Annotated in this window: 41 protein-coding genes, 1 pseudogene and 1 riboswitch (1 of these 43 running past the window's edge); of the genes and pseudogenes, 29 read left to right on the top strand and 13 right to left on the bottom strand. The window is 45.6% G+C overall.

The features are described 5' to 3' along the window. The 9 genes from aceE to recJ form a co-directional block, all read left to right on the top strand. A protein-coding gene (gene aceE / locus FTT64_RS09540) for a pyruvate dehydrogenase (acetyl-transferring), homodimeric type (RefSeq protein WP_104505658.1) crosses the window boundary here: on the top strand, positions 1 to 1,910 show its 3' portion. 793 nt of this gene lie to the left of the window's left edge; the window shows 1,910 of its 2,703 coding nt (coding positions 794-2,703); its start codon lies off the left edge, out of view; it ends in the stop codon at positions 1,908 to 1,910. A gap of 2 nt (positions 1,911 to 1,912) precedes the next feature. Beyond that, positions 1,913 to 3,934: a 2-oxo acid dehydrogenase subunit E2 gene (locus tag FTT64_RS09535; protein ID WP_180182312.1), complete on the top strand. Its 2,022-nt coding sequence runs from the start codon at positions 1,913 to 1,915 to the stop codon at positions 3,932 to 3,934. A gap of 112 nt (positions 3,935 to 4,046) precedes the next feature. Then, positions 4,047 to 4,187: riboswitch (yybP-ykoY riboswitch) on the top strand. Between the two features lie 71 nt (positions 4,188 to 4,258). Continuing rightward, a complete protein-coding gene (locus FTT64_RS09530; protein ID WP_016658743.1) occupies positions 4,259 to 4,834 on the top strand; it encodes a TMEM165/GDT1 family protein in 576 nt (191 codons plus the stop codon). 183 nt (positions 4,835 to 5,017) lie between these two features. Next, complete coding sequence (locus FTT64_RS09525; RefSeq protein WP_005180798.1) at positions 5,018 to 5,815, top strand: MBL fold metallo-hydrolase; 798 nt, start codon at positions 5,018 to 5,020, stop codon at positions 5,813 to 5,815. A 109-nt stretch (positions 5,816 to 5,924) separates the two neighbouring features. Next, positions 5,925 to 6,290, top strand: coding sequence for a YkgJ family cysteine cluster protein (locus FTT64_RS09520; protein WP_180182311.1), 366 nt, complete (start codon positions 5,925 to 5,927; stop codon positions 6,288 to 6,290). Positions 6,291 to 6,469: 179 nt separating this feature from the next. Continuing rightward, positions 6,470 to 7,936 (top strand): IMP dehydrogenase, encoded by a 1,467-nt coding sequence (gene guaB, locus FTT64_RS09515; protein ID WP_005180795.1) that lies wholly within the window; start codon positions 6,470 to 6,472, stop codon positions 7,934 to 7,936. A gap of 126 nt (positions 7,937 to 8,062) precedes the next feature. Then, entirely contained in the window at positions 8,063 to 9,400 is a 1,338-nt protein-coding gene (glmM, locus tag FTT64_RS09510) for a phosphoglucosamine mutase (protein WP_005180793.1), read from the top strand. A gap of 11 nt (positions 9,401 to 9,411) precedes the next feature. Next, positions 9,412 to 10,068, top strand: coding sequence for a pyridoxamine 5'-phosphate oxidase (pdxH, locus tag FTT64_RS09505; protein WP_005180791.1), 657 nt, complete (start codon positions 9,412 to 9,414; stop codon positions 10,066 to 10,068). Beyond that, positions 10,069 to 11,769, top strand: coding sequence for a single-stranded-DNA-specific exonuclease RecJ (gene recJ, locus FTT64_RS09500; RefSeq protein WP_180182310.1), 1,701 nt, complete (start codon positions 10,069 to 10,071; stop codon positions 11,767 to 11,769). A gap of 51 nt (positions 11,770 to 11,820) precedes the next feature. Here recJ and FTT64_RS09495 read toward each other — a convergent pair whose 3' ends face one another. Together FTT64_RS09495 and FTT64_RS09490 are read right to left on the bottom strand one after the other, a co-directional pair. Beyond that, the gene (locus FTT64_RS09495; RefSeq protein WP_180182309.1) at positions 11,821 to 12,558 is read right to left on the bottom strand and encodes a putative porin; all 738 of its coding nucleotides are present in this window, start codon (positions 12,556 to 12,558) and stop codon (positions 11,821 to 11,823) included. Positions 12,559 to 12,729: 171 nt separating this feature from the next. Then, positions 12,730 to 13,506 carry a putative porin gene (locus FTT64_RS09490; RefSeq protein ID WP_005180785.1) on the bottom strand — a complete coding sequence of 259 codons (777 nt, stop codon included), beginning with the start codon at positions 13,504 to 13,506 and terminating at the stop codon, positions 12,730 to 12,732. A gap of 514 nt (positions 13,507 to 14,020) precedes the next feature. Here FTT64_RS09490 and prfB point away from each other — a divergent pair. The 5 genes from prfB (at position 14,021) to FTT64_RS09465 (ending at position 18,998) form a co-directional block, all read left to right on the top strand. Next, positions 14,021 to 15,116, top strand: a protein-coding gene (gene prfB, locus FTT64_RS09485; RefSeq protein WP_104470758.1) for a peptide chain release factor 2 whose coding sequence is annotated in 2 segments (ribosomal slippage) — positions 14,021 to 14,092 and positions 14,094 to 15,116 — 1,095 coding nt in all. Because the reading frame shifts where the segments join, the coding sequence is not laid out codon by codon here. 166 nt (positions 15,117 to 15,282) lie between these two features. Beyond that, on the top strand, positions 15,283 to 15,582 hold the full coding sequence (locus FTT64_RS09480; protein ID WP_104489264.1) for a helix-turn-helix transcriptional regulator: 300 nt from the start codon (positions 15,283 to 15,285) through the stop codon (positions 15,580 to 15,582). A gap of 44 nt (positions 15,583 to 15,626) precedes the next feature. Beyond that, positions 15,627 to 16,706, top strand: a complete 1,080-nt coding sequence (locus tag FTT64_RS09475; protein ID WP_163145393.1) for an alkene reductase — start codon at positions 15,627 to 15,629, stop codon at positions 16,704 to 16,706. 106 nt (positions 16,707 to 16,812) lie between these two features. Beyond that, on the top strand, positions 16,813 to 18,093 hold the full coding sequence (locus FTT64_RS09470; RefSeq protein WP_180182308.1) for a 3-deoxy-D-manno-octulosonic acid transferase: 1,281 nt from the start codon (positions 16,813 to 16,815) through the stop codon (positions 18,091 to 18,093). Between the two features lie 194 nt (positions 18,094 to 18,287). Next, positions 18,288 to 18,998, top strand: coding sequence for a 16S rRNA (uracil(1498)-N(3))-methyltransferase (locus tag FTT64_RS09465; protein ID WP_005180773.1), 711 nt, complete (start codon positions 18,288 to 18,290; stop codon positions 18,996 to 18,998). Here FTT64_RS09465 and FTT64_RS09460 read toward each other — a convergent pair. Beyond that, a complete protein-coding gene (locus tag FTT64_RS09460; RefSeq protein ID WP_016658753.1) occupies positions 18,984 to 19,955 on the bottom strand; it encodes a mechanosensitive ion channel family protein in 972 nt (323 codons plus the stop codon). The genes FTT64_RS09465 and FTT64_RS09460 overlap by 15 nt on opposite strands. A gap of 343 nt (positions 19,956 to 20,298) precedes the next feature. Here FTT64_RS09460 and acs point away from each other — a divergent pair, with 343 nt between their 5' ends. Further along, entirely contained in the window at positions 20,299 to 22,242 is a 1,944-nt protein-coding gene (gene acs / locus FTT64_RS09455) for an acetate--CoA ligase (protein ID WP_104483887.1), read from the top strand. A 135-nt stretch (positions 22,243 to 22,377) separates the two neighbouring features. After that, positions 22,378 to 23,556, top strand: coding sequence for an acyl-CoA dehydrogenase family protein (locus tag FTT64_RS09450; RefSeq protein ID WP_180182307.1), 1,179 nt, complete (start codon positions 22,378 to 22,380; stop codon positions 23,554 to 23,556). A gap of 226 nt (positions 23,557 to 23,782) precedes the next feature. Here the strand turns inward: FTT64_RS09450 and msuE are convergent, their stop codons facing one another. Next, positions 23,783 to 24,514: an FMN reductase gene (msuE, locus tag FTT64_RS09445; RefSeq protein WP_005180758.1), complete on the bottom strand. Its 732-nt coding sequence runs from the start codon at positions 24,512 to 24,514 to the stop codon at positions 23,783 to 23,785. Between the two features lie 375 nt (positions 24,515 to 24,889). Here msuE and FTT64_RS09440 point away from each other — a divergent pair, with 375 nt between their 5' ends. Further along, entirely contained in the window at positions 24,890 to 25,540 is a 651-nt protein-coding gene (locus FTT64_RS09440) for a response regulator transcription factor (protein ID WP_005180757.1), read from the top strand. Positions 25,541 to 25,605: 65 nt separating this feature from the next. On the opposite strand, the gene FTT64_RS09435 is transcribed toward FTT64_RS09440, so the two are convergent. Both FTT64_RS09435 and FTT64_RS09430 read right to left on the bottom strand, forming a co-directional pair. Further along, positions 25,606 to 26,373, bottom strand: a complete 768-nt coding sequence (locus tag FTT64_RS09435) for a hypothetical protein (protein WP_180182306.1) — start codon at positions 26,371 to 26,373, stop codon at positions 25,606 to 25,608. 405 nt (positions 26,374 to 26,778) lie between these two features. Continuing rightward, positions 26,779 to 30,267 carry a PAS domain-containing hybrid sensor histidine kinase/response regulator gene (locus FTT64_RS09430; RefSeq protein ID WP_104483890.1) on the bottom strand — a complete coding sequence of 1,163 codons (3,489 nt, stop codon included), beginning with the start codon at positions 30,265 to 30,267 and terminating at the stop codon, positions 26,779 to 26,781. 184 nt (positions 30,268 to 30,451) lie between these two features. On the opposite strand from FTT64_RS09430, the gene FTT64_RS09425 reads away from it, so the two are divergent. Both FTT64_RS09425 and FTT64_RS09420 read left to right on the top strand, forming a co-directional pair. Next, positions 30,452 to 30,784: a DUF485 domain-containing protein gene (locus FTT64_RS09425; RefSeq protein ID WP_005180745.1), complete on the top strand. Its 333-nt coding sequence runs from the start codon at positions 30,452 to 30,454 to the stop codon at positions 30,782 to 30,784. A 1-nt stretch (position 30,785) separates the two neighbouring features. Next, positions 30,786 to 32,501, top strand: a complete 1,716-nt coding sequence (locus FTT64_RS09420; protein WP_104489272.1) for a cation acetate symporter — start codon at positions 30,786 to 30,788, stop codon at positions 32,499 to 32,501. A 42-nt stretch (positions 32,502 to 32,543) separates the two neighbouring features. Here the strand turns inward: FTT64_RS09420 and FTT64_RS09415 are convergent, their stop codons facing one another. Both FTT64_RS09415 and FTT64_RS09410 read right to left on the bottom strand, forming a co-directional pair. Continuing rightward, positions 32,544 to 33,443 (bottom strand): hypothetical protein, encoded by a 900-nt coding sequence (locus FTT64_RS09415; RefSeq protein WP_180182305.1) that lies wholly within the window; start codon positions 33,441 to 33,443, stop codon positions 32,544 to 32,546. 3 nt (positions 33,444 to 33,446) lie between these two features. After that, positions 33,447 to 33,971, bottom strand: a complete 525-nt coding sequence (locus FTT64_RS09410) for a DUF697 domain-containing protein (protein WP_005180740.1) — start codon at positions 33,969 to 33,971, stop codon at positions 33,447 to 33,449. Between the two features lie 99 nt (positions 33,972 to 34,070). Here FTT64_RS09410 and FTT64_RS09405 point away from each other — a divergent pair, with 99 nt between their 5' ends. Further along, positions 34,071 to 34,751: an ion channel gene (locus tag FTT64_RS09405; protein ID WP_005180739.1), complete on the top strand. Its 681-nt coding sequence runs from the start codon at positions 34,071 to 34,073 to the stop codon at positions 34,749 to 34,751. 172 nt (positions 34,752 to 34,923) lie between these two features. After that, positions 34,924 to 36,891: a choline BCCT transporter BetT gene (locus FTT64_RS09400; RefSeq protein WP_168370789.1), complete on the top strand. Its 1,968-nt coding sequence runs from the start codon at positions 34,924 to 34,926 to the stop codon at positions 36,889 to 36,891. 65 nt (positions 36,892 to 36,956) lie between these two features. Here FTT64_RS09400 and omp33-36 read toward each other — a convergent pair whose 3' ends face one another. Beyond that, a complete protein-coding gene (omp33-36, locus tag FTT64_RS09395; RefSeq protein ID WP_265088073.1) occupies positions 36,957 to 37,856 on the bottom strand; it encodes a porin Omp33-36 in 900 nt (299 codons plus the stop codon). 1,220 nt (positions 37,857 to 39,076) lie between these two features. Between omp33-36 and FTT64_RS09390 the strand changes: the two genes are divergently transcribed. Then, a complete protein-coding gene (locus FTT64_RS09390; RefSeq protein ID WP_180182304.1) occupies positions 39,077 to 40,783 on the top strand; it encodes a GGDEF domain-containing protein in 1,707 nt (568 codons plus the stop codon). A gap of 98 nt (positions 40,784 to 40,881) precedes the next feature. On the opposite strand, the gene uvrA is transcribed toward FTT64_RS09390, so the two are convergent. Together uvrA and tenA are read right to left on the bottom strand one after the other, a co-directional pair. After that, positions 40,882 to 43,713 (bottom strand): excinuclease ABC subunit UvrA, encoded by a 2,832-nt coding sequence (gene uvrA, locus FTT64_RS09385; RefSeq protein ID WP_163140959.1) that lies wholly within the window; start codon positions 43,711 to 43,713, stop codon positions 40,882 to 40,884. Positions 43,714 to 43,962: 249 nt separating this feature from the next. Continuing rightward, a complete protein-coding gene (gene tenA / locus FTT64_RS09380) occupies positions 43,963 to 44,640 on the bottom strand; it encodes a thiaminase II (RefSeq protein WP_180182303.1) in 678 nt (225 codons plus the stop codon). Between the two features lie 267 nt (positions 44,641 to 44,907). Here tenA and FTT64_RS09375 point away from each other — a divergent pair, with 267 nt between their 5' ends. From FTT64_RS09375 to FTT64_RS09345, 7 genes are all read left to right on the top strand, one after another. Continuing rightward, entirely contained in the window at positions 44,908 to 45,990 is a 1,083-nt protein-coding gene (locus FTT64_RS09375) for a DUF475 domain-containing protein (RefSeq protein ID WP_180182302.1), read from the top strand. A 152-nt stretch (positions 45,991 to 46,142) separates the two neighbouring features. Continuing rightward, on the top strand, positions 46,143 to 47,507 hold the full coding sequence (locus FTT64_RS09370; RefSeq protein WP_180182301.1) for an MFS transporter: 1,365 nt from the start codon (positions 46,143 to 46,145) through the stop codon (positions 47,505 to 47,507). A 51-nt stretch (positions 47,508 to 47,558) separates the two neighbouring features. Beyond that, entirely contained in the window at positions 47,559 to 48,125 is a 567-nt protein-coding gene (ssb, locus tag FTT64_RS09365; RefSeq protein WP_005180729.1) for a single-stranded DNA-binding protein, read from the top strand. Between the two features lie 155 nt (positions 48,126 to 48,280). After that, entirely contained in the window at positions 48,281 to 49,507 is a 1,227-nt protein-coding gene (locus tag FTT64_RS09360; RefSeq protein WP_180134382.1) for a site-specific integrase, read from the top strand. Continuing rightward, a complete protein-coding gene (locus FTT64_RS09355; protein ID WP_180182300.1) occupies positions 49,500 to 51,056 on the top strand; it encodes a site-specific integrase in 1,557 nt (518 codons plus the stop codon). The genes FTT64_RS09360 and FTT64_RS09355 overlap by 8 nt, the downstream gene beginning before the upstream one ends. Beyond that, a complete protein-coding gene (locus FTT64_RS09350) occupies positions 51,049 to 53,172 on the top strand; it encodes an integrase (protein ID WP_180134378.1) in 2,124 nt (707 codons plus the stop codon). The genes FTT64_RS09355 and FTT64_RS09350 overlap by 8 nt, the downstream gene beginning before the upstream one ends. A gap of 1 nt (position 53,173) precedes the next feature. Further along, complete coding sequence (locus FTT64_RS09345; protein WP_180134377.1) at positions 53,174 to 53,593, top strand: hypothetical protein; 420 nt, start codon at positions 53,174 to 53,176, stop codon at positions 53,591 to 53,593. A 249-nt stretch (positions 53,594 to 53,842) separates the two neighbouring features. On the opposite strand, the gene FTT64_RS09340 is transcribed toward FTT64_RS09345, so the two are convergent. Together FTT64_RS09340 and FTT64_RS09335 are read right to left on the bottom strand one after the other, a co-directional pair. Continuing rightward, positions 53,843 to 56,608, bottom strand: a complete 2,766-nt coding sequence (locus FTT64_RS09340; RefSeq protein WP_180134376.1) for a TrlF family AAA-like ATPase — start codon at positions 56,606 to 56,608, stop codon at positions 53,843 to 53,845. A gap of 169 nt (positions 56,609 to 56,777) precedes the next feature. Next, positions 56,778 to 57,671, bottom strand: a pseudogene (locus tag FTT64_RS09335) (IS3 family transposase); the annotation flags it as partial.

Raw genomic sequence — 57,671 nt, 5'->3', positions numbered from 1 at the left:
TACGTGGTAATGGCAAGATCATTCAGGAACTTGAGTCATTATTCCGTGGTGCTGGCTGGCGCGTGATTAAAGTTGTCTGGGGTCGTCATTGGGATCCGCTACTGGATAAAGACAAATCTGGTGCACTCAAAGCGATTATGGAAGAAGCAGTAGATGGTGATTACCAGCGCTATCAGGTGAAAGGTGGTGCTTATGCACGCGCACATTTCTTTGGTAAATATCCAGAAGCAGAAGCTTTGGTTAAAGACCTGAGCGATGAAGATATTGATAATCTGAACCGTGGTGGTCATGATCCGTACAAAGTTTTTGCTGCCTATGCAGAAGCGACCAAGGCCAAAGGTCAGCCAACGGTCATTCTGGCAAAAACCGTAAAAGGTTATGGTCTGTCTGATGAAATTGAAGCGGTGAACAAGACGCACCAAATCAAGAAAATGCAGCTGGAATCATTGAAGTACGTACGTAACCGTTTCAACCTGCCATTTACCGATGAGCAGCTGGAAGAAGTGCCATTCTATCGTCCAAGTGAAAACTCGCCTGAAATTAAATATATGAAGGCGCGTCGTGAAGCACTGGGCGGCTACTTGCCGGCACGTCGTAAAGACAGCGAATCTCTCGCGATTCCTGAGCTGTCGGTGTTTGATGCAGTGCTGAAAGGTTCAAACGGTAAAGAACAATCGACCACCATGGTGATGGTGCGCCTGATCTCTGCGCTGTTAAAAGAAAAAGCCATTAAAGACCGCGTAGTGCCAATTGTTCCAGATGAAGCGCGTACCTTCGGTCTGGAAGGCATGTTCCGTCAACTGGGTATTTATGCCGCACATGGCCAGAAATATACCCCGGAAGACCAGGAACAGTTGATGCATTACCGTGAAGCCAAAGACGGTCACATGCTGCAGGAAGGGATTAACGAAGCCGGTGCAATGAGTGCCTGGGCGGCGTTGGCGACCAGTTATTCGACCAATAACCTGCCAATGATTCCGATGTACATGTACTACTCGATGTTTGGTTTCCAGCGGATTGGCGACATTGCCTGGGCAGCCGGTGATGCACAGGCGCAAGGTTTCTTGCTCGGTGCAACCGCAGGCCGTACTACCCTGAACGGTGAAGGTTTACAGCATCAGGACGGTCACTCGCACATTCTGGCCAATACCATTCCAAACTGTGTCTCTTATGACCCATGTTTCGGTTATGAACTGGCGGTTATCGTCCATGACGGTTTACAGCGCATGTATGTCAATCAGGAACGTGTGTTCTATTACCTGACGGTTATGAACGAGAACTACGAGCATCCTGAAATGCCACAGGGCGTTGAAGAAGGCATCAAGCGTGGTATGTATCTGCTTGAAGAAGATGAGAAAGCCACGGTTCAGCTTCTTGGTTCCGGCGTGATTCTGCGTGAAGTGATTAAAGCCGCGAAAATCCTGCGTGAGGAATACCAGATTCACTCCAATGTCTACAGCGTGACCAGCTTCAACGAACTGGCGCGTGATGGTATGGCATGCGAAGAATACAACCGTCTGCATCCGCTAGCGGAAGAAGCCAAAGAGCCGTGGGTATCGAAACAGCTGCGTGGTACGGACGGTATTGTGGTATCTGCAACTGACCATATGCGTGCTTATAGCGAACAAATCCGTGCTTATCTGCCAGACAGCCGTCCGTTTGTGGCGCTGGGTACAGATGGTTATGGCCGTTCGGATACACGTGCCAACCTGCGTAGCTACTTTGGTGTCGATGCCGCGCACATTGTGGTGGCGACCTTGAAGAAACTGGCCGATGAAGGCGAAGTTGATGCGCGTCTGGTCAAAGATGCCATTTCAAGCTTTGAGCTGGATACCGACCGTCCGGTCGCGTGGGCACCACAGGCTACGCCTGAGCTGCACGCTGTGGCTGACTACAAAGAGGAGAACTAATCATGCACATTACGACTCCTGATATTGGTGTAGATAAAGCCACCGTGGCCGAAATTCTGGTCAAAGTCGGCGATAGCATCGCGGTCGATGACAGTATTGTGCTGCTGGAATCGGACAAAGCCTCTGTTGAAGTGCCAAGCACTTCAGCCGGGGTGGTGAAAAGCATTCTGGTCAATCAGGGTGATGAAGTCGCAGAAGGCGCAGTGCTGATTGAACTGGAAGCCGAAGACGGGACCTCACAAACTGTTGAACCACAACTGGCCGATGCACCGCAAAAAACGTCGGAAAATACCCCGACCTCATTGTCTGATCAGGACATTATTGCGGAAGTGAGCAGCCATCAACCTGCGGCAGCCTCGCAAAACCAGACAGCAGCGGCTGGCAGCGTTGTAACCGTTGAAGTGAAAGTACCGGATATTGGTGTAGAAAAAGCGCTGGTTGGTGAAATTCTGGTTCAGGTCGGCGATCAGATTGATGTCGATCAGAGCATTGTGGTGGTGGAATCGGACAAAGCCACGGTGGAAGTGCCAAGTACGGTATCGGGTACGGTGGCCTCTATTGAGATTCAGGCTGGCGATAGCGTCAAAGAAGGTGTGGTGATTCTGACCGTGGCCACGGCAGAGGCAGCACCAGCAGCTGAACAGTCGCAAGCTCAAGCCGAACAGCAACCCGCTGCTCAGGCGGCGCCTGAACCCAAAGCTGAACCAGCAGCGCCAGCTTCTGCAGCACCGGCGGGTGATGTCGAAGTGAAGGTCCCGGATTTAGGGGTTGATAAAGCCGCGGTTGCAGAAATTCTGGTTCAGGTCGGTGATACGGTCGAAAAAGATCAAAGTATTATTGTGGTGGAATCGGACAAGGCCACGGTTGAAGTGCCAAGTACCGCCGCGGGTGTAATCAAGGCGATTCATGTCGAGCTGGGCCAGAATGTGTCAGAAGGCATTGCCTTGGTGACTATTGAGGCGGAAGGTCAGACAGCGCCTGCACCGCAAGCAGCAAAAGCTGAAGCGCCAGCACAAAAAGCCGCACCTGCTGCGGCAGCCGCACAGGCCTCAAGCGCTGTACCGAGTACACATACTGCAGACAAGCTCACCAAAGAGCAAAATGCAGCGAACTCGAAAGTATATGCTGGTCCTGCAGTGCGTAAACTGGCACGTGAACTGGGTGTCATCTTGGCCGATGTCAAAGCTTCCGGTCCACATGCACGGGTTATGAAAGAAGACTTGGTGGCCTATGTGAAGTCGCGTCTGACAGCACCGCAAACTGCTCCGGCGGCCGCAGCGGTGGCAGCAGCACCATCGGGCTTGCCGAAATTGCCAAGTTTCGATGCGTTTGGTGGTGTGGAAGAGAAAGCTTTAACCCGCTTGCAGCAAGTGTCCATTCCGCAGCTGTCTTTAAACAACTACATTCCGCAAGTAACTCAGTTTGATGCAGCAGATATCACTGAACTGGAAGCATGGCGCAATGAGCTGAAAGGCAACCTCAAGAAAGACGGCATCAGCCTGACCATTATGGCCTTTATCATTAAGGCGGTGGCCTACTTGCTGAAAGAAGAACGCGAGTTTGCCGGTCACTTGTCTGATGATGGCAAGTCTGTGCTGCTACGCAATGAAATCCATATGGGCATCGCCGTGGCGACACCAGATGGCCTGACGGTACCGGTACTGCGTAATCCGGATCAAAAATCAATTAAGCAGATTGCAGTTGAATTGGGCGAGCTGGGCCAAAAAGCGCGTGACAAGAAACTGTCACCGAAAGACCTGCAAGGCGCCAACTTTACCATTTCCAGCCTTGGCGCAATTGGTGGTACTGCCTTTACGCCGCTGGTGAATTGGCCGCAAGTGGCAATTCTGGGGATTTCTCCAGCCACCATGCAACCGGTCTGGAATGGCGAAGGCTTTGATCCACGCTTAATGCTGCCGTTGTCGCTGTCTTATGATCACCGTGTGATTAATGGCGCAGATGCAGCCCGATTTACCAACAAGCTGACCAAGCTGCTCAAAGATATCCGGACTTTGTTAATCTAAAACTCCGCTTGGTGTTTCTCTGTGACGGAGAACACGCAAAGTTGAAAAAACCCTGCTTCGGCAGGGTTTTTGCTTTTGGTACTTGAGTTTTTTCTGTGGCCGATTACAATAACAGCACTTCATTGGGGAGTAGCCGCTTTTTACGCAAAGTAAAAAGGTGATGGTCAACATATTTGCTCAACAGGGCATGGTCATCATAGCAAAGAACCAAAATGCTTTTCTCAAGCTTTCTTTTGTTGGCAAGACCTTTGATTTATCACTCTGCAGATTTGGCTAGCAGGAGGGATAGGTCATTGGTATGTGTGCTAGCCAGAGAAATCCATCATGTATGAATTCCTGATCTCAACTGCAATTGTCGCTTTGGCCGAAATGGGTGATAAAACCCAGCTGTTGGCCCTGTTACTGGCGGCCCGCTTCCGTAAACCGCTGCCAATTCTGCTGGCGATTCTGGCCGCTACCCTGATCAATCACGGTTTATCTGCAGCCTTGGGACAATGGATTACCACCATTTTAAGTCCTGAAATTCTGCGCTGGATTCTGGCACTCGGTTTTATTGGAATGGCGATCTGGATGCTGATTCCGGATCAGCTGGATGATGAAAATGAAAGTATCAACAAATGGCAGAAATACGGAGTGTTTGGTGCCACCTTTATTCTGTTCTTCTTGGCAGAAATTGGCGATAAAACCCAGATTGCAACCGTGGCGCTGGCTGCGCGTTTTGACAGTATTTTCTGGGTGATGATTGGCACCACCTTGGGGATGATGATTGCCAATGCGCCGGCAGTATTTATCGGCAATAAAATGGCAGAGAAATTACCGGTATCCTTGATTCATAAAATTGGTGCACTGATTTTCCTGATCATCGGGGTCAGCACCTTGTTGCAATATTATTTCTTTTAAAGGCTGCTACTGATTTTGGCCCAATCTTCCCGGTTGGGCTTTTTTATGGGCTGAACCTGACCCGTGCTTCTACAAAATAGTTGAAAGTTAAATTGTATATTGATTGTAAGTTGGCGGAATACCCTTTATTTTATAGGGAATTAAAAATTTAATGTAAAGATAAGATTTTTTTGGGGACAAGGTATGGCGTTCGATCGCACCACATCACAAGTATTATTTGATAATGGCACGCATAAATGTATCAGTTTCACCAGTCTGGTCAAAGGTGAGGGCGTACAGGCCAACCAGTTTCTGATTCTGGACAATGACCGTGCCGCAGTTCTGGACCCGGGCGGCGATTTGACCTATGTACCGCTAACCATGGAACTGAATAAATATACCCGCCTGACCAATCTGGACTATGTGATGGCATCACATCAGGACCCGGATATTATTACCTCAATGCCGCGCTGGCTGGTGTATACCGATGCCAAAGTGGTGGCTTCGAAATTGTGGGCGCGTTTCTTGCCGCACTTGAACTCGGCCTTTATGAGTGACCGGATGAAAGGCAACTGGCTGGAGCGTCTGATTGAACTGCCAGATCATGGCCAGGTGATTCCATTGGGACAGGCATCCATTGTCGCCATTCCTGCGCATTTTCTGCATTCGGTCGGTAATTTCCAGTTTTATGATCCGGTGGCCAAAATCCTGTTTTCCGGCGATATGGGCGCTTCAATGGTCGAAGATGCGTCCAAGCCGTTAGAAAACTTTGCCGCGCATATTCCAAAAATGAAAGCTTTCCATCAGCGTTATATGTGTGCCAATAAAGTCATCCGTTTATGGGTGAATATGGTGCGTCAAATGGATGTCGAAATGATTGTACCGCAGCATGGTACCGCGTTTGTGGGCAAGGAGCAGATCAACCAGTTCCTGGACTGGATTGAAACGCTGGAATGCGGTGTCGACCTGATGGATGAGTCGGTATTTACCTGTCCGACTTAAGCCAAAAAATCGCGTAAAAAAAACTGAAAAAATAACTTGAGTGTAAAAACAACATTTTTTATATTTTCTTCCCCAAAAAAACTCTTTTTTGATGACGAGAATTTTAACAATGTTGTCTCAAGTTGCTTCCTCAGATGCGTGTCTTAGCTGCGGCGCATGCTGCACCTATTTTAGAGTTTCATTTTACTGGGCAGAAGGCATTCCCATGCCTGAGCATTATACCGAACCGGTAAATGCCCTCTATTCATGCATGAAAGGGACCAATCAGACCAATCCGCGTTGTATTGCGCTGGAGGGAACGGTCGGACAACAGGTCAGCTGCTCTATGTACGAGCAGCGCAGTTCCAGTTGCAAAGAGGTACAGATTGCCGATGAGCAGTGCAATAAGGCACGCCGTGCGCATAACCTGATTCCTTTAGTGCTGGTCGAAGCGGCCAATGATGGCCAGGATCCGGATTTTGACCGGGTCAGTTAAAGACTTCAGCATCCAGATGCTGTTATCGTAGAAAAGCAGGCCATGGCCTGCTTTTTTCATCAGCAAACTCATCCGAATTGTCAGGATGTGCGGAATAAATAATTATTTATGCAATAACAAATGAAATTTATAGCAAGATTTGTTTATAATAGCGCACGGAAATTACCAGTGAGACTGTTATGTTGACCATCGTTCAAGAAGCGCTAACCTTCGATGATGTCTTATTACTCCCTGCCTACTCAACTGTCCTCCCAAAAGATGTCTCTCTAAAGACACGTTTAACTCGCGGCATTAATCTGAATATTCCTCTTGTGTCTGCAGCCATGGATACGGTGACTGAATCCCGTATGGCCATTGCAATGGCGCAAAATGGCGGTATTGGTATCCTGCATAAAAACATGGATATCGCAGCGCAGGCGGCTGAAGTACGTCGTGTGAAAAAATTTGAAGCCGGTATGGTCAAAGACCCGATCACTGTGACCCCAGAAACCACAGTACGTGAACTGATTGCCTTAACTCAAGCCAACAACATCAGCGGTGTGCCTGTGGTGAAAGATGGCAAAGTGGTGGGCATCGTCACCGGTCGTGATACACGCTTTGAAACCAATCTGGAGCAGCCGGTCAGCAACATCATGACCGGTCAGGACCGTCTGGTGACGGTGCGTGAAGGCGAATCAAAAGAAAATATCCAGGCACTGTTGCAACAGCACCGTATTGAAAAAGTACTGGTGGTGGGTGAGAACAACGAACTGCGTGGTTTAATTACGGTCACCGATTTCCGTAAAGCCGAACTTTATCCAAACAGCTGTAAAGATGACCTCGGTCGTTTACGCGTAGGTGCTGCAGTCGGTACCGGTGTAGAAACCCCAAGCCGTGTAGAAGCGCTGGTTGAAGCTGGTGTGGACGTGATTGTAGTCGATACTGCACACGGTCACTCTGCCGGTGTAATTGAACGCGTACGCTGGGTAAAACAGAACTATCCGCAAGTGCAAGTGATTGGTGGTAACATCGCAACGGGTGATGCTGCGCTTGCGTTATTAGATGCCGGTGCAGATGCAGTGAAAGTCGGTATTGGTCCGGGTTCTATCTGTACCACCCGTATTGTGGCCGGTATTGGTATGCCGCAAATCTCGGCGATTGACTCTGTAGCAAATGCATTAAAAGAACAGATTCCATTGATCGCGGATGGTGGTATCCGTTTCTCTGGCGATATGGCCAAAGCGATTGGCGCAGGTGCCAGCACGATTATGGTCGGTTCACTGCTGGCTGGTACTGAAGAAGCACCGGGCGAAGTTGAATTCTTCCAGGGCCGTTATTACAAGGCTTATCGTGGTATGGGTTCATTGGGTGCCATGGCGGGTGCAACCGGTTCTGCAGACCGTTACTTCCAGGACTCTAAAGCCGGTGCTGAAAAACTGGTGCCAGAAGGTATTGAAGGTCGCGTACCGTACAAAGGCCCAATGGGTAATATCGTGCATCAGATGATGGGTGGTTTACGTTCATCAATGGGTTATACCGGTTCTTCAACCATTGAAGACCTGCGTCAGAATGCCAAATTCGTGAAGATTACTGCAGCCGGTATGTCTGAATCTCACGTGCATGATGTGACCATTACCAAAGAAGCACCGAACTATCGCGTTGGTTGATTTTTGGTAATTCGCCTTATAGAAAAGCCGTCATAAATGTGACGGCTTTTTTAATTTTGGTGTAAAGTAAGCGTGTTGAAACAGGATGATGAAAATCACCATAACCCTATAAGAAGTGAGTAAGACATGAGTTATTTTGGGACCGATGGTATACGTGGCAAGTTTGGGGAGCTTCCAATTACACCAGAGTTTGCATTGAAACTAGGTTTCGCGGCAGGTAAAGTTTTAAAAAAATACAGCAAGAAAAATAAACCGATTGTGGTACTGGGCAAAGATACCCGTCTGTCAGGTTATATTCTGGAATCGGCGCTACAGGCTGGTCTGAACGCTGCCGGTATTTATGTACATTTACTGGGGCCATTGCCGACCCCCGCGATTGCACATTTAACCCGTGCTTTACATGCCAGTCTGGGCATTGTCATTTCTGCATCGCATAACCCGTATTTTGATAACGGGATTAAATTCTTCTCCAGCGAAGGCAAAAAACTGCCGGATGAACTGCAGGAAGCGATTAATCAAGAGCTCGAAAATGAAATTCAGATTGAAGATAACGCCAATCTGGGTAAAAGCTTCCGCGTTAAAGACTCTGCCGGACGTTATATCGAATTCTGTAAATCGACCTTTCCTTATCATTTCGATCTGAACCATTTAAAAATTGTGGTGGACTGTGCCAATGGTGCAGCCTATAACGTTGGTCCGGCGGTATTTAAAGAGCTGGGTGCCAAGGTCATTCCGCTATATAACACCCCAGATGGTCTGAATATTAATGAAGATTGTGGTTCGACCCATCCGGAACAGTTACAGCAGGCGGTGGTAGAACATCAGGCGGATTTGGGCATTGCCTTTGATGGCGATGCTGACCGGGTGATTATGGTTGACAAAAATGGTGAGCAGATCACCGGTGATCATATCCTTTATATTCTGGCGACGCAGGCCAAAAACAAACCGGCAGGTATTGCCGGAACTGTCATGAGCAATATGGCACTGGAACTGGCGTTAGAAAAAGCTGGAGTCGAGTTTGTTCGCGCCAAAGTTGGTGACCGCTATGTGTTGCAGGCGCTTGAGGAAAATGGCTGGAATATCGGCGGTGAGCCATCGGGCCATGTCCTGACTCTGGATAAAAGCACCACTGGTGATGCGATTATTGCCGCATTACAGGTCTTAACCGTCATGGTAGAGCAGGGCAAAGCCCTGCATGAACTGGTTGCCGATTTTAAACTGTTCCCGCAAGTGCTGGTGAATGTACGTTTAGAGGCCATGTTTGACCCGTATGCCGTGCCCGCTTTAGTGGAAGAATTTGGTAAAGCAGAAGCGCAGCTGCAAGGCCGTGGCCGTATCCTGATTCGTAAGTCAGGCACTGAACCGGTGATTCGTGTAATGGTCGAAGGGGATGACCAGCAGGAAGTGACCGTACTGGCCAACCATCTGGCCGATGCCGTGCGTCATCATGCGATTGCTGCCTAAGGGGAGTATAGATGTCTGATTTAATTAAAGACTTAAGTGAATTACGTTTAAGCTATCAAAAAGGCGAGCTGCATGAGTCAGCCGCTTTGGCTGATCCACATCAGCAGTTCTTAAACTGGTTTAATCATGCATTGGAAATCAAACTGCATGAACCCTATGCCATGTCTTTGGCCACAGCCAATGCGCAGGGCCGTCCGCATGTGCGTACCGTGCTACTGCGCGGTGCAACCGAACTTGGTTATGACTTTTATACCAACTATGACAGCCAGAAAGGCACCGACTTACTGGAAAATCCTTATGCGGAATTGCTGTTTTACTGGCCGGAACTGGAACGCCAGATTCGGGTTAGCGGCCGGGTGAGTAAAATTCCGGAGGAAGAGTCGCATCTGTACTATAACAAGCGTCCACGTGACAGCCAGATTGCGGCGCATATCAGTACCCCGCAAAGTGGTGTGATTGCCAGCCGTGAAGCGTTGCAACAGCGTTTTGCACAGCTTGCTGCCCAGGTGGGTGAGCAGGATGTACTGAGCAAGCCGGAATTCTGGGGCGGTTATCGTCTGGAACCGGATTATTATGAATTTTGGCAGGGGCGCCCGAATCGTTTACATGACCGTTTAAGTTATGAAAAAACCGATGGGGCATGGACACTGCAACGATTGATGCCTTAAATGTCGAATATACAGATTAAACAACGACCTTTTCTGACACGCCCTGAAAGTTTTCAGGGCGTGACGCCGTTGATTGCCCAGATTTTGGCGCGACGTGGTGTGCAATCCGAGCAGGAACTGGAACTGAAGCTGAAATACTTGCTGGCGCCGACCATGAAAGGGCTGGATCAGGCCATTCAGCTTCTGGATCAGGCCATTGACGAGCACAAAGAGATTGTCATTGTCGGTGATTATGATGCCGATGGTGCCACTAGTACCGCCTTAATGGTACTGGCCTTGCGTGAATTGGGTGCCAAAGTGCAGTATCTGGTGCCGGACCGGTTTAAATATGGGTATGGCCTGACCCCGGCAATTGCCGATCTGGCCTTTACCCGTTTTCAGCCTGATTTATTAATTACCGTTGATAATGGTATTTCCAGTCATGCCGGCGTGGAACGGGCGCAAGCACATGGTATGCAGGTTATTATTACCGACCATCACCTGACCACCAAAGCCACACCAGCGGCGGATGCCGTCGTCAATCCGAACCAGCTCGGCTGCGAATTTCCAAGTAAAGCCTTGGCGGGCGTCGGGGTAGCATTTTATGTCTTGGCCAACCTGTCCAGCTATCGTAAAAAACAAGGCAAATCCAGTTCTAATCTGACCCAATATCTGGATCTGGTGGCCTTGGGCACCTATGCCGATGTGGCCAGTCTGGACTATAACAACCGTATTCTGGTGGATGCCGGACTGAAAAAAATCCAGCAACATCTGTGTCGGCCGGGAATTTCAGCACTGCTGGATATAGCCGGACGAGAGGCAGCCAGCCTAAAAGCCCAGGATTTAGGTTTTGTGTTGGGACCACGGATTAATGCCGCGGGCCGAATGGAAACCATGGATATTGGTATTGAATGTCTGCTGGCCAATGATGCACAAACTGCTTATCGCTTCGCTGAACAGTTAAACCAGTTAAATGTAGAACGCCGTCAGGTTGAAGGGCAGATCAAGCAGGAAGCATTGCAGGAACTGGAAAAAATCCAGCTCGATGCTAGCGAACTGCCTGCGGCCTTAATCATGTTTGAGCCGCATTGGCATCAAGGGGTGATTGGTATTGTCGCAGGTCGGCTGAAAGAACAGTTCCATCGCCCGAGTATTGTGTTTGCGGCTGATGAAGATGGTATTCATATTAAAGGGTCGGCACGTTCCATTGATGGTATTCATATCCGTGATGCGATTGAACAGGTAGCCGAGCAGTATCCGCATCTGGTCAGCCATTTTGGTGGACATGCAGCTGCGGCCGGACTGACCATTCAAAAAGCTCATTTTCAGGAATTTAGGCAGATTTTTGAACAGCTGATTGCCAGCATGGACCCTGAGCTGTTTCAGGCCACCTTATGGACCGATGGCGAATTGCCGGTAGAGGATTTTCATTTAGACACTGTGCATACCTTGCAGCACTTGGCGCCGTGGGGGCAGAAATTTCCACCGCCAATTTTTGAGGGGCAATTTCAGATTGTGGATTATCGTTGGCTCAAAGATGTACATCTTAAATTACGCGTGGCTTTGGAAAATGGGCAGGTGATTGATGCGATCGCCTTCAATGCAGCCGATAAATATGAATTTGATCCGATGAAAGATACGCGCTTGGTGTATGAGCTGGATAAAAATGTCTTTAATGGCAATGTCAGCCTGCAAATGCGGATTATCCATTTAGAACAATAGGCCATAAAAAACCGCTCGAGTGAGCGGTTTTTTGACTTTTAATCGGAGGGATTAGAAGCGGTATGCACCACGTACACCAAAGATATCAGCATTGTCACCAAAATTAATTGAGCCTTCTAGGCTAACTTGCTGATTAAAGAATTTCTTGGCACGAATGGTAAATACATCAGTACCTTCGAGGTCGGAATCAGAGAATCCAAGACCGACACTGAAAGTTTTGTCGAGGTATAAGTCTGCACCTAGATTATAAGCATCAATATCACCGAAGCTTGCACCACCCTCAAAATTCATGTCGTAAGCACCAACTTGGCTTACATATTTTGCACGTAAAGTCGGATCAATTTCATCATCTGCATCATCTTGAGAGATACCGACAAGACCAAGCGCAACTAATAAGCCTGGTACAGGTAAATAACCGACTTCAGCGGTATAGCCTGTTTGATCCCCTAAATCGTTATCAAAATGAGCAATACTACCACTTAAGTAAAAATCTGAATTTGGAACGAAGTATTCAACACCTGCACCAATTCCAAATGTTTCAGAATCATCCAGATAGCTTAAAGCGCCATTTACATTACTGGCACGGTTTAAAAAGGCTGCTTCATTTAAAGGATAGTTCTTAACTTGAACTGGATTGAAGTAATACGTTCCATCAATCGCAAAACCTACATCTGAACCACCCTGATCTTGATCAATAATATCAATTGAGGCTCCAACTTCAGTTTGGTAAGCATGTGCAGTTCCTAGGCTGGTAATAAGCGCTGTAGCAAGAGCAAGTTGTTTAAGCATTTAGAGTTCTCTCTTTGTTATAAAAATATGACTGTTTTATGAACAGTTGTAACAAATTGTACAGTTTATATTCGCTCAGTCAATGTGCAAAAACTACCTAAATGCTTCTTATCAGTGCAAAAAACCCATCCGAAGATGGGTTTTTTTACGATTTATGCGTTTCTATACAGATTAGAAGCGGTATTTCGCTGCTACACCAAAGCGGTTGTAGTCGTTGCTACCTGCTTCACCGAAACCGACACGACCTTCAAGGCTGACTTGTGGGGTGAAGAATTTACGGGCATTGATACCAAACTCGCTGTTGTCGTTCAGATCATTGTTGTAATAATCTGCACCGATACTCAGGGTTTTATCAATGTAGTAATCTGCTGCCAGGTTGTATTCGTCCAGATCACCGAACGCTGCACCGGCTTCAAGGTTAATGTCTTTACCATTGCTTAAAGTGGTGACATATTTGGCACGTAAGGTAGGGTCTACACCGTCGTCATAGTCATTGTCCCAACCTTTCACACCTGCGGCAATTAACAGACCCGGTGCTGGTAAATAACCTACTTCGGCACCATAGGTGGTTAAGTCATTGTCAAAGTCATCATTGTCTTTTAAATCATGACCATTGACATTACCGCTCAAGTAGAAATCTGAGTTTGGTACAAAGTACTCAGCGCCTACGCCATAACGATGCGCTTCACCATCACCGACTTCATCATATTGATATTGCGCATTCACGTTGCTGGCACGATCAAGGAAGGCTGCTTCTGCCAAAGGCGCATTACGCGTTTGAACAGGGTTAAAGTAATAGGTACCATCTACACCAAAAGAACCACTTGTGCCGCCATGATCTGGATCAATTAATCCTGCAGAAGCACCAATTTCAGCTTGGTATGCATGTGCTGTACCTGCGACTGCGAATACAGATAAAAGTGCTGAAGCAATTGCTAGTTTTTTCATGGATCTTACCCCTCTGAAATCAGGTTGACTGTTTAATTTTTTGTTACAACTTCAGTCTAGGCCAAATAAAATTTTGGTCAATCCAGCAAAAGTTACCGCATTGTTTCAGCTGTAATATTGTGTAATTGATTAATTTTAAGATATTGATAAATAATAGAAAATAATTAATGTTTTGTTTTATTAAAAGTATGGAGATTCTGTGAATTTAGGTCAATTTGTATAATTTTTGCGCTGTATTATAAGTTATGATGCGGCTTTGTAAAACCCTTTTGCGAAAGATGAAAAATTTCATTTTTATCAATTTGAAAGCCAAGAACGGGCAATTAAACCGAATTTTAAATGCGTTTTTTTCTTGATCTTTCTTCTAGTTTGCTGGTCTCTGTAGGTTGTGCCCATCATGGTCGTCTAAGTTTATATCCATCATTTTAGTTGAGTGGATGCAGGCGCCTCTTACTCCTGATTGGCTCTATGCTACAATACACGGGTTTTATCGATATTTTTTGAGAGCATTCACGTGGAAATTAATCCTTATCTAAACCAGCTAAAAGACTTGAACGAACGTGGTCAAACACTACGGGGGTATCTTTGACTACGATCTGAAAAAAGAGCGTTTAGAAGAAGTTCTCCGTGAATTGGAAGATCCGGCCATCTGGAATGACCAGAACCGCGCCCAAGCCATGGCCAAAGAAAAAGGCGAGCTTGAGAACGTTCTGAATGTATTAGACGGTCTGGCAACACAGCTCGAAGATGCGCAGGCAATGCTGGATCTGGCGGTGGAAGCCGATGAAGAAGCCATGCTGGAAGATGTGCAGGCCGAATTGAGCGCCGCTGAAGAAGAGTTGGCAAAACTTGAATTCCGCCGGATGTTTAACAATCCAATGGACCCGAACCCGTGCTATGTCGAAATTCAGGCCGGTTCTGGCGGTACCGAAGCACAAGACTGGGCTTCAATGCTACTGCGTATGTATATGCGCTGGATTGAGCGTCATGGCTTTAAGGCCGAGCTGATGGAAGAATCAGACGGTGATGTGGCCGGGATTAAATCTGCGACTATTCGTGTAGAAGGCGAGTATGCCTATGGCTGGTTGCGGACTGAATCGGGCGTCCATCGTTTGGTGCGTAAGTCACCATTTGACTCGGGTAACCGCCGTCATACTTCATTCTCTGCAGTGTTCGTTTCACCTGAAGTAGATGACAATATTGAAATTGAAATCAATCCGTCAGATGTCCGTACCGATACCTATCGTGCCTCGGGTGCCGGTGGTCAGCATATTAACAAAACTGACTCTGCCGTACGTTTAACCCACATTCCAACCGGTATTGTGGTGGCCTGTCAGAACCAGCGTTCGCAACATGCCAACCGTGACCATGCCTGGAAACAGTTGCGTGCCAAACTCTATGAACTGGAGATGAACAAACGTAACGAAGCAGCGCAAGCGCTTGAAGATTCCAAGTCAGATATCGGCTGGGGCAGCCAGATCCGTTCTTATGTACTGGATGACTCGCGGATTAAAGATTTGCGTACCGGTGTCGAAAACTCCAACACAGGTGCAGTGCTGGACGGTGATCTGGACAAATTTATTGAAGCGAGCTTAAAGCAGGGGCTTTAAGCCGCTGGCAATAAGAAAGTATCAACAACAAGGCACTAGCGGTGTAAAATCAATATATCTAAAAAAATCGATATATAAATCGAAAAAATACGATATATTGGATAGGAACACTGAATAGTGCTTTGTTGCGTTCCTTGAACACAGCCTGATGCGACGTGCCTGAATTATGGATATTGATTTAATTTTTAAAGCCTTAGCCAATCCGACGCGCCGACAGATCTTGCTCTGGTTAAAACATCCGGAACAGTTTTTGTCAGAAGAGCAGTGCGGTGGCTTTCAACGTGGCGTCTGTGCCGGCAATATCGAAAAACTCGGTAAGGTGTCGCAGTCGACCATGTCCAATCATTTATCTGTTTTACAGCAAGCTGGTTTAATTCAGGCTGAAAAACATGGTCAATGGTCCTATTTCTCCCGCAACGAAGCCCTGATTCAGCAATATATTGAATTTTTAGAAAGCTCACTCTAAGACAAACAGCATCTGTTTGGTCGCGTGCAGCTGCAGAGGCATCTATGGCAGAACTTAATACTCCCTTAACCCTGGGTCAACTCCAGTTAAAAAATCGTGTGGTGATGGCACCCTTAACCCGTAGTCGGGCTACGGATGATCGCGTTCCGACGGCATTAATGGCGGAATATTATGCCCAGCGTGCCAGCGCCGGTCTGATTATTTCTGAAGCCACAGTCATTTCTGAAGAAGCCAATGGCTATTTAAATACTCCGGGCCTGTTTAGCGATGCTCAGGTTGAAGGCTGGAAGCGGGTCACCCATGCAGTGCATGAGCGCGGCAGTTTAATTGTGGCGCAGTTATGGCATGTGGGCCGGGTGTCACATCCCGATTTACTTCAAGGCGAAACGCCGGTGTCTGCCAGCGCTGTGCAACAGGCTGGTCATGTCAGCTTGCTGCGTCCAAAACGTCCTTATGTGCTGCCACGTCCGCTAGAAATTGCTGAAATTCACGCGATTACTGCGCAATATAAACAGGCGGCGATACGTGCCAAAGACGCCGGTTTTGACGGGGTAGAACTGCACGCGGCCAATGGTTATTTAATTGACCAGTTCCTGCAAAGCAAGACCAACCAGCGTGAAGATCAGTATGGCGGTTCGGTTGAAAACCGTGCCCGTTTCCTGCTCGAAGTGGTGGATGCCTTGATTGAGATCTGGGGTGCTGGACGTGTGGGTGTACACCTTGCACCGCGCGGTGATGAGCATGATATGGGTGATGATGATCCACGTGAAACATTTGGCTATGTGATGCAGGAATTGGGTAAACGCCAGATCGCGTTTTTCTTTACCCGTGAATATTTGGCAGAAGACAGTATTTCCGAGTATATGAAACAGCGTTCAGGTGGTGTTCCCTACATTGCCAATATGCGTTTAAGCCGTGCCGATGCGATTGAACTGCTGGCTTCGGGCAAAGCCGATGCCGTGTCTTTTGGTAAGGCTTATATTGCCAACCCGGATTTATATGAACGTTTGCTGGATGATGCACCGCTAAATGAACTGCAGCTAGAGACCATGATTGGGGTGCAGGGTGCAGCAGGCTATACCGATTATCCAAGCCTGGCTGAAAGCGTGGTGACTGCCGACTAAAGCAGCCACGTTATTGCTGTGCTTTTTTATTTGGAGCCATATCCATTAACATGCGGATAGGGCTCTGTTATATTCTCAGGGCAAAAAATCAGTTTGAGGCATCTCTTTGGCTACTCCGTTTTGGTATAACGCAGCGTTATCTGTTCTAAAACCGTTGTATCGGTCGCGTATTAAAAAGCGGGCCGAGAGTGAAGCGCAGTATCAGCAGGAAATTGTAGAGCGTTTCGGGCCATTTCAGCCGCCGAAAAATCTGCAGGCGATCTGGTTTCATGTGGTCTCGGTGGGAGAAACCAACGCGGCCCAGCCTTTAATTGAACATTATTTAAAAGCCGGTCATCCGGTGCTGGTCACCAACACTACCAAAACCGGACAGGCACGTGCTAAAGCTCTTTTTCTTAAAGAACCCTATTTAAATTTATTTCAGGCCGTTTATTTACCAGCCGATCAAAAACATCTGATTCGGGATTTTTATCAGAAATATCAGCCGAAATTATTGCTGTTAATGGAAACCGAGCTGTGGCCGAACCTGATTGATCAGGCCCAAAACTTCCATGTGCCGTGCCTGTTGCTGAATGCGCGTCTGTCCGAAAAATCGGCCAAAGGCTATGCCAAAGTCTCCGGCCTGACCCGGGCGATGTTGCAGGGTTTGACGCAGCTGTTGGTGCAAGATCAGGCCTCACATAGCCGCTTTGCGGCACTCGGTGCAGTTGCTGAACAGACCCAGGTGGTAGGCAGTGTTAAATTTGATATTAGTGCACCGCCGGCCTTTATTGAACAGGCCAAAATGTTGCAGCAGGACTGGCAGCTGGCAGGTCGTAAAGTGATCACCCTGGCCAGCACCCATGCACCGGAAGAAAAAGACGTGCTGGCCGCGTTAAAACTAGCCCTGATGGCAGATCCGGTGCTGGTTTGTATTGTGGTACCGCGCCATCCGGAACGTTTTGATGACGTCTTTCACGCGGCACAGGCCTTGGATTTGCGTACCCAACGCCGCAGTTTGGGACAAACTATTGAAGCGGATACCCAGGTCTATCTGGCCGATTCAATGGGCGAAATGTGGCTCTGGTACGGTCTGAGTCAGGCCTGTTATGTCGGCGGTTCTTTAAATGAACCGGGCGGTGGACACAATATTCTGGAGCCGATAGCGCTGCATGTGCCGACTATTCTGGGTAAGAATTATTTTAACTTCCAGACCATTGTCGATGAGTTTGTCGACGCTCAAGCGGTGGTGGTGGTAGAGAATGCTGAACAAGCGGCACAGACCATGCTGGAGATCTTATCGGATTCCTCCAAAGCACTGACTTTAAATACTGCAGCACAAAAGATTATGCAGCAGAATCAGGGTTCACTGGCAAAGCATATTCAGGTAATTGATCAATATCTTTGATGATATTCTGATGGGTAAAGAAGCTGATTTTCATGGATTTACGAGATCAGATTAAAACTGAGCCTTCTCTTTATCGATTTAATGCCAGGAACTCTTCTTCTTTTACTTTTGTTTCGGCAAAAGGAGTCCTGCCTCGGACCGTTGTGGATGACGTTTCCGCCTATCCAGTGATGGATTTGTTGAGTTATTTTTTTATGAATATTGTCCTTCTTGATCCTCGCCAAACTGAATCTGAACTGTGGTCGATTAGTTCAACGCGGCAGTTAGCGCATTTGCAACAGCATCTGGATATTCAGGTTGGTGATACCCTGAAAGTTGGGATTCGTGAAGGCAAACGGTATCTCACGGAAATTATCGAAATTACAGACAAAACAGTTCGTCTAAAACCGTTAAAAGAAGAAGCTGTGCCAGCAAAATTGCCAGTGACGTTAATTGTGGCTTTACCACGTCCGAAAGTGCTGCGCCGTTTAATTATGGATGCAGTCACGGTCGGGGTGGAAAAAATTATCCTGATGCATAGCTATCGGGTCGATAAAAGCTACTGGCAGACGCCATTTTTACAGCAGCTGGAGCATTATATTGAACTGGGGCTGGAGCAGGCTGGCGATACCATTGCACCAAAAGTTGAATTGTACAAACGCTTTAAACCCTTTGTTGAAGATGTTTTACCGGGTCTGATTAGCGCCGATTGTCCTGCCTATGTGGCACATCCCTATGCAGAGATGCGCATGCCTGCCGCGATTCAGCATCCCTGTAGCATTGTGATTGGGCCGGAAGGTGGTTTTATTCCTTATGAGGTCGATCTTTTGATACATAACGGCTGCCAGGCGGTGAGTCTGGGTAACCGGATTATCCGTACAGAAACTGTGATTCCGTATGTGCTGGGACGATTATTTAGCCTCTGAGCTGTCTGCCACCGATGGATCACCGCGATAGACTTTCACTTCCTGCACCGGGTAAGGAATGGAAATGCCCTGTTCGGCAAAGCTTTGAATGACTTCTTCCTGAATTTTACTGATAGATGCCGCGCTATTGGTTTCGCTGGTATTAATCCACCATTGCACGCGTAAATTGACCGAGAAATTGGCCAGCGCATCGACATTAACGCTAAATTCCGGCTGGGTCAGAATGGTCGGGTCACGTTTCAGAATGCACATCACCAGATCTTTGGCTTTCTGAATGTCATCTTCATAGCCAATGCCGACCACAAATTCACAGCGGCGGCGTGGAAAGGCAGTATTGACAGTAATGGCGCTGGTATAGACCGTGGCATTGGGAATCACAATGCGGCGACCATCGGCCGAGCGTAAAAAGGTGGCGCGAATCTGGATATCTTCGACCGTACCTTCTAATCCATTCACCAGAATGCTGTCGCCAATCTTAAAGGGCTCACCCAGTAAAATCAGCACGCCGGAAAGCAGGTTCTGGAAAATATCCTTAAAGGCAAAGCCAATGGCAACCGAGCCAATCCCGAGGGCGCTCATCAGCTGGCTTGGGGTAAAACCAGGAATGGCAATCACCAGACCAATTAAGAAACCGAAGAAGATAATCACCGAACTGCCAACCCGGTTCAGTACCAGCACCAGATTTTGCCGGGTATAACTGCGGTTGGATAAGGTTTTTTTCACAAAAAATTTAAACAGCTGGGCAATCAGCCAGAAAATCAGAATCACGCCAAGCGCGATCAGGAAATAGGGCACACGCTCCCAGAAGCCTTCCATGATTTTATCAATAGCAGAATAGGCATCATTGTATTTATGGGTATGTTCAATGACTTTCTGGGTGGTTTTTTCCGTGGCCTGTTGAATCAGCTCGGAAGTTTCTTGGGTGACTTCGCCCAGTTGGGTTTTTTCTTCGGCCACGAATCTGCCAGTCCTCAGCAATAAAATCGTATTTTGCCTGAAATCCGGCCGGATTTTAATAAACATTCTGCAAGCGCGCTGCCGATTTTTGCAAAGTACACTGCAGTTTTGGCTACAAGCGGGTGGTTTTTATAGATAAAGCTACCGCTTTTATACTGAAAAGTACGGCAAAGACATTGAATCTGCTGGTGTATCTGTGCTTAAAATTAAATCAATCGCTACGACCAAAGCATGATTGTGGTGGAGAAAAAATAAGCGTCATACTGCTGATATGCAGAAATAAAAAATCAAGAATGTGGCATACATCTCGTGATGAGATGAGAGAAGATCAAGGAAGTATAATATGAATGAGATCTATCCTGTACCCGAAGAATTTAAGAAAACTGCGCGTACCAACGAGGCAGAATATTTCGAACGTTATCAGCAATCCATTGAACAACCCGACGAGTTCTGGGCCGAGCAGGCCAAGCGTCTGGACTGGATTAAACCGTTTACCCAGGTCAAAAATACCAATTTTGATCCGGACAATTTCAAGATTGAATGGTTTGCCGATGGCCAGCTCAATGTTAGTGCCAACTGTCTGGACCGGCATTTAAAAGAACATCCTTATAAACCGGCAATTATCTGGGAAGGTGACCATCCTTCACGACATAAAATTATTTCCTACCGTGAGCTGTACGATGAAACCTGCCGCTTTGCCAATGTGCTGAAAAAAAATGGCGTCACCAAAGGCGACCGCGTAGTGCTGTATATGCCAATGGTATCCGAGGCTGCCATTGCCATGCTGGCCTGTGCCCGGATTGGCGCGGTGCATTGTGTGGTGTTTGGGGGATTCTCTCCAGATTCGCTGGCCAGCCGGATTGAAGACAGTCAGGCCAAACTGGTGATTACCGCGGATTCGGCCATGCGCGGCGGCAAGCCGATTTATTTAAAGGCCAATGTCGATCAGGCCCTTACTGTGGCCGGTACCGAGTCGGTGCAGAATGTGATTGTGGTCCACCGGACCGGTAACCCGATTGAAATGAAAGCCGGGCGTGACCTGTGGTATCACATGGAAATCATGACGGTCAATGAAATTTGCCCGCCTGAGCCAATGAATGCCGAAGACCCGTTATTTATTTTATATACTTCCGGCTCGACCGGTAAGCCGAAAGGGGTGCTGCACACCACCGGCGGTTATCTGACTTATGTCAACAGTACCTTCCGTGAAGTGTTTGATATTAAACAGGATGATGTGTTCTGGTGTACCGCCGATGTCGGCTGGGTGACCGGGCACTCCTATGTAATTTACGGGCCATTATCGAATGGCACCACCACAGTGATGTTTGAAGGGGTGCCGCAATATCCGACCTGGGCGCGCACCGGGCATTTGATTGATAAACACAACGTCACGATTTTATATACCGCACCCACTGCGATTCGCGCCATGATGCGTGAAGGCGACAGCTTTGTACGGGAAAGTGACCGCAGCAGTCTACGTCTGCTTGGTTCGGTTGGTGAACCGATTAACCCGGAAGCCTGGAACTGGTACTACACCGTGGTTGGTGAAAGCCGCTGCCCAATTGTGGATACCTGGTGGCAAACCGAAACCGGCGGGATTCTGATGTCGCCGCTGCCGGGCGCAACGCCACTGAAACCGGGCTCGGCCACGCGTCCGCTGTTTGGGGTACAACCGGCCCTGGTCGATGCTGAAGGTAATGAGCTGGAAGGTGAAGCCGAAGGTAACCTGATTATCAAGGATTCCTGGCCAGGGCAAATGCGCACCATCTGGGGCGATCCGGCTCGCTTTATTGAAGCCTATTTTGCCACCTATCCGGGCAGTTACTTTACCGGAGATGGCGCGCGCCGCGATAAAGATGGCTATTACTGGATTACCGGCCGGGTCGATGATGTCCTGAATATTTCCGGACACCGCCTAGGCACGGCTGAAATTGAAAGTGCGCTGGTGGCACATGATGCGGTGGCCGAAGCCGCGGTGGTGGGCATGCCGCATGATATTAAAGGTCAGGGCATTTGTACCTTTGTTACCTTGCAAGCCGGCGTGACAGAAAGTGATGAGCTGCGTACCGAACTGGTCAACTGGGTCCGGAAAAATCTGGGACCGGTGGCCACTCCAGATGCGCTGCATTGGGCACCGGCCTTACCAAAAACCCGTTCCGGTAAAATCATGCGCCGGATCTTGAGAAAAATTGCCGCCAATGAGCTGGATAGTCTGGGCGATACCTCAACCCTGGCAGAACCACAAGTGGTAGATCAGCTGATTGCCACGGTGCAAGCCAGCCGTTAAAAATAAATATTAAGATACCGCCTCTCGTAGGCGGTATTTTTATACTGAAAACCGTGTAGCATAGCTGGACACGATGCGAGCACAACAGCCCGCTCCATCCACAGTATTACGATTGATCAAGGATATGATTTTTAGATGAACCCGACTACGGCCACTGTTTTAGACCCGCTGGAAATTGCCCGGCAACTGGCCCACCAGTTTGCCCAGACCGCCGCTGAACGTGACCGGCAGGGCGGTAATCCCAAAGCAGAGCGTGATCTGATTCGCCGTAGCGGTTTGCTGAGTTTATCAATTCCGACAGAATATGGCGGGCAGGGTGCCGCCTGGTCGACTATATTTAAAACGGTCCAGATTTTGGCACAAGCGGACAGCTCCTTGGCGCATGTCTATGCATTTCATCATTTACTGATTGCCACCGTGCAGCTGTTCGCCCAGCCCGCACAATATCAGCACTGGTTGCAACAGACAGTTCAGCAGCAGCTGTTTTGGGGCAATGCCCTGAATCCGCTGGATCGGCGTACCACGGTCACACCGGTCGCAGATTCTGAATATCTGTTTCAGGGCGATAAAAGCTTCTGCTCCGGTTCGGTCGATTCAGACCTGTTGCTCTGTTCCGGTTATGATGCGACCGGCAGGCTTTTGATTGCGGTGATTCCGAGTACCCGGAGTGGTGTCCATTTTCTGGGTGACTGGCACAATATGGGACAGCGCCAGACCGATAGCGGCACGACCCATTTTGAACAGGTGCGTGTTCATCAACATGAATTGCTGCTGAATCCCGGACCGCTAAGTACGCCTTATGCCAGTTTGCGGCCGCTAATTGCACAACTGATTTTTGTGCATCTGTTTTTGGGTGTGGCCGAAGAGGCATTTGAAACAGCGATTCAGAGCGTGCAAGGTCAAAAAGCCTGGTCCAAATCTCGGGTCGAGCAGGCGGTGGATGACCCGTTTATTCAACGGCATTGCGCCGAGTTTTATCTGCAGCTAGAAAGTGTCCGGCTTTTGGCAGATAAAGCCGTGCAGAGTGTGCAGCAGGCTTGGCGCATCGGACCGGAACTCACGGCTGAACAGCGCGGTGAAGTAGCGGTGGCCATTGCTACGGCCAAAATTGCCTCGACCAATACCTCTTTATATATTACCGAGCAGATGTTTCAGGTAATGGGCGCACGGGCCACCACCGCCCAGCTGAATCTGGACCGTTTCTGGCGCAATGTGCGTACTCAGACCCTGCATGATCCGGTAGATTATAAATATCAGGAACTGGGTGAATGGGTGCTGACTGGCAAAGTGCCAGATCCCAGTTTTTATTCTTAGGACTAAAACCGCTTCATTCTCATTTCATTGAGTCAGATAAAATGAAAAAATCCCTCAAGCCGAGTCTTGAGGGAAAAATAAGGGGCCTGTTGTTGTGTTTATTTGATCCGGCATTGCAGCGATGTTTCGCTGCAAGCTTGCGGACCCAGGCTGCTGCAAGCCTGGGTCCGCAGGATCAATGGCCAAGACTACACTCGGAAGAAGGGGATGCCAGCGGGTCAGCAGATTACGCCACTTGAGGTTTGACCTTGTTCTGATGCAGACGCGATTCTGCTGCATCCAGACTAGGTACTGCAGCAGAAGGTAGTACTTCATCCTGCTCAATCTGTTTATTAATGCCCAGGTTCTGGTTGGCCTGCTGGGTTTTACTTTTCACCACTTCGGCGCGCTGGCCTTTGGCCGGTGCCCATTCCAGAATGGGCAGGGCGCGTGCCACAGCCAACGTAATCCGGTCACGCAGGGCCTCGCTATGGATGGTGTATTCCAGGGTAAAGTCACGGTCTGTGGCATAGACACCAATAGGCAAGGTTTGCGCCTGGAAAAAGCTGAATAACGGACGCAGCTGATGCTCCAGTACCAAGGCGTGGCGGTCACTACCCCCCGATGCCGCCAGTAATACCGGTACATCTACCAGCGCAGTCTGTTCGACAAAATCAAAGAAATGTTTGAATAGACCGGTAAAGGAGGCGCGATATACCGGTGTACCGACAATTAATGCATCCGCTGCTTCAACGGCAGCCAGATCATCCTGCACGCGCTGTGGTAACTGCTTGCGGTAAATGGCACCGCCCAGCAAAGGGGCAATTTCACTGAATTTAATAAAATGCACCTGAATCGGGGTGGCTTCGCCCAGTTCATCAATAATGGCTTGCACCAAAGCTTCGGTTTTAGACGGATGATTTAAGCCGCCCGATACTGCGACAATATTGAGTGGTTTGGTTGAATTGAAAACAGACATAGGCTTACCTGAATTGTGGTTGATCTCGGAATGTCTGTTATTAATCAATAGTTGAATTACCCTGTAAAATAAGCAAATACAGAAAAGTTATCTGTTTTTCAGATAACTTTAAAATGAGCAATTAATAACTAAATTTAATGAAATAAATAATTGAAATTTATACTTATATGCGACTCAGATAAGCATCTGAATCAGGCTGATAAATGTTATATCAAAATCAGATTTCCTATCTCAGATTTAAGAAAATGTAAGAAAATATGAATAATCGGACAAAAAATCTCGTTTAAGCCAAAAATAGTTCACTCTTGCATATCCTTAACCGCATTTGTATGGGTAGAATAGGAGCCATTGTGCACAAGATCTCTCACGTCACTTATGAATATTTTAATCGTTGATGATCATCCGCTGTTTCGTCATGCTTTAATTCAGGCTGTACGCTATAGCTTACCGCAAGCTCAAATTCATGAAACTGCTGCAGTCAATGAATTCTATGAACGTTTAGAAAAAGGACCTGAACCTGATCTTGTTCTCCTCGATTTAAATTTGCCAGGCGCTTCGGGTTTCTCGGCGCTGGTGCATGTGCGTGCACAATATCCTTCAATTCCGATTATTGTGGTGTCGGCACATGAAGAAGTGTCGATTATCCAGCGTGCCATTGCGCATGGTGCCATGGGTTATATTCCAAAATCTGCCCACCCAAGCCATATTGGCGAAGCGATTCGTCAGGTGCTGGAAGGCGAAATCTGGTTACCGCCAAACCTGCCGGCCAATGTCAATTTTGACCCGCGTGCTGCCGATGAAACTGCACTGGCAGAGCGGATTCAGTCCTTAACGCCGCAGCAGTTCCGTGTGTTGATGATGGTGGCTGAAGGTTTGCTGAATAAACAGATTGCCTATGAACTGGATGTTTCTGAAGCGACCATTAAGGCACACGTGACGGCGATTTTCCGTAAACTGGGCGTACAAAACCGTACCCAGGCGGTATTGGCGATTAATGCGCTGAATATTGAAGAAAAGAAAATCTAAATATTGAAAAATATATAAAAAGGACATCAAATGATGTCCTTTTTGTTTTGCAGATCGGCTAAGGCTTAAGCCAGACAATCCTGTTTCGGTGTGGCATCGGTACAGAACAGCGGATTCAAAGCGCATTGCAATTCATCAATCTGTTCCTGAGTCACATAGTCCTGAGATTTTAAGTGGTCGGCAATACGGTCATCGCGCAGGCTTAAAAATGCCGGATCATAGACGCCTAAATCGACAAATAGCGCGGCAGTTTCCAGACTGTTAAAACGGTCCAAATAGACATCATTGCCATACATCAGGAAGATATGATCTTCATGGGAATGAATATCTACACCTAAACGCTGTGCCAGTTCATGCGGCGGGGTTTTGATAAACAGTAAATCGGACAGTTCATCAAACTGGCTGGTATCGAGTTCGGTTTTATCGGTTTTGACTTTGCCGAGCCAGGCTTTAAATACCAGGACCGCACCACCGCGCAGCAGCATGCTCCAGATCTGGTGACGGGTGGTGGCACCAAGACAGTCACATTCAGTTTCCAGCGAACGCAGCAGTTTCTGTTCCTGTTCAGACAGTTTTTCAAACAGGCCCAGTCCTTGTGGTTTATAGGCTGCCGGACTAAATACATCAAAATGCAGTTCATCAAAGACCTGTAAGGCCAGCGGTACAGCGGTTTGATAAATGGTATTCAGGGCTTCAATATGCGCATGTTCTAATTTGCTGTGCTGAAACAGGGTTTTCCAGTCGATGGCCGGCAACAGGGCATTGGCGCCATACTGACGGTGAAACTGTTGGTTCTGCTCATGACCTTGCTGTACTGCGCTTGAAAGACTCATCAAAAAACTCCTCTAGGCTGGATGATGATCAGCTCCGGACAGGACGTTCAGGGGCTCATCTCCAGACTAAACACTGATCTTTTCTTTTTAATGTCTTTTTTATGCGCGTATTGCTACATATCAGATATGCGACTAAAGTCTAATGCGTATTTTTTAATCAAAAAATAATTTTAAAAATCATAAGATTAAAATTTTGTAACCAGGTATACAGCTGTACACTGAGATTTTTGGTAGCCTTTGCCATAGTAAATAATTCAATGGAATTTTCTGCCAATGGCTGTCAGGCAGATAGCGCCTGTTTTGAGCAGTTTTGCCTAGCGGGCTGCAATAAATCGCCATTTTCAGGCCCAAAATACAAAACCTCTTTGTTACCGAAGCCGCAAAGAGGTTTCAAAATATGTCAGCCTAAGCTGAAATTTTCAGACCGGATAACCAGGCTCGCAAGGAGGCCGGTTTCAGCGGTTTTTTCAGCAACACGATATTCAGCTCTTTTAGACGCTGCGGTAATTCCGGATCCGAATCGGCGGTAATTAATGCCACTGGTACATTTTCCTGACGGTTGGCCAGAATAAAGTCCAGACCGACTTTATTGTTATTTAAATGCTGATCGACCAGCCAGACCTGAATATTTTCCTGCTGGATAATCTCCAGGGCCTGTTCCGGTTCGGTGGCTTTAAAGACCTGATAGCCCCATTTGCCCAATAAGGTCGCCATGCCTTCTAAAATAGTTTCATCATTATCCAGACACAGAATTTTATAGGCCTTGGTTTTCAGCGGTACGGCCTGAACCGGTGCAGCCACGGCTTTAGGTGCATCCACCACCGGTACTTCAATCATGAAGCAGGAGCCCTGTCCGAGAGTGGAATAGACATAGACCGGATAATCCAGCAGGCTGGTCATACGCTGCACAATGGCCAGACCGAGGCCCAGACCCTGTTCACCCCACGGCGAGGTATGGCCGCAACGTTCAAATTCCTGGAACAGTTTAATGCGCTGTTCTTCGGCAATGCCGGGACCGGTATCCCAGACCCCGATGCGGATATGCTGCGGACGCTGTGCAGAACGTAATACCCCGACCACGACTTTACCTTTGGCGGTATAACGCAGTGCATTGCTGACAAAGTTTTGGATGATCCGGCGAATCCATTGCGGATCGGTGTCAATCCAGAACTGGGCATCATGCACGGCAAACTGGATGCCCCGCTGCGCGGCAATGGATTTAAATTGCAGTTCCAGATCACTGAGCAAGTCATGCAGTGGATAAGGCTGACGTTTCGGCTGAATGGTGCCGCCTTCTAAACGGGCAATATCCAGCAGCGCAGACAGCATACTTTCAGCGCCATGCAGGGCACGATCCAGCTGCTGCAAGGTTTTGCGGTCATCATCCGACTGGATGCTTTGCTCTAGCGCGGTACTGAACAGACGGGCTGCGTGCATCGGCTGTAATAGGTCATGACTGGCCGCGGCAATAAAGCGGCTCTTGGACATATTGGCTTTATCGGCCTGTTCGCGCGCCAGCTGCTGTTCGGCCAGGGCATCGGCCAATTGCTGGGTACGGTCTTGTACACGTGCTTCAAGGACCGCTTCATTTTCACGGAAGGCGGTAATATCGGCAAAGGTGGTCACGAAGCCACCGCCTTCAATCGGATTACCGCGCATTTGAATCACGCGGCCATCTTTACGGATACGTTCAAACTCATGCGCACTGCCGACTTTCATCCAGTGAATCCGTTTACGCACGTGTTCTTCCACCGAGCCCGGGCCACATTCGCCGCGCTCGGCGTTATAGCGGATCAGGTCGGCAATTGGACAGCCGACATAGACAATATCTTTTGGATAATCAAACAGTTTCAGATATTGATTGTTCCAGGCCACCAGACACATGTTTTCATCGACCACGCTCACCCCCTGGGTCATGTGGTCGATCATGGTCATGATCAGGTTCTGGTTAAAGCGCTGCCATTGGGAGGCCTGGTCAAGAATATTGGCGACCTGACCTAGCGCCAGACCATTGTTGACCATCGCCGTGGTGAGCAGGGTTCGCGCCGATGCCGCGCCAATGGTGCCGGCCAGGTACTGTTCGGTAAAACGCCACCACATGCCGTTGGCATTGCTGTTTTCATTCAGCACCACATTATTCTGTTCACTGAACTGCCGGAAGGCCTGCATGGTTGGCTCATCGCCGGTAATGCGTTTGGCCAGCGTAATCAGGTCACCGACTTTTAAACGCGCCACATCCTGATGCGAATAGCTGACTTCATTGCTGGTGGTGTGCGATGGCAGCGGCTTGGTTTCATAGTAGAAGAAACTTTCAGCCTGAATCTGTTCAGCCACACTCGGGCGGAACATGCGCGATACCCAGACATACAGCAATAGGTTCAGACCAAGTGACCAGACCACACCATGTGTCAGCGGCGCAAAAGATTCAAAACCTAATAGCGCTTCCGGGCGCAGACCATTAATGCCAAACGGACCGACGGTTAAATAATACTGGGTAATCGCCGAGAACTGTTCTGGCAGACTGCGTAAAACCGTTGGCCAGAGCAGGGTATAGGCCCACATGATAAAACCGACAATCAGGCCGGCATAAACACCCTGTTTACTGCCGCCGCGCCAGTACAGCCCGCCAATCAGGGCCGGGGAGAACTGCGCTACCGCACTAAAGGCCAGTAAACCGAAGACCGAAAGCTGGTCAATATCATTAAAGAAATGGAAGAACAGGAAGCCAAGCAGCATCACCGCCAGAATACAGATGCGGCGGGTGAATTTCAGCACCAGTGGCAACCGTTTGTCATGACGCGAAATCAGGCCCGAGCGCCACAGCGCCGGCATGATCAGGTCATTACTGAGCATGATCGACAGCGCCACTGAAGACACCAGCAACATCCCGGTTGAAGCCGAAAAACCACCCAGGAAGGCCAGTAAGGTCAGCCATTCCTGATTATAGCTGAGCGGTAAGGACAGCACCGCGACATCCGGAATCATCAGATATTGCGGCGCGGCATGTAAGGCCCAGCTGGCAATTGGAATAATCGCGATGGTGGTTAAAATCAGATAAACGGCAAACCAGCGCCGTGCCCCGCGAATATGTTTTTCATCGCGTAATTCGACCACCGCCACGTGGAACTGGCGTGGCAAGCAGATAATCGCCAGTGCGGCCAGCAGGGTTTGCACCCAGAAAGTTTCCGGTACGCCCAACAGCTGCACTTCATGGAAGGTCTGGGCCACATCATTGCTGATCTGCTTCAGGTTATCGGCCGATTCAAAGACAAAGAAACCGGCCACACAGAGCAGGGCAAACAGCTTGACGAAAGATTCAAACGCCACCGCCAGCATTAAACCGCCGTGCTGTTCGGTGTTGGCAATTTGCCGGGTGCCAAACAGCATCGCCAGAATTGCCAGCAGCGCGGTTAAAAACAGTACACCATTGGTGGTACTTTCGACATGGGTGGTCTGATCCAGAATTACGGCAGCACTTAAGGCAATTGCGCGTAACTGCAGGGCCAGATAGGGAATAATCGCAATGACTGCCAGAATGGTCACCAGCGAGGCCAGGGCACCACTTTTGCCATATCGCGCTGCCACGAAGTCGGCAATCGAGGAAATGGCATGATGTTGCCGGACCCGACCCAAACGGCGCCAGATGTCATAGCCAACCGCCACGAACAAGAGCGGCCCTAAATAGATCGGCAGGAAGATAATGCCTTCACGCACCGCTGCACCAGTGGCCCCGTAAAAGGTCCAGGATGAACAGTAGACGCCCAAGGTCAGACTGAACAGCAGCATACGACCGCGCGTACTGAGGCGGCTCGCATGTTTTTCACCAAAAAATGCACAAATAAAAAGTAATGCAATATAAAGGGCTAACACCCCGATAATCAGCCAGCTGTTCATAATACCCGCGGTGTATTTATCTCGCGTTATAATACTCTATTCGTGAACGCATCAGTTTGAATTGCTCAAAATTTAACGACCAAAGTCTAAATTACAAGCACCCTACAAACTTGTTAGTTTTCATCATGAATATAATTCGAATTAAAAATTACGCCTAAGGCTGGGCGTTTCAAGGAGTAAAACTATGGATGAGGCTCAAGTAGATCGAATTCTACACAATCCAAAATTCAAAGAAATGGTTGCAAAAAAGCGTAATCTTAGCTGGACGCTTACCGCAATCATGTTAATCGTTTATGTCGGCTTCATGTTGTTAGTTGGCTATAACAAAGAGTTTCTATTATCTTCCATTTCTGGTGGCGTGACGACCTGGGGTATTCCACTGGGTCTGGGCATCATCGTGTTATCTTTCATTTTGTGTGCAGTGTATTCCTATATTGCGAATAACAAGCTGGATCAACTGAATGAAGAAGCAATGCGTGAAGTAGAAGCAATTGCACAACAAAAAGGACAAGACTAAGATGAAATGGACTTCATTGAAGGCGCAAGCTGCTGCAGCTTCTGCGTTGATGATGTCAGGTATGGCTTTCGCCGCACCTGATCTGGGCGCAGCAGAACAACAAGCCACCAACTGGCCTGCAATTATCATGTTCCTGATCTTTGTGGGTGCGACCCTGTTCATTACCAAATGGGCGGCGAAACAAACCACCAATACCAAAGACTTCTATACTGCCGGTGGTGGTATTTCAGGTTTCCAAAACGGTCTGGCCATTGCCGGTGACTATATGTCGGCTGCGTCTTTCCTGGGTATTTCCGCCATGGTGTTTATGTCAGGCTTCGACGGCTTGCTGTATTCACTGGGCTTCATGGTGGGCTGGCCAATCGTATTGTTCCTGATTGCAGAACGTTTACGTAACCTGGGTAAATACAACCTGTCTGACGTAGTTTCCTTCCGTTTATCAGAAAAACCAGTACGTACCCTGGCGGCATTCAGCTCGCTAGTCGTCGTGGCGTTCTATCTGATTGCACAGATGGTGGGTGCAGGTCAGCTGATCAAACTGCTGTTCGGTCTGAACTATAACATCGCAGTTGTGCTGGTTGGTTTATTGATGATGGCTTACGTTATGTTCGGCGGCATGCTGGCAACGACCTGGGTACAGATCATTAAAGCGGTACTGTTACTGTCTGGTGCAACCTTCATGGCTTTCATGGTAATGAAAGGCGTGGGCTTCAGCTTCACCAATATGTTTGAACAATCAATTCAGGTGTTCTCGAAGGTACATGACCTGAGCCTGGCTGATGCAGCGAATATCATGGGTCCAGGTAGCCTGGCATCTAACCCGATTGATGCGATCTCACTGGGTCTGGCATTAATGTTCGGTACTGCAGGTTTGCCACACATCCTGATGCGTTTCTTCACGGTAAAAGATGCCAAAGAAGCACGTAAATCTGTTGTGGTTGCAACCGGCTTTATTGGTTACTTCTACCTGTTAACCTTCATCATTGGTTTCGGTGCGATCCTGTATGTGGCCAACAACCCGCAATTCCTGGATATCGCAAAAATGGCAGTCACTGGCAAGCTTGAGCTGGTGGGTGGTAACAACATGGCGGCGGTACACCTGTCTGACGCAGTCGGTGGCGACCTGTTCATGGGCTTCATTTCAGCAGTTGCATTCGCCACAATTCTTGCGGTGGTTGCCGGTCTGACCCTGTCAGGTGCTTCAGCAATCTCTCACGACTTGTATGCCAACGTATTCAAGAAAGGTCAAACTACACCTGAATCTGAACTGCGCATGTCTAAAATCGCAACTTTAGGTTTAGCGATCTTCGCGATGATTCTGGGTATTCTGTTCGAGAAACAAAACGTTGCGTTCATGGTGGGTCTGGCATTCTCGGTAGCTGCATGTGCGAACTTCCCGGTACTGGTTCTGTCGATGTTCTGGAAAGGTTTAACCACACGTGGTGCGGTGATTGGTGGTGTTGCAGGTCTGGTGTCTGCTGTCGTGCTGATCGTATTGTCGAAAGCAGTTTGGGTCGATACGCTGGCAATTTCTGATACACCAGTGGTGCCATTTAACGGTCCTGCAATCTTCGCAATGCCATTGTCATTCTTCTGCTGCTGGTTGTTCTCGATTACCGATAACTCTGCGCAAGCACAAGCGGAACGTAAAGCATTCGATGCACAGTTTGTCCGCTCACAAACCGGTATTGGTATCTCAGGTGCATCTGATCACTAAGATGAGCAGATATGCCTAAAAAAAGCCCCGCAAGGGGCTTTTTTATGGCTGCGGTTTTTGCTTGCTGGCCCAGTAGGCCTGTAGTTTGCGATACAGCGCTGATTCTTTTTCAAACCAGGTGGCTTTGGCATTCAGTAACAGCTTGGCGACCAGGTAGGCACCCGTGACCTGACCGACCACCGGTAGACCCAACAGCAGACCAATAAAGGCAATTTTACTGACCTTGATGCCAGATACTTTGGCCGCCATCCATTTAAATTCTGACCAGCTGATTTCCTGCTGCTGATAGCGCCGGAACAGTTCATAAATTGCCAGTGAAACACTGGCCACGGAGATGGCCGGAAAGTAGTCCCAGAAATGTTCATCATTCGGGTCTTTGGCGGTGACAATCACATCAATCGCATCTTCCACACTCTGGGTCAGCTCTTTGGTGCTGAGACCAGAACTTTCCAGACCCAACTGTGTCGCGATTTCTTCAGTGGTAAGCAGCGTTTCTTCAGGAGGGGCAGCAATCCAGTCTTTTCCGGTGCCAGTACCTTCGATGGCTTTTAGTTGCAATTGCCAGCTTTCACCACTGTGCTGATCGGCCAGAAGCACATCAAAATCGGTATGGTCGCGCTGGTCCAGATACGCGGCATACAGACTGTCGCCATCTTCATGGTCCAGCCGTACAAATTCCATGTCATGCAACATGCCTTTGACCGTCGATACCAGCCCGACAATCTGCTGTTCATCAAAACCCTGTAAATAAGCCTGAATATCTTCCAGAGGGGCGTTTGCCAGTTCAGCATGGCTGCGTCTTAATGCAGCCAGTACCGCCTGATCCGCTTCAGTCAGTTGCGGCATGCGCGCGTTCCAGGCCAGTTTGGCCAATACGGTGGTGATGGCCAGTGCATCAAAATTTTTACGGAGATAGTGAATCGGAGAGGACGATCGGGTCATGGCTTAATCCTCTGGCTGTTGCAGCTGCTCTGCCTGAGCCTGTCCCTGTTTTTTACCTTGCTGGAACGCCTGTTTCCATACCGCTTTAATGCGTTCCTCACTGAGTTTTTCATTACGGGCTTTATGGGAAAAATACAGATCAGCCACTTTCATAATCGCAAAAGTCAGGCCGTAGACCAGTGGAATGGTCAGCAGGCCGCCAAAGCCAAAGGTCACGGTTTTCCAGACCCCCAGTGCAATCTGCTGCGCGGCGATGCCCAAACCCACCAGCCCGATCAGCTCCTTGACCCAGTCCAGCGCTTCATTGTCGGTCAGTTTAATGCCGTGAATGGCAGCAATCCGGCTGGCAAAGTAGCCTTGTAAGGGTGTCAGAATCAGAATATCGGCAAAAGGCAGGGGCTGAATGGCGACACCGGCACAGGTGGCACAGGCCAGATGGGTGATTTTGGCAATTTTTTTATCCTGAGAAAGGTCATCCCGGAATTCAATCTGGGTGATTTCTTGACGTACTTTTTCTGTAATTTTCATACAAAGGAGTGATCTGTCTGCGCTTTTAAGCATGCTATGGTAATCAGAACAAAAAAGAAAGTGATGTCCGCATTACACCAAGATACCCAGGATGTGCCCATGCAAGCATTCATTGATTTATGGAAAGGATTCCGGCTGTTGCCTTCGGCCTGGCTGCTGTTAATGCAGTTTTTTATTCTCGTGTTGTCGCTGCTCAGTCATCATGCCACCTATCGCGTGCTGATCTGGATGCTGGGTGTGGTGGTATTGCTGTTAATTGCCAAAGTCATTCGCCAGACCCCGATGTTTACTTTTTTAGGGCTGAGCTTTGTCACGGGCGCCTTGTTCTTTTCTCTGCTGATTGTGCTGGGGGTTAATAACCCGACCGTGTTGGTGATTAGTCATGCCTTTGAAGCCGCGGCCTATTTAAGTGCGGCCTATGGTTTGCTGCGTTATATGTTTGAAGACCGTTACCTGACTCGCGATGAACTGTTTGCCGCCGGCGCAGTATTCACCTTAATTGCCTGGGCGTTTGCCTTTGTTTACAATATTTGCCAGATACTGGATCCTTCCAGTTTTTATCATCCGACCCAACCAGATTTACAAAGCTGGCTGGATCTACTGTTTCTGAGTTTCAGTTTGCAGTCTGCCACCGGCCTGTCTGACCTGATGCCGATTGGTCCGGCAGTACGGGTGATTGCCATGCTGCAAATGTTTTGCGGGGTGATGTATCTGGCCTTAATTGTTTCCCGGCTGATTGCCCTGCAATACATTCGTCATTTGCCCAGAAATAAAGATTAATCATCGGCTTGGGCTATTGTGTTACAGCAGTTCAATAGTGTTTCTGCTGCGAGAGGACTAAGCTGTGCGCGAGTTTAAGCTCACGACACTCATCTTTTGTTCACCTTTGCGGTGAATGCTGCCCGGACCTAAAGCGTCTGTCTATCATCTTTAAAAATAAAATGGGGGAGTTATGCCTTCCGAAAAATTGCCCTGGTGGGGCAATATCAATCCGAATGTATTTATCAGTACGGTCGCGGTTATTGCGATTTTTCTGGCGGTGGTGCTGCTGGCGCCCAATAGTTTTGAACTGCTGACCCAGCGCATGAACCAGTGGATTACCGATTCTTTTAGCTGGTTCTATGTGCTGTCGGTGGCGGTATTCCTGATTCTGCTGATTTATATTGCGCTGTCCGATATAGGCAAAATCAAGCTCGGTCCGGATCATAGCCAGCCGGAATATCATCAGGGTTCCTGGTTTGCAATGTTGTTTACCGCCGGGATGGGCATTGGCCTGATGTTCTTTGGCGTGGCTGAACCGGTGATGCACTATGTTTCACCACCGGTCGGTGAGCCGGCCACCATCCAGGCAGCGCAGCAGGCGATGCGCATTTCTTTTTTCCACTGGGGCATTCATGCCTGGGCCATTTATGCGCTGGTCGGGCTGGCACTGGCTTATTTTGCTTACCGGCACAATCTGCCGCTAAAAGTCCGTTCGGCCCTGTATCCGCTGATTGGCTCAAAAATTTACGGCCCGCTCGGAGATGGGATTGATACCTTTGCCACGCTCGGCACTGTCTTCGGAATTGCCACCACTTTAGGTTTTGGTGTGACTCAGATCAATTCGGGGCTGAATTATTTATTCGGGATTGAACAAAGTGCCAGTACCCAGATGATCCTGATTATTGTGGTCAGCAGCATGGCGTCTTTATCGGTGTTTTTTGGTCTGGACAAAGGTATTAAACGGCTGTCAGAGCTGAATCTGGTGCTGGCGGTGGTGCTGCTGTTATTTGTATTTATAACGGGGCCGAGTATCTATTTACTACAAACCACCATTCAGAATATTGGTCAGTATGCCTCGAATCTGTTTCATATGACCTTCAATTTATATGCCTATCAACCGAGTGGCTGGATTGGGGGCTGGACCATCATGTACTGGGCCTGGTGGATCTCCTGGTCGCCATTTGTGGGACTGTTTATTGCCCGGGTGTCCAAAGGACGCAGTATCCGTGAATTTATTGTGGGGGTAATGCTGATTCCGACTGGTTTTACCCTGGTCTGGATGGGTTTTATGGGCAATGCCGCGCTGTATAGCATTTTGCATGAAGCGAATCTGCAATTGATGACCGCAGTACAGCAGGACTCCTCGGTGGCCCTGTTTGAGTTTTTAAGTAATCTGCCTTTTGCCTCCATCATGAGTCTGCTGGCGACCCTGCTGGTGATGCTGTTTTTTGTTACTTCGGCAGATTCAGGTGCGCTGGTCACAGATTTTCTCACTGCAAAAACGGAACATTCTCCGGTCTGGCAACGGCTGTTCTGGACCGTATTGATGGCGGTGCTGGCGATTATCCTGCTATTGGCCGGTGGCCTGAGTGCGCTCCAGTCGGCCACCATTATGAGTGCCTTGCCATTTACCCTCATTCTGCTGCTGATGTGCTGGGGCCTGCTCAAAGCCCTACGGCTAGATGTCACCAAAATGAATGCCTTGCAGGAAGCACGGATTACGCCGCGCGCCATTCATAATCCACGCAGCTGGCAACAGCGTCTGGGGCTGATCATGCATTATCCGCATAGCCAGGCTGAGGTAGAACAGTATATTCAGATTCAGGTACAGCAGGCTTTTGAGAATATTCAGAAGGAGTTCCAGAAGCGGCATCTGACTGTGTCGATTGATTCGCTGGAAGATGGCCTGCGTTTAAAGGTCGATCATCAGCATGAGATTAACTTTATTTATCAGGTGGTGTCCCGTGAAACTGTGCCGCCGAGCTTTATGCCAGAAGTCACGGCCGATGCGCCGTTTTATCAGGCTGAGGTATTTTTAAGAGAGGGCGGGCAGAACTACGATGTGATGGACTGGACCCAGGAAGATTTACTACAGGATATTCTGGATCAATATGAACGGCATTTATATTTCCTGAGTATTGTGCGTAGTCCGGAATAATCATTTCTTTCAAACAAAAAAAGACGCTCATAGAGCGTCTTTTTTACATCAGTTTCTAAATCAGATTAGAAACGGAATTTAGCATTTAAGCCAACAGTTTGAGTATCAAGTACTGTTGCATCTTCTTCGCCAGCTTGAGCAGCTTCGAAGTTAGCATTTACATAGCTTGCACCTACAGAAACAGCAGGAGTGATGAAGTAATTTACGTTTGCACCCCAAGCTTTGTCTGGAGAGTTGTTGTAGCTAGACTCCATGTAAGATGCACCAACGCTAAGAGCAGGCGTTAAGTAAAGATCAGTTTTTAGGTTGTACGCTGTGCTTTCACCGTAAACAAGGCCAGTTTCAAAACCGATTGCCATGTTTGTACCATCAATTGCACCCACGTATTTAGTACGTGCAGTAATAGCATCTTGATCGTCTGCGATTGTTGCAGATTCTAGACCTGCTTTAGCAACACCGTTAGCAACAATGTTGAAAGCATCTAAAGACGCTTGGTCTGCAACGCTGGTATAACCTACAGCAACCAGGAAGTTTGGCGCTACTAATGCACCAAGTTCTAAGGCATAACGGTCGCCATTGTCATCAGCAAAACCAGTTTTGTTGTCTACGATGGTATGGTTATAAGACGCGCTTGCATAGGCTGGAACAAATTTTGTCGGAACATATGCTTCAGCTTTAGCACCATAAGCATGAACAACATCACGCTCGCCATCTTCTTGAAGTTCGCCATAGCTATAAGCTAAAGAAACATTTGATGCTTGGTTTAAAAACGCAGCTTCAGCTAAAGGACCTTTAGTTGAATCAACATTTTTGAAGTAGTAAGTACCTTGAATTGCACCAGAGAAGTCATTGTTGTTTGCAGTATTGTCGATGAATTCTGATTGACCTTGAACTTCGAATTGGTACGCTTGAGCACCGGTCATGGCTAATAATAAAGCTGTGGCTAAACCGAGTTTTTTCATGATAGTTACCAGTTTTGTTAAAAATGGATTAAACAATAGGCATTGTATTGTAACAATTTATTAAGTCAATGAAGACAAAGGAGATTATTTAGTTGAGTAATTGCTCTAAAATATGTATAGGCGAAAAAGTAGTCAATTGATAAATCTGTTGTCAACCTAAAAAGTGTATAAAGAACAAGCGGCTAAATCTCATTTGCGAAAGAAAAGTGTTTGCTGCCTCACTTTTCTTTATAGTTAATATGAATTGATTCAATATAAATTATCTATAAAAGCAATCTAATAAAAATGTGAAAAGCAGTGCATAAAGCTTAAAAAATGAAACTTAAGACCAGGATTATGTAGCTGAAATTGATAACGCTTTACTTTTTTTCTACGTTTTCTGGTTTTTATAGGTCTAAATTCGCTGACTATTAATACTGGTTAAACTAAAAGTAGACTATTTTAATAGGCTTTACAAAAAGTGTGATAAGTATCATAATGGCTAGATAAAGTTATACCGTTTGGTTGGCTTTATCGAAATTGTGATTTCGGTCATGATTTTTCTTGATGCAGGACTAGAGGTTAGAGGAACTGCACTGAGATTCTCCACAAAGTTTTACTTTTTATATGCCCAGCTTTCCCCAAGGCTGGGTTTTTTTTATGCCTGAATCCTGTAGTCAGGATTAAAAACCGCTTAAGTATAAATTTATTGTGCACTATGTTGGTGCAATATTTCTTGAATTAAAAAGCGCTATTGAATATATGACCATAAAAAAATCCCGGTTTTCAACGAAAACCGGGATTTTTTAGCCAAAATTTGCGGGAAAATTTAAAATTCTGCTGAGGAATATCTAAAGTCGCCCCAATGCGGTGCATTATGCACTTATTTGATGCAGCTGTAAAATGTTTTCTTTAATTTTTTATACAATTTTTAAAACCTTATTTTTATTATATAAATCATTGGCTTATATTTAATTTTTAAGAGAATGCAATCTCGGTTGCCCTTCAAAAAAATAGAAACTTACTCTAATTTCGTCGGTTTTTATTCAACTTAATCAATAAATTTGTTAACCTTGTCACAATTTTTTAGTTATCTTGTTGATTTATTCGACTTATAGTTGAATGAACGCTACCGCTGTCCTGTTATTTTTTCCTCAGCAGTGTGGTCATCCGCTTCAGGTCGTTGCTCTGCCTTTGTTGATTCAATACGTTCAGTTCATGCTCATGGTAGTGAGGTTATAAACATGTCCCATCGCTTGCATTCAGAGAATACTAAGCAGCGTCTGTTTATTTCTATGCTCATTATCATCCTGTCGATTCTGTTTATTTCGGTTCCGGTGACGCTGAAGAGTTATCGCTCTTATCAGCAGTCCGATGTGGTGCTGACCGAAATTTCAGTCTTACGTCATGTGGCCGATCTGGCCAATGAGATTTCACGCGAACGTGGTCCGGCCAATAAGGTCATGTCCAGTACTCCAGATGAACTCAGTGCCAACCTGAAAGAGCTGACCCTGTTTCGAGAGCGGGTCGATCTGCAGATTGAACACACCATGCAATTGTTAAATAGCGCCGGTTTTGCTGCACAGGCCAATGCCTTGACCACCGATTTAAAACCGGCTTTGGCAAAAGGACGTGCTGCGGTGGATGCCTATGCAGCACAACCCTATGCCCAGCGCAGTTCAGCACAGCTGGATCAGGCCATTCAGGCCATGTTTCGTGCCTGGGATGAAGTCTATGAGGTGCTGAAGCATGTCATGATGCAGTCGGAAGGCAAAAAGACCATGCTGTCGGAGTCCTATAGTCTGATTCTGGTACTGGCCGATTTACGTGATCAGGCCGGACGTCTGGCCTCGACGATTATGGCGGCCGTGACTTTTAAAGAACCAATTCCTGAACAGAACCTGGCTTATTCCTTACAGAGCCAGCGGCAATCTTATTATTTATGGGATCTGGTCAACTCGATTCAGCCTGAACAGCACAAAACGCCTGAATACCTGGGACTGCATCAACAGGTTAAACAAAAATATCTGGATCAGGGGGTTCCTATTGTCAGCCAGCTGATTGAAGAAAGTCTGCATGCGCGCCCGTATTCATTAAGCGGAATTGAATTGACTCTGAAGATTGTCGATAAATTTACGACAGTGGTGAATCTGCAGAAATATCTGCTGGATTATAGTGTCTGGCTGGCCCAGCAGGAGCGCCATGCTGCCTGGCAGCAGTTTATCCTGACGCTGTCGGTGTCGATTATTTCCTTGCTGGCAGCGCTGTTTACCATGGTCTATGCGCGTTTTAAGGTATTTAAACCTTTAATTGAAGCGCGAGATCTGATTTTAGAGTTATCTGAAGCCCAGCCGCAGACGGCCACAGCTCCAGATTCCTCACCCACCTCTTTATTTGCTGCACTCAAGCAGTTGCAGGCACGCTTGGCTGAACGGGATTTGCTAGAATTCCAGCTACGTAATATGGCGAATACCGATACCCTGACCGGAGTCTCCAATCGTCTGGCGCTAGAAGAATATATTCAATATCTGAATCAGAATCCGGACAAGCTCCATCAAACCGGTTTAATTATTATTGATATTGATGACTTTAAAGAGGTCAATGATCAGTATGGGCATATTGTCGGTGACCGGGTGATTCAGGGAATTGCCGAAGTGTTAAAATACAGTGTGCGTTCATCTGACCTGATTGTGCGTTATGGGGGCGATGAATTCCTGATTCTGATTGAGCAGATTGATCTGGACGGGGCCTTGAGTATTGCCGAGAAATTACGTCAGGAAATTAGCCAGAATGTTCTGACCCTGCCGGGACTGGACACGCCATTAAATATTTCTGTCAGTGCCGGGGTCGCCGCAGATGCAGGCAGCTGGATGGAGCTGTTTGGCCGGGCAGACCAGTCCTTATTTAAGGCCAAAGAGAAGGGGCGGAATAGGGTGGAAAGTATGCTCTAAACCGTAAATTAAAATAGAAAAATATTTTAAATATATATCTTGATATTTTTCAGGTGAATCTAATAACAAAGAAAAGGGCTCCTCAGAGCCCTTTCATTTTATTTTAACATCGGTTTCAGGAATTTTCCGGTATGGGAGGCTTTCACTTTCACCACCTCTTCCGGGGTACCTTCGGCAATAATCATCCCGCCGCCGGCACCGCCTTCCGGGCCTAAATCCACAATCCAGTCTGCGGTTTTAATCACATCCAGATTGTGTTCAATCACCACAATGGTATTTCCCTTGTTGCGCAGCTCATGCAGGATGTCCAGTAGTTTGGCAATGTCATGGAAATGCAGACCGGTGGTTGGTTCATCCAGCACGTACAGGGTTTTACCGGTATCCCGTTTTGCCAGTTCGCGTGCCAGTTTGACCCGCTGCGCTTCACCACCAGATAAGGTGGTGGCTGACTGACCCAGACGGATATAACCTAAACCGACTTGATTCAAGGTTTCCAGACGGCGGTGAATCACCGGAATGGCATCAAAGAAATGCATGGCATCTTCGACCGTCATTTCCAGCACATCGGAAATATTTTTGCCTTTGTAATGCACTTCCAGGGTTTCGCGGTTATAGCGTTTGCCATGGCAGGCATCACATGGCACATACATATCCGGCAGGAAGTGCATGGCGACTTTAATCATGCCATCACCTTCACAGGCCTCGCAGCGTCCGCCTTTGACGTTAAAGGAGAAACGGCCCGCCGCATAACCGCGGCCTTTGGCTTCAGGCGTCTGGGCAAACAGTTCACGAATTGGGGTAAACAGACCGGTATAGGTGGCCGGATTGGAACGCGGGGTGCGGCCAATCGGACTCTGGTCAATATCTACCACTTTATCCAGGAATTGCAGTCCTTCAATGGTGTCAAACTTTTCCGCACTGAGCGTGGTGGCGCCATTCAGCTGGGTTGCGGCCAATGGCAGCAGGGTACGGTTAATCAGGGTTGATTTGCCCGAACCGGATACCCCGGTAACACAGGTCATCACGCCTAAAGGCAGGGTCAGATCGACATTTTTCAGGTTATGGCCACAGGCACCCATCAGCTTGATCTGTTCATCCGGTTTAGGTGGCTGAGTGCGCTGTTTTGGTACTTCAATCTTGAGCTTGCCCGACAGGTATTGACCGGTCAGAGAGTTGGCATTGGCCGCCAGTTCCTGATAGGTCCCTTCGGCAATCACATTCCCGCCATGTACGCCGGCGCCTGGCCCGATATCAATAATATGGTCTGCGGCGCGAATCGCATCTTCATCATGTTCGACCACCAGTACAGTGTTGCCCAGATCACGCAGGCGAATCAGGGTTTCCAGCAGGCGGTCATTATCACGCTGATGCAGACCAATAGACGGTTCATCCAGCACATACATTACGCCCATTAACCCGGCACCAATCTGCGATGCCAGTCGGATGCGCTGGGCTTCACCACCCGAGAGCGTTTCGGCAGAGCGCGACAGACTTAAATAGTTCAGACCGACTGAGACCAGAAAGTGCAGACGTTCACGGATTTCCTTAAAAATCTTGTCGGCAATTTCGCCTTTGGCACCTTCCAGATTTAGGTTCTGATAGTAATGCTCGGCGTCACCAATCGACATTTTGGTAATCTGGCTGATGGTTTTGTCTTTGACTCGCACATGACGCGAAATTTCATTCAGACGTGAACCATCACAGGCATCACAGGCGGCATTGGAGAGATACTGCGCCAGATCATCGCGGACATAATTACTTTCCGTTTCACGATAGCGGCGTTCCAGATGCGGCAAAATTCCTTCAAACGGCTGTACCCGGTTGTGACGACGACCACGTTCATCGACATAGCTCAGGTCAATTTTTTCCCGGCCACTGCCGTAGAGGAATTTTTTCTGGGTGTCTTTGTCCAGTTCATTCCAGGGCGTATCCAGGGAAAAATCATAATGATCGGCAACTTTTTGCAGCATGCCATAATAATAAGGACGCTGACGGTCCCAGCCACGAATTGCACCCTCGCTTAAAGAAAGTTCCGGATTGGGAATGAGCTTGTCGGCACTAAAATGGCTTCGTGTGCCCAGGCCATCACAGACCGGACAGGCACCAAACGGGTTGTTAAATGAAAACAGGCGCGGTTCCAGTTCGGCCACGGCACGGTCACATTCCGGGCAGGAGTGTTTGGCCGAGAACACCCGGTCCGGATGTTCACCTTTCATCCACGATAAAATCGCAATATCTCCACCTAAACGTAAAGCGGTTTCAAAACTTTCGGCAATACGGTTGCCCAAATCATCCCGGACTTTAAAGCGGTCGACCACCACTTCAATGCTGTGTTTTTTCTTTTTGTCCAGTTCTGGCGGCGGATCAATCTCCATGATTTCGCCATCTACCCGGGCACGAACAAAACCCTGGCTTTGCAGTTGTTCAAACAGATGGGTATATTCGCCTTTACGTTCACGTACCACTGGGGCTAACAGCAGCAGGGCGGTACCTTCTTCCAGACCTTTAACCACATCGACCATTTCAGACACGGTCTGCGCCACCATCGGCAAGTCATGTTCCGGACAGTAGGGCGTACCCACGCGTGCATAGAGCAGACGTAAATAGTCATAAATTTCGGTAATGGTGCCGACGGTAGAACGCGGGTTGTGACTGGTCGATTTCTGCTCAATGGCAATGGCCGGACTTAAGCCTTCAATCGAGTCGACTTCCGGTTTTTCCATTTGTGACAGGAACTGGCGCGCATAGGCCGAGAGCGATTCGACATAACGGCGCTGACCTTCGGCATACAGGGTATCGAAAGCCAGGGAAGATTTACCTGAACCGGAAAGTCCCGTAATCACCACAAACTTGTCGCGTGGAATATCAAGGTTCACATTCTTCAGGTTATGGGTACGTGCGCCTCGAATACGGATATGACTTTGGCTCATGCAATGATCCTAGAAAATTCATTTAAAACCTCTATATGATAGCGCATGAAAAATGTTCAAGTGCAGGCTTAAGGTATTTCTACGTCAAATTATGTCGGTTGATTGCAAATAAAGGCCAAGATCTGAAAACGATAAGGATAAAAAATTGTCAGGAGAAAAAGTACGGGGATCAAAGCACGCAAGAATGAAAGAGAGCTGTCGGCCCTTGTGCAAGTCTGCTGATCTTGCACCAGGGCGAGTAATCAAAGATTAGTTGCTGCTGTCCAGTCCCGGCCAGTTACGCTGTGCATAGGCACTGTCCCAGAACAGCCATTCCAGTTCAGCAGCACGGGTATAGGCCTGACGCATTTTCGCCAGTGTGTCTTCATCACAGCGCTCGGCCACGCGGTCAACCGTGGCAATCACATTGCGCACCGCAGTATGGAATTCTTCGCCGGCATAGGTATCGACCCAGGCCTGATACGGGTTGTTGGCGGCCGAGTTACCGACAATATCTTTACCGACTTCGGCATAAATCCAGAAACATGGCAATAACGAGGCCAGCACCACCGGATAGCTTTCTGACCAGGCAGTGGCAACCAGATAACTGGTGTAATGATGGCAGGCCAGGGTCAGCGGTGTATTTTCAAACTGTTCTTTGCTAATGCCAAAATCCTGCATAAAGCCGTTATGTAGCGAACGTTCCACCACAATCGCCACCTTGGCGGCTTCGGCAAACTGGATCACATCATCGGCATCAAAGGCTTTGGCAGCACACACCGCCAGCGCGCGGCCATAGGCCAGTAAATAATGCGCATCCTGAATCACATAGTGGCTAAAGGCCTCACGACTTAGGCTGCCTCGCGCCAGTTCCTGGTTAAAGGGTAGGGCCAGGGTGTTTTGATACAGTTCTAAATTCTGTTGCCACAATTGTTCAGAAAAACGCATGTCCGGTTCCTGTAAAGCATCAAGATCAATGCCCAAAGACTAGCATACTTGCACCGCAAAGATGAGCCGCTTTGATTTGTATCAGAATCAACAAAAAAGCATACGAAGTGTTTTGGCATCGTCATCAAAAAGCGTCATAATAGCGGCCATATCTCTATCGCCGAGGTCCTGCATGTCTTCAGCAGGATGCACGCGGCGCATTCGGTGTAATTCAAGTTTAATATTTACCGAATTTCTTTATCTAATAATGTCATAGGTCGATTTGTCATGATGAAACATTTTGGTTTCTCTATTGCATTTACGATCGTGTGTCTCGGTTTGTCTGCTTATTGGGGCTATACCCACGGCCCGGAAGCAGGCCTGAAAACCATGTTCACAGCACTGACCATTACGGCCATTCTCGCCATTATGGAAGTGTCGTTATCGTTTGATAACGCGGTTGTTAACGCATCAGTCCTGCGCGGTTGGGACCATTTCTGGAAAATGCTGTTCCTGACGGTCGGGATTCTGATTGCCGTATTCGGTATGCGTTTAATTTTCCCGGTGGTGATTGTTGCCGTCACAGCCGATATGGGCATGATGGAAGTGGTGCAGCTGGCACTGAATAATCCGAAAGAATATTCGGCCAAATTAATGGCGCATCATCCTGAAATTGCAGCATTTGGTGGTGCCTTCCTGTTAATGGTGTTCCTGAACTTCTTTCTCGATGATGAAAAAGACACCCACTGGTTCCGCTGGATTGAGCGCCGTTTATCCAATCTGGCCAGCGTACCGGCCATGTCGGTCTTTATTGCACTGGTGGCTTTGCTGATCATGGCGGCCAATGTGGTTGAGGACAAACGTCTGGTAGTCACCATGGCCGGCATTTGGGGCATCGTGATTTATATTGGTGTACAGGTATTGAGTCATTTACTGGGTGGCGAACCTGAAGTCGATGAAAATGGCAATGCGATTCGTCATGATGAAAATGGCGTACCAACCGGTGTGGTGAAAGCCGGTATTGGTGGCTTCTTGTATCTGGAAGTGCTGGATGCCTCGTTCAGTTTTGATGGCGTAATTGGTGCCTTTGCGATTACTTCGGATGTGGTAATTATCATGCTCGGTCTGGCGATTGGTGCGATTTTCGTGCGTTCGATGACCATTTATCTGGTAGAAAAAGGCACCCTGGATGCCTATATTTACCTGGAACATGGTGCGCATTATGCGATTGGTGCACTGGCCTTTATCATGATTGCCAGCGGAACCGGTTTACACGTCCCGGAAGTGGTCACCGGCCTGATTGGTGTGGCCTTTATTGTCTGGGCGGTATTTGCCTCAATTCAATATAAAAAACATCAGGCACTGCACTAAGTTGCAGTCTGATCTGAAGAAGGTGCAAACAATTGCACCTTTTTTTATAACTGGTAGTTCAGATGCAGAATATTGTGCTGAATATCGCAGCATCTGCAGCATGAATGATGTAGGATATTCGCATACAAAATTGTTGCACTTAGCCTATTGATATGATGAATGCCTTAGAACGCCGTTCAACTTTTGCCTTAAGCAGTATTTTTGCCTTACGCATGTTGGGTCTGTTCATGATTATTCCGGTTTTCTCGGTGGCAGGGCAATCCTATCAATATGCAACCCCGACCTTAATTGGTCTGGCGGTTGGGGTGTATGGTTTGGCCCAGGCCATCTTACAGATTCCATTTAGCCTGATTGCTGATCGCTATAGCCGTAAACCGCTGGTGGTGCTTGGACTGTTACTGTTTGCTTTAGGCGGTGCCATTGCTGCAATGTCAGAGACCATTTATGGGGTCATCATTGGCCGGGCCATTGCCGGTGGCGGCGCAGTCTCTGCCGTGGTGATGGCTTTACTGGCCGATGTCACCCGTGAAGAACAGCGCACCAAAGCCATGGCCATGATGGGCATGAGTATTGGTTTATCCTTCGTGATTGCCTTTAGTGCCGGGCCGTGGCTGACCGGACTGGTTGGTATTTCCGGGCTGTTCTGGGTGACCACCATTATGGGACTGGCGGCCATTGCCATGTTGCTGCTGGTGCCTAAAGTCACGCGCCATCATCGTAATTTCCAGCAGGGCTATCTGCCGCAGCTCAAACAGGTGCTAAAAATGGGCGATTTAAACCGCCTGCATCTGTCAGTTTTTACCCTGCATTTACTGCTAACGGCGATGTTTATTTATGCACCGCCGCAGCTGATTGAATATGCCGGTCTGCCATTGTCCAGTCACGGCTGGGTGTATTTGCCGCTGCTGGTGCTGAGTCTGTTTTTTGCCTTCCCCAGTATTATTCTGGCGGAAAAATATCGCAAAATGCGCGGTATTTTCCTGACCGCGATTGGCGGGATTATTCTTGGCCTGATCGTGATGATTTTTGGTTTTGAATCTAAATATATCCTGCTGATTGGACTGGGCCTGTTTTTTATTGCCTTTAACGTGATGGAAGCGCTGTTACCGTCCTGGTTATCGAAGGCGGCACCGATTCAATCCAAAGCCACTGCAATGGGCGTCAATGCCAGCAGCCAGTTCCTTGGTGCCTTCTTTGGCGGCATGATTGGCGGGCAACTGTTACTGCTGAATAACACCGCGATGGGTTGGAGTATTCTGACTGCAGTTGCTATAATTTGGCTGCTGATGAGTTTTAGTCTGGCCCAGCCGCGTTATCTGTCGTCGATGGTATTTCGCCTGCCTGAGGCCAAACAAACGGATGAGTGGACTTCTCAACTTTTGGCCATTCATGGTATTGAAGAAGTCGTGGTGATGTCTGAACAGCAAGTTGCCTATATAAAAGTCGATAAACAGCAAATTGATGATGCTGCGCGACAACAATTAACGCACTTGTTGGGTAAAGAGGTAGCCATTTAAGCATAACTCTTATAAAGTAAATAATAGAAACAAATAGGAAGAATACAGCTGATGCGTGGTGTAAATAAGGTCATTTTAGTTGGTACTTTAGGTCGAGATCCAGAAACAAAAACTTTCCCGAATGGTGGCTCGCTTACTCAATTTTCTATTGCCACCAGTGATGCGTGGACCGATAAAACCACCGGTGAGCGTAAAGAGCAAACTGAATGGCACCGTATTGTGCTGCATAACCGTTTAGGTGAAATCGCGCAGCAATACTTACGCAAAGGTTCAAAAGTCTATATTGAAGGTTCATTGCGTACCCGTCAGTGGACCGATCAGAATGGTCAGGAACGCTACACCACAGAAATTCGTGGCGAGCAAATGCAGATGCTGGACTCTGGTCGTCAGCAAGGTGAGCAGGGCGATAATGGTTTTAGCCAGCCACGTTTTAACAATAACCAGGGCGGTGGTTATAGCAATAACAACCAGGGTGGCTATGCGCCGCAAGCTCAAGGTGGTTTTAACAACAATAATGCTGGTGGTGGCTATGGCAACCAGGGCGGTTATCAGCAACCGAAACCAGCTCCTGCTGCAACGCCTGCACCGGCAGATTTGGATGATGACTTACCATTTTGAGACACACTAGAGATATATTTTTGTAAAGTTTACAAAATTATTCTTTATTAGCAGTTAGTTACAAAAGAAATTTACAGATACTAGAAATGGTTCTGTAAATTTTTTTACTTATAATTTATGATATTTAATACTTAGATATTTTGTTAAATAAAGCCATGATGTTTGTTAAAAGATTTGTAATGAGTGGTGGTGAGAGATTCGCTGTTCTTTTGAATAGTGATGGTGTTCCTATGACTTATCCAAATTTATATACGATCATTCATTTAAGAAATCGTGGTCAATCAATCAATACTATTACAGCTATTCTGGAAGATATTAAGTTGCTGTTTCAGTTGTTGGATAAGTTAGGAATTGACTTGGAACAAAGGATAAAAAGTAAAGATTTTTTAAAATTAAATGAAATCGAAGCTTTAGTAAATTTAACCAGTTTCAATCGCAGTCGATTAAGTGGGACAGCTTCAAAAACAAAGATCATAAGTTTTCCAAAAAGTAATAACAAAGAGCGAGCTAGAGCAAAATTGGTTGTTACTCAGGACTATGTATCCAAACAATTGATATATCGGCGGTTAACTAATTTTGCCGAATATATTGGGTGGTTTGAGACGCATCTTCATTCATCTGCAATAACAAGTACAAAACGGTTGTTAAAATCTCGTAGACCCCGCAAGTCCATGGATATTCAGGCTGAATACAAATCTTTTGATACTGATCAACTAAATAAAATTTTAAAGGCAGTTGATCCTGATAATCAGAACCGTATTTGGACTTCAGATTACATTACTTATAGAAATGAGCTGATTATCTATTTGTTTTTATATCTTGGGTGTCGTAAAGGTGAATTATTAAATTTAAAAATTACAGATATAAACCTCTCTAAAGGTGGTATATCGTATCTTACTATTAAGCGTAATCCTCATGATGGAAGTGATTCTAGGCTATATCAGCCGTTGGTTAAAACTAGAAGTCGATCAATTGCAATCAATCAAAACTTAAAGAAAAAATTAGAAACTTATATTTTAAATTATAGATCAACCATACCAAATGCAGAGCTAACTGACTTTTTGATTTTATCAAATAAGGGGCAGCCGCTTTCAATTAATGCACTAGACAAAATTTTTTCAGAAATTTCTGAAGTCGTTTTATTCAATGTGCATGCACATGCATTTAGGCATACATGGAATGATAAATATACAGATAAAGTTCGGACTTTAATTAAATCTGGAAAAATAACAGAAGACCAGGCTGAGAGAGATCGTGCGTATCTGATGGGTTGGATACCTAACTCACAAAGTGCAAGAAGATATTCAAGACGTGCAGAGAATAAGCGTGCCGTAGAGGTTGGATTAGCTATCCAAGAAAAATTTGAGAATGAAAATGAATAAATCAACTAGAAACGATAGTTTAAATAAATGGCAAAATACGTTTACCTCATTCAAAGGTTATGAATTTAATATTTATGATGAAATATGGGTATTAGACATTAATGTCACGCTGAACTTAACGTTTGTAAAAAGGTTGAGAGAGGATATACAGCATGATGTTTTATCTACACTAAGTAATTTTGCTCAGTATTCTTCAAGTTTTCATACTGCTAATATGGGTAAATATATAGCAAAATATATTGAGGTTACTGATCAAGACCATTTTTCAATAAAAGGTCTTTTAAACTATAAGAATTTTTATTCGGCAAAAAAAGATGAATACAAAGTAGCTATGCTACGAGTCTTTTTGAAGAAGCTATATGATTTGGGTTATTCCTCAGTAGAGGATGAAGTTTACGATCTAATGGACTCATGGAGATTGAGTGGCAATGAAAAAGGAGCAGCAGTCCTTTCCCTTGATCCAGATGAAGGTCCATTTAGCCCATTCGAATTTCAAACAATTATCACTAGAACCAATGAATACTTAGCAGAAAATAAGATTTCCTATTATGAGGCTGCTCTAATTCGTGTTTTTTGTGCGACTGGTAGACGACCAATTCAAATTTCAGGATTAAAGGTGAAAGACCTATATGTGTCGGATAAATATAATTTTAATGATACAAATGCAGTTCATATCCTTAACATTCCGAGAGCTAAAGTTAGAGGTGCTAGTGGATTCCGATTTGCTTTTAATGAAGTGGGAATTCGGGAAAGTATTGCGAAAATCTTATTTGAACATATTCAAATTTTAAAACAGAAATTAGCAAAGCAAATAAAGCGAGAAGTATCTGAACAGGAGCTTTCAGAGTTACCAATTTTCTATGATATTAAGGTGTTAGCCAATCTAGATTGGAGCAATGAAAAAGAAATTTCTCAAATTTTGCCAACAGAAATTATTCATTTACCTACTATCAAATTAACTCAAATATTGAGAGATGCTGTTCAAAAACTTGGTGTCCGTTCAAGAGAAACCGGTAAACCAATACATATCACTGCATATCGGTTTCGCTATACGCTTGGAACAAATGCGGCTAGGCAAAAAGCAGGTGTGAATGTCATTGCAAAGCTGTTAGATCATCATGATACGCAAAATGCACACTGTTATGTACAGAGTGTTCCTGAAATTGCACAACAAATCTCATCCATCATGGATGAAAGCTTACGCAAATATGCAGATGCTTTTCAGGGGAAAGTTGTAAAGGATGAGATTGAGGCTCAATCACAAGTTAAGGAGGCGAATAGAATTTCTTGTGTAGAACAGGATTGTGATGTCGGCTCATGTGGTACACATCAATACTGTAACGATCACGCACCAATCGCATGTTATCTGTGTAGCAAGTTTATGCCTTGGGCAAATGCACCTCACCATCTAGTTCTAGAGCAATTAATTAAAGAACGGGATGATCTAATTACGATGGGGTGTAGCCTTGAGATCGCTGCCGTGAATGACCGAACAATTATTGCCGTTCAGCAAGTAATTGATGCTTGTAAGGAGTTCAATCATGGATGATTTAATATATTTCCCATCTGACAAAATTCAATCTCCTTACTCCGAAATTAAGCAGTTTATTGATTTTGTTAAACAATTATCTGAATTAAATGAAGATATTAAATTTGATGAGAATTATTGGAAAGGCGAAGTAAACTTTGTCAAAACAGGTATTTCATCCAAAGATAGATCACCTGAAAATCTTTTGCATCATTCAATTCTAGAATTTGCCAAAGCCTATGTTAAGTATCAAAGAATTAACAGTAAGTTAAAAACTCAAGATACGATTCTTTCAATTCGGGCCATAGAACAAATATGCTTAGACCGATATGGTGAAGTTGATTTAACTAAATTGATTATTGCTGATTTTGACTTAGCTGCTGAAAATGCAAAGGAAAACTATAAAGCAAGTTCTGCTTATCATGTGGGTAGACAGCTAAAGATTCTTTTAGACTTTCTTCGCCAATTAAAAATATTAGCTTTACCAGATTGGAAAAGTCCAATTAAAAAGCCTGCTGATAAATCAATTGTGTTAGATGCAGAGTCAGAGGAACATCGAGCTTCTAAACTTCCTGATGAGGATGCTATTTTTGCATTGGCTGATATTTTCTCACGAAAAGATTCAGAATTGTCAGATAGAGATATTTTTGTTACCAGTGCTGTGAGCTTGCTTCTAGCTGCGCCAGAACGAGCATCAGAGTTGTTTTTCCTAAAACATAATTGTATCTACGAGGAAGAAGTCCAAGCATTTTCTAAGAGCAGTTTAGGGCTTGTAAAAGATGGTTCTAATGTTGAGGAAGTATTAGGTATTAGGTGGTATGCACAAAAGGGTTATGGGTATGACATTAAATATATTCCGAGTGTTATGATCCCAATGGTCAAACGTGCTATTGAACGTTTGATTAAGATGTCAGAAAAGCCGAGACATTTAGCATATTTACTTGAGATGGGTGATAAATTTCCGAGACATGAGCTTTGTCCTCAAGTACCTGATGATCAATTGTTAAAACGTAGTGAAGTATTGTTGGCAATGGGTTTTGATTCATCATCTTATGGAAATTCACATACTGCAAATAACTCTGGAATAGCTTTTTTAAGAAGCCGAGGCATTCCCATATCAGATAATGTTATTTGTTTAAATGATTTGAATCTTATTCTACGAAATAGATTGCCTAAAGGTTTTCCTTATGTACCTTTAAGAACTGGTAATGGAGTTAAAGTTAAGTGGTCAGAAGCTCTATTTTCTTGTTTTAATAATCAGTTTCATGCATATAAGGGAACTATATCTACAGAGTTATGGATGCCCAATATTAATAGACTAAATGCTGACTTATCTCCGACAAAATTAAAAAAAAGAGGAACTAATGAATTAAGTAATACAAAATCTATTTTTCAACGATGGGGATATGGAGATTATAGTATGACCACCCACCAGTTTAGGCATCTTCTCAATACGATAGCAAATACTAATGGAATGGATAGCATATTACTTGCAAAATGGTCAGGACGAGCTGATATTAAGCAAAATCGAGTATATGACCACACTACCGTTGAAGATCATAATAATGGCTTAATTGAAATGCAGAAAAATGAGGTCGGAATAGTAAATACTGATAGTACATTTACATTCCAAATTGCCACGCCTCGTACTTTACAGGAGCTAAATACCAGGACAACGTTGTCCATGCACACTACTGAGTTTGGATTTTGTACACATTCTTATATTGATGAACCCTGTCTCAAGTATAAAAACTGTCTTAATTGTACGGAACATGTCTGTATCAAGGGCGATGCGGAAAAGAAAAAACGACTTCAAGATCGCCTTAAAAAAGAAAAAATATTATGGGCAAAGGATAAGGAGGCTGTTAGTAAAAATGTTACTGGTGCAACGGTTTGGTTGGGGACTAGAGAGCTTACGATTAAACGTTGTGAACAGTTGATTGCCCTACTCGATGATCCAAACATTCTTGATGGAACGCCTTTAAGTTTGCCGCCTTCGGAAGATGTTACACATCTTGATTTAGCGTATCAAAAAGCAGGTCGTAAACGTATCCCCGTTATTGAGAATACTCAACGTAAAAAGCTTGAAGAGCAGTCAGTTTTACATGATTCTTTATCATTGGATTTATGGAGCTAATATGGCACAGCATCTAACAGATCAAAATGTACAGGATATTGTTGAAATTCTTGATTATTGGTCACCAAATGAAAAGTTAACGTGGGAACGATTATGCAAAGCGATTGAAGTGCAACTAGAACTTGTACCTGCACCAACTCGTCAAACACTACAAAAATTTGAAAGAATTAAGAATGCTTATGATCTAGGAAAAAAATCTCCAGCAGCATTAAAAATCTTAAAAGCCAAACATCAAAAACTCCCTGCTAGCCTGAAAATAGCTCAGGTTAAAATTGATGCGTTAGAAAGTAAGGTAGAGAGACTAGAAAAAGAGAATTCAAAACTTTTAGAGCAATTTGTAGTATGGCAATACAATTCTCATAAATATGGATTGAGTATTGATAAGCTTAATGAGCCTTTGAGTATGAAAAGCTCAGACTGATAAAAACATTTGTCTGCTTCATATATTATAGTTAACCCGAATCGTGGATAAGAAATTTTATAATTCAACAATTCAGATTATGAAATCATAGGCTTAAGCATGATTCGGGTTAGTTATGTTTTTAATTTGAAAACATCACAACATAGTAGTAATTTTCTGTGAATTGGCTTGAAAAAATCTGAAAGATTATTTCCAAGCCAATTCTTATTGTAAATATTCCATAAATGATTGAAATCCTAGTTCATTTTTTTACATGAAATTATATTTCTTTTCACGTAGTTTAAATGCCTTATCACCGCCTTCTAATATTTCACAAATATGATCTTTGACTCTCTTCTTATCTAACGTTGATGCTTGAGGATTCTCATCCTTTAATAAGCATTCAATACTTCCGTATTTATACTGGAATTTTTTATCGTTAGTATTAGGACTGTGAGAGCCATGTTGATTAGCAATAATCACTAATTCACTATCTGCATTAACCACTACATTAGCATTATGAGTAACTAGAATAATTTGGCGTTGGGTCTTTTTATCTTTCAGATATTTAACTAATTCTGTAAAAATAGCTCTATTATCAAGATCATCTTCTGGTTGATCTATAATAATTGGACATTTATTATCACTACAATCAAGAGTCATTTTTAGAACAACAAATGCCTTTTTACCTTGTGACATGGCATTGTAATTATCACCGTCATAAATGACATCGTATTTAAGCCTAAACCAAGTATTATCAAAAAACTCTTTTGTAAAAGTTTCTAGAGTCTTACCTTGTTTAAATTTGATAGATGAATCATCTAGACTTTGCGTTATATTTTCAAATAGAGCTAAAAGCTCTTCTTCCGTATTTACTGATTGATTTGTATACCTTTGAGCTTTTTCACTTTGCTGATTAATACAATTTTTGATCCAATTTTGAAAAGAATCAGCTTCAAAAACTTTATTAGAAATTATTTCTAAATCCTGACTAACGTTAAAAGTATTTATACTTTCAATTAATTCACTATAAGATGCAAGCATAGTCAGCCATTCTCTATGGACTGATGCAAGTAAATTAGCATTTGATAACTCTAATCCCTCTATATCATGTTGTATCAGGGAGATTCTTCTAGCCTTAGCTTCCTCTTGTGTTTTCTGATGTAAAATTGGCTTGAGGCTCTCAGAGTGAGATAAAAATTGTGAAATTTTAATAAATTGGGAATCTGATTGAATTCCTCTTTTTGCTTCAGTTGCTTCTGTTAAGGCTGTGGCCAAAAGTGTATTTACACTTTTAGTGAAATTACTTATCTGAGTTTCAGCATAGCTTTCAATAGAGCTCATCAAGTGTTCAAAATTTTCAGAGACCGTTGGGTAAGCTTGAAAAGTTTCAATTGGATTATGAATAGAAAGAAAATCATTACTTTTTATCTTATTTATGTAATCTCTTAATGTATTGATTTGATGTATCTTGTTATCAAAATGGTCAATATTATTTTTTTGAATATCATGATTTCGTAATTCTTGTTCAGTAATACTTCCTGTTTGAAAAGAATTTATTTGTTCAGATAAAGTTTGAATTTGAGCATTTACATCCTCTATTTTCCCCATGGTCAGAAGAGAGCTTTTTTTCTGTTCAATCTGTTCTTGTGTTGAAAAATAAGTTGATAATTCCCCAGTAATCTTTAATTTAGATGTAGATTTTTCTTTATCGAATGACTCAAATAAATCTGGTTTTTGTTGTAATAACAGTTTTTTAACAATCTCTTCGACACCTTCATCTTTAGATTTTTTATACATGTGTCCTTGATAAAAATATTCAATTTGACGAGAGTCATCTTGAACTCCATCTTTCCAAATAATTTCAAGATTTTCACATAGCTCATTAAGATGATTACTGTCTTCTTCTAATGAAGTCGGACAAAGTTTTTTAGCTAGGCATTGTAGAAGGGTAGATTTCCCCGAAGAGCGACCACCAATAATAGATGTTAGGTTAGGATTAAAAAAAATATTATTATTGAATACATTATCACTTTGAAGTTTTACATGATCAATGACTTCATAATCATTTTTTAATTCAGGTATCATGGGACCTATATGAATACGTGTTTTTGGTTCATGTAAAATTTGTTTAAGACCTTCAAATGTTGGCTCGGCTTTAATCCAACAAAATTGATTATTATCAGGTTGAAATAACTTTGTTTCAGTATGTGCGTCAGAACCATGGATACATGGTTTGAGTGCACCATATTTTCTGATTATTTCATCTACTGTATCAACACTTTCTCCTAAGAAATATTTTAGATCTGACGGTTTTGGAGAGAATAGACCATCAGATATACGATAAATTGAATTTCGTAGTTCACTTGCTGATGCTTGTTGTTGTGCTAATAGCTCCTCATGTGATCTAAGTCCTGATACCCCATCATTAGTGCTGTTAGCTACAAAGACAAGACAGTTTTCTTTCAGGATTTTATTTTGCTCAAGAATTTCAATTAAATTTCCATGTGTTAATGAAAATTGTTCTATTCCTTTTTTATATGCTGCGTTTTCATCATGTAATAATTCAGGGCAATGATATTTTCCTAAATTAATTAAGCCTCTTCTTGTAAGTGAAAATCGGTGGCTTTGATCAACAATCATATTAGCTTGGGTTAAAAATAATTCTTCAAAGTCGGCTAATATAGAGGGATTAAATAAAATATGAAGATTGATTAATGTACCTCTACCAGTTGTAGGTGTAATTCTCAACTCCATGTTGGGAATAAGTGTAATTTTTTTAATTTCTACCTTTTGATCTTGAGTAAAAGAGGTATTTAAGTGAATATTTTCTTGATATTGAACAGCTTTCTTATAATTATCGATATTGAAGTAATCTGTAATACCAATAACTTTAATATTATTTTCAATAGCTTTTAAAAAAAATATTTGGAAGAAGTCTTCAATTGAAGATGATGTGAACTGATCATTTTTTGCTGTGCCTTTTGTATGAACATGTAAATCCCAACGAGCCCATTCTGAACCTCGATTAATCATTTTACCCTCTTTATGTTTTTTCAAGCTATTGATTGATATAGTAACTTTTTAAAATATTTTTGTAATGTATATTTATAATTAAACGAAATTTTTTAATGTTAAATTAAAAAAAAGTATAAAAATAAAAAATGGTAATCCTCCCATAAATAACCGAAGTTAAAAGTAGAGGTTAAGCAGCCATGAGAGGTGGCTTTCCTTTGTTTGCTTGGTGTGGTCTTTCATAGTTGTAATGCCACAGCCAACTCGTTGCATAATCTTGTACTTCTTCCAGTGTGTCAAATAGATGCTTGCTTAGCCAGCTATAACGTATAGTCCGATTATAACGTTCAATATACGCATTCTGCTGTGGCTTACCTGGTTGAATATATTCAATACGAATACCTTGTTCAGTTGCCCAGCGTACAAATTCATGACTGATAAACTCCGGGCCATTGTCACACCGAATAACTAACGGCTTTTCTCGCCACTCCAGCAACTGATTCAACGTACGAATAACTCGGATTGTAGGTAATGAGAATCCTGCTTCAATCGCTAAGCCTTCTCGACGGTAGTCATCAATCACATTTAATAATCGGAACTTTCGACCATCGATCAGCTGATCATGCATAAAATCTAATGACCAGACCTGATTTTCTCGGATTGGTTCTTTCAATGGTTCAGGCGCGTGCCGTTTTAGTCTTCTTCTCGGTTTAATACGCAGATTTAGTGCCAACTCACAGTAAATGCGGTAAACCCGCTTGTGATTCCAGCAGTGATTCTCAACATGTCGTAAATATGAGAAGCACAGACCAAATCCCCAATCGGAATTTTCCTCAGTGAGTTCAATGAGCTGTTTAGCAATTAATGCATTGTCATCGCAAAGTTTAGCCTGATAACGGTAGCAGGTTTCACTAATGCCAAATGCAGAGCAAGCTAAACGGATACTAACCGCATGCAGGGCAACGGCTTGTTGAGCCATCTGACGTCGGCAAGATGGCTTCACCACTTTTTTGACATTGCTTCCTGAACAATCTCTGCCTTTAATCGCTCTTCAGCATACATTTTTTTTAGTCTGGTATTTTCT

Source organism: Acinetobacter sp. Q186-3, from assembly GCF_013420655.1.
Classification (GTDB): Bacteria; Pseudomonadota; Gammaproteobacteria; order Pseudomonadales; family Moraxellaceae; genus Acinetobacter; species Acinetobacter indicus.
The sequence above is the reverse complement of the archived record's forward strand: the minus strand, read 5'-3'. Positions and strand labels throughout refer to the sequence as shown.

Bases quoted from the DNA above. Each gene is read 5' to 3' on its own strand.
- FTT64_RS09535 (WP_180182312.1), top strand. From the start codon at position 1,913: ATGCACATTACGACTCCTGATATTGGTGTAGATAAAGCCACCGTGGCC.
- FTT64_RS09530 (WP_016658743.1), top strand. From the start codon at position 4,259: ATGTATGAATTCCTGATCTCAACTGCAATTGTCGCTTTGGCCGAAATG.
- FTT64_RS09525 (WP_005180798.1), top strand. From the start codon at position 5,018: ATGGCGTTCGATCGCACCACATCACAAGTATTATTTGATAATGGCACG.
- FTT64_RS09520 (WP_180182311.1), top strand. From the start codon at position 5,925: ATGTTGTCTCAAGTTGCTTCCTCAGATGCGTGTCTTAGCTGCGGCGCA.
- guaB (WP_005180795.1), top strand. From the start codon at position 6,470: ATGTTGACCATCGTTCAAGAAGCGCTAACCTTCGATGATGTCTTATTA.
- glmM (WP_005180793.1), top strand. From the start codon at position 8,063: ATGAGTTATTTTGGGACCGATGGTATACGTGGCAAGTTTGGGGAGCTT.
- pdxH (WP_005180791.1), top strand. From the start codon at position 9,412: ATGTCTGATTTAATTAAAGACTTAAGTGAATTACGTTTAAGCTATCAA.
- recJ (WP_180182310.1), top strand. From the start codon at position 10,069: ATGTCGAATATACAGATTAAACAACGACCTTTTCTGACACGCCCTGAA.
- FTT64_RS09495 (WP_180182309.1), bottom strand. From the start codon at position 12,558: ATGCTTAAACAACTTGCTCTTGCTACAGCGCTTATTACCAGCCTAGGA.
- FTT64_RS09490 (WP_005180785.1), bottom strand. From the start codon at position 13,506: ATGAAAAAACTAGCAATTGCTTCAGCACTTTTATCTGTATTCGCAGTC.
- FTT64_RS09480 (WP_104489264.1), top strand. From the start codon at position 15,283: ATGGATATTGATTTAATTTTTAAAGCCTTAGCCAATCCGACGCGCCGA.
- FTT64_RS09475 (WP_163145393.1), top strand. From the start codon at position 15,627: ATGGCAGAACTTAATACTCCCTTAACCCTGGGTCAACTCCAGTTAAAA.
- FTT64_RS09465 (WP_005180773.1), top strand. From the start codon at position 18,288: ATGAATATTGTCCTTCTTGATCCTCGCCAAACTGAATCTGAACTGTGG.
- acs (WP_104483887.1), top strand. From the start codon at position 20,299: ATGAATGAGATCTATCCTGTACCCGAAGAATTTAAGAAAACTGCGCGT.
- FTT64_RS09450 (WP_180182307.1), top strand. From the start codon at position 22,378: ATGAACCCGACTACGGCCACTGTTTTAGACCCGCTGGAAATTGCCCGG.
- msuE (WP_005180758.1), bottom strand. From the start codon at position 24,514: ATGTCTGTTTTCAATTCAACCAAACCACTCAATATTGTCGCAGTATCG.
- FTT64_RS09440 (WP_005180757.1), top strand. From the start codon at position 24,890: ATGAATATTTTAATCGTTGATGATCATCCGCTGTTTCGTCATGCTTTA.
- FTT64_RS09435 (WP_180182306.1), bottom strand. From the start codon at position 26,373: ATGAGTCTTTCAAGCGCAGTACAGCAAGGTCATGAGCAGAACCAACAG.
- FTT64_RS09430 (WP_104483890.1), bottom strand. From the start codon at position 30,267: ATGAACAGCTGGCTGATTATCGGGGTGTTAGCCCTTTATATTGCATTA.
- FTT64_RS09425 (WP_005180745.1), top strand. From the start codon at position 30,452: ATGGATGAGGCTCAAGTAGATCGAATTCTACACAATCCAAAATTCAAA.
- FTT64_RS09420 (WP_104489272.1), top strand. From the start codon at position 30,786: ATGAAATGGACTTCATTGAAGGCGCAAGCTGCTGCAGCTTCTGCGTTG.
- FTT64_RS09415 (WP_180182305.1), bottom strand. From the start codon at position 33,443: ATGACCCGATCGTCCTCTCCGATTCACTATCTCCGTAAAAATTTTGAT.
- FTT64_RS09410 (WP_005180740.1), bottom strand. From the start codon at position 33,971: ATGAAAATTACAGAAAAAGTACGTCAAGAAATCACCCAGATTGAATTC.
- FTT64_RS09405 (WP_005180739.1), top strand. From the start codon at position 34,071: ATGCAAGCATTCATTGATTTATGGAAAGGATTCCGGCTGTTGCCTTCG.
- FTT64_RS09400 (WP_168370789.1), top strand. From the start codon at position 34,924: ATGCCTTCCGAAAAATTGCCCTGGTGGGGCAATATCAATCCGAATGTA.
- FTT64_RS09390 (WP_180182304.1), top strand. From the start codon at position 39,077: ATGTCCCATCGCTTGCATTCAGAGAATACTAAGCAGCGTCTGTTTATT.
- uvrA (WP_163140959.1), bottom strand. From the start codon at position 43,713: ATGAGCCAAAGTCATATCCGTATTCGAGGCGCACGTACCCATAACCTG.
- tenA (WP_180182303.1), bottom strand. From the start codon at position 44,640: ATGCGTTTTTCTGAACAATTGTGGCAACAGAATTTAGAACTGTATCAA.
- FTT64_RS09375 (WP_180182302.1), top strand. From the start codon at position 44,908: ATGATGAAACATTTTGGTTTCTCTATTGCATTTACGATCGTGTGTCTC.
- FTT64_RS09370 (WP_180182301.1), top strand. From the start codon at position 46,143: ATGATGAATGCCTTAGAACGCCGTTCAACTTTTGCCTTAAGCAGTATT.
- ssb (WP_005180729.1), top strand. From the start codon at position 47,559: ATGCGTGGTGTAAATAAGGTCATTTTAGTTGGTACTTTAGGTCGAGAT.
- FTT64_RS09360 (WP_180134382.1), top strand. From the start codon at position 48,281: ATGATGTTTGTTAAAAGATTTGTAATGAGTGGTGGTGAGAGATTCGCT.
- FTT64_RS09355 (WP_180182300.1), top strand. From the start codon at position 49,500: ATGAATAAATCAACTAGAAACGATAGTTTAAATAAATGGCAAAATACG.
- FTT64_RS09350 (WP_180134378.1), top strand. From the start codon at position 51,049: ATGGATGATTTAATATATTTCCCATCTGACAAAATTCAATCTCCTTAC.
- FTT64_RS09345 (WP_180134377.1), top strand. From the start codon at position 53,174: ATGGCACAGCATCTAACAGATCAAAATGTACAGGATATTGTTGAAATT.
- FTT64_RS09340 (WP_180134376.1), bottom strand. From the start codon at position 56,608: ATGATTAATCGAGGTTCAGAATGGGCTCGTTGGGATTTACATGTTCAT.